The sequence below is a fragment of the Acinetobacter sp. Q85-2 genome (assembly GCF_013420555.1).
Lineage (GTDB): Bacteria > Pseudomonadota > Gammaproteobacteria > Pseudomonadales > Moraxellaceae > Acinetobacter > Acinetobacter indicus.
Genome location: NZ_VOXW01000001.1, coordinates 57,114 through 114,178, shown reverse-complemented (window position 1 = coordinate 114,178; position 57,065 = coordinate 57,114). Strand labels below are relative to the sequence as shown.

The window sequence follows — 57,065 nt, the reverse complement described above, 5'->3', positions numbered from 1 at the left end:
GGTGTGTGGACCATCGGGTTCGGGAAAATCGACCTTGATTAAAACCGTAAATGGTCTGGAACCGTTTCAAAAAGGCCAGATTCTGGTTGATGGGATTTCGATTAGCGATCCGAAAACCAATCTGAACAAACTGCGTAGCCGTGTTGGCATGGTGTTCCAGCATTTCGAGCTGTTTCCGCATTTAAGCATTACCGAAAACCTGACCATTGCCCAGATCAAAGTACTGGGCCGCTCGGAAACTGAAGCCAAACAGAAAGGGCTGGCCTATCTGGATCGGGTTGGTTTAAGTTCACAGGCCAACAAGTTTCCGGCGCAACTCTCTGGTGGGCAGCAGCAGCGGGTTGCCATTGCCCGGGCCTTAAGTATGGACCCGATTGCCATGCTGTTTGATGAACCAACCTCGGCGCTGGACCCGGAAATGATTACCGAAGTACTGGACGTGATGGTCGAGCTGGCGCGTGAAGGCATGACCATGATGTGTGTGACTCATGAAATGGGCTTTGCCCGCCAGGTCGCCAACCGGGTGATTTTTATGGATCAGGGCAAGATTGTCGAAGACTGCACCAAAGATGAATTCTTTAATACCCAGCGCGGTGAACGTGCCCAGCAGTTCCTGGATAAAATCCTGCATTAATCCATACGAACACCCTAAATTAAGAAGCAGATCAAACGATCTGCTTTTTTTCATATTCGATTATTCCAGTACCAGACGTGCATTGGTCGGCTGTACCGGCCGGTTATTCGGATGTTCCATCAGCTGTGAAAAAGCCTGAATCTGCTGTCTCGAGGCCTGCTGAATCTGTTTGAAGACAATCCAGCGCACGCCTTCGGTACATGGCGGCGTGGTTAAAGAGCCGTTAAAACGATAATAATCCCGTTGCTCCGGTAAAAATGCCGCGGCTACATCCTGATGGTTTAAAATAATGGCCTCACCGGGTTGCTGCGGTAACTCCTGCCACAGCTGTTTCAGCTTCGGATTTTCCTGACCTTCCTGAAACATAATTGCCAGCACCGCCAGCTCACCGGCAGGTGTAGCATGTACCAGATGCATCTCCATCGCAAAACTTTGCCCCTGAATGGTGTTTTCACTTGGACTATGCAAATGGAACTGCTTGAGTTCAAAGATTTTCTGGTCCAGTTCTAAATGGCTACCCTGCTCAAAATTGACCTGAACCGTGCGCTGGTTATTCACAATGGTTTTGGCCTTGGCCGCATAGTTCAGTTTTAACGGCGGCAACTGTGCCGGTGTGGTCTGGGCAATATTAATGGGCGCCTGATTCATGCCAGCGCAGGCCTGATATTCCGGTTTTAACTGGCTCCATTTATCCGGCGCAGTCTGTGCCGCATAGCTCCAGTCAAAATGACTGCCCTCGGCAGCAAAAGCCATATTCATACTCAAAAGTGCAGTCGCTGCAAAAATACTCCGTTTCATTCTTCAACCTTGAAAACACATCATCAAAAGAGCCTTGATCATCCGTAACCTGCGCCGGCAGGACAAAACCAAATCTTCCAACTGTTTATTGCTTTTGTATCTGATTGGAGCGGTTTTTGAGCGTTATAATTCAGCCTGATGGCCTGATAATGACTTGTCCGGTGCATCGACTTATCAAGTTGTACTGATCAATCACGACGTTGCCGCCCAAACCCACCTTGGTTTCCAGTTCGATGGTGATGCTTTTTTATAAGTCCGGTACTAACAGTTTTCTGGCTGCTGGATCAGCGACTTATAAAACTGATGACGCTTTGCTTAAATCAACCGGCAACAACATGAGGTATTGAAGAAATAGATCAGTAATTTTTCTGGCACTATCTGATTTTTTAGCTCAGCTTTAGCATGGAATTTTCGCGGTCTTACTAGGTATGTTAAGTTTTCTACCGGGATGGATTGGCCTTGAATTTTAGCTGCACCAGCATGAAGCATGATTGATGCTGTGATTTGGCCAACGCCACTTGTCATTGGCGAGTTGATCACAGGATTCCTTATAGAACGAAGTGACTCAATCAAACCAGCTGATGAGTATCTTGCTTATTCAAAAGTCAGTCTTTCTGATCAGGAGCATAGATCTATGAGTTGATTGAACAGGAATTCGACAGTCTGCACGTCAGCGCCTGCATCTGTCTTAAATATGTCATAAACAGCCACTACACTGCTTGTCATCGGGATCGTACACCACTCCCTGCCCATATTCAGGGTCAATTCCAAGAAAGTGCCCTCCTCACTGTATAACATCAGCACAGCCACTATTCATTCAGCAAACGGCTGTGGGTCAAGGTGGAAGGCCATTATTTTTAATAAACCAGTTACGACTCCAGCGATTCCCTCCAGGATCGCTTTTTTTCTTTTTTAAGGGTTTATTTGTGCTGAACTGCCTCATCTTTGGGCAGGCTTCTGGCCCAGACCAGAATCGGAAGCAGACACAGCAGCGCAATCCCGCTAATCATCATTAAATAGCGTGCATAACCAAGCTGATCGCCCAGTATGCCGCTGAGGCTATACAGCCCACCACTGACGGTAGCCATCAGCGCCACCTGAAAAGTAAAATCGGTACCGGCCAGCTGTTTGCGGCTATAGTGCATCACCAAAGTGAGCATCACCACCAGCAGCATCGCCGAAATACCATCTTCCAGCGCATTAATCAGATAAATCAGCCACAGTGCTACCGCCTGCTGCTGTTCATACTGATAGGCCAGCCAGCTATAGGCGGCTAAAGCCAGAACTTTCAACACTGAAAACAGCACTAAAGCCCGAGCACGTGACATCACCCTGAGCAATAAGCCTGCCACACCTGCACCCAGTAACGCGGCAAACGCCCCCAGCATGGTCACATAAATACCAATCTGGGAAAAGCTCAGGCCCAAATCGACCATTAACGGTTTGAGTAATGGGCCAGACAGACCATCGGCAATTTTAAAACTGAGCAGCACCCATAACCACAGTGCCAAGCTGCGGCTCTGGCGAAAATAACCCAGATACTGGCGCACGACCTGCCAGGAAAAAGGCGTGGTCTTCTGCGCTGTTTTAGCTGCATGTTGCGGTTCTCGATACAGTAAAATTGGCAAGGTATTTAAAAATACCAGCAGTGCCAGCATCAGAAACGTGGCCTGCCAGTGCAGCCAGTCCAAAGCCCAGAGCATGGCGCCCCCACCAACAATAAAGCCCAGCCGTGAACCAATCACCTGAAAGGTATTGCCCCAGTGCTGCTGCTGGCCAGTTAAAATATTCACCGCCAGTCCATCGGTGGCGATATCCTGCGTGGCCCCAACCAGATTCATCAGCAACAGCCCGACAAAAAAGCCAAACAAATACAGCGGTTCATTCAGGGCCTGAATCGGGATAAATGACAGCCCGATTAACACCACGACACTCAGCAACTGAGTCGGAATAATCCAGGAACGGTAATGGCCCTGAACGCTGCGGCCAAAGCGATCCACCCACGGCGCCCAGAAAATTTTAATCGACCAGGGCAACATTAACAGGCCAAAACCGCCAATATGCGCCAGCGATACCCCTTGCGCCCGTAAGATCACCGGCAAGGCATGGGTCATAAAGCCCACCGGCAGACCTTGCGCCCAATACAGGGAAAACAGCAACAGATAAAGATTCGGCATAGCAGCGGACATTCCTTTTTATTTCAGGCCAAGCGGATGGCTCCAGGCAAAACTGCTCAAACAAAAGCGTATTTTTGCTCTGCTTCCCCATTGAATAAAGTCGCAATATTTTGTAAAACTTGGCTGAGTTTCAGTAGGATAATACATAAAAACAATGACCAAGCAATTTCCTGTTTTACCTGATCAAGTACCTGGCCGCGGCAGCGCCCTGAGTCGAGGCTTTTTTAAATCGCTCTTTTTGGCCCAAGGCTGGCAGCTGAAAGGCGAATTTCCCAACCTTCCCAAAGCGGTGGCAATTATATCCCCGCATACCTCCAATATTGATGCCTGGCATGGCTTCGCTGCTTTGCTCGGACTGGGGCTAAAAGTCACCATTTTTGGCAAACATACCCTGTTTAATACACCGTTAAAACCACTGCTGGAGTGGATTGGGGTGGTGCCGGTAATTCGCCATGCGCCGCAGGGCCATACCCAGCAGATTATTGAAATTATCCGGCAACGTGAACAGATCTGGGTCGGGATGGCGCCGGAAGGCACGCGCAAACAGGCCGAGCAGATTCGCAGCGGTTTTTATCATATTGCCTATGGCGCACAAATTCCGATTGTGATGTTCTCTTTTGATTATGAGCATAAGACCATTCATATTCTTGGTGTGTTTCATCCGACCGGGCATTATGAACAGGATTTAGACGCGATTTATCAGCATTATGAAGGCAAGTTTTCTGCCAAAAATCCGCACTGGCTGGCCAAGCCGTTACAAAAACGCTGGCCCAAAGACTAGCCAAAACCGTATTTTTTTGCTGAGATGTGCGCATATTTTGTTGAATTAATCTCCTATCGAATCATGAAATTACTGCAATTTTCGACAGCCGGCCTGTTATTGCTGGCACTTTCCGGCTGTGATCGGGCGGTACAAACACCGGTGACTCCGACACCCATTCAGGTGCGTGAACCAGTGGTGGCCATTGCCTTAGGGGGTGGTGGTGCCAAAGGTTTTGCCCATATTGGCGTACTGAAAGTTTTAGAATCACACGGCATTAAACCGAAAATTGTAACCGGTACCAGTGCCGGCAGTTTTGTCGGCAGCCTTTATGCCAGTGGTAAATCACCGTATCAGTTACAGCAACTGGCCCTGAACTTTAAAGAATCTGATATTCGCGATTTAACCCTGAACCGTCAGGGCTTTGTGCTGGGCCAGAAACTGCAGGACTATGTCAATCAGCAGGTCGGTAACAAAGCCATCCAGCAGTTCCCGATCCGCTTTGCTGCGGTCGCCACCCGTCTGGACAATGGCCGTAAAGCCGACTTTATTAAAGGCAATGCCGGTCAGGCGGTACGTGCCTCCTGCAGTATTCCGAATGTGTTTGTGCCGGCGACTATTGGCGGCACCAAATATGTCGATGGTGGTCTGGTCAGCCCGATTCCGGTCAAAACCGCCAAAGATATGGGCGCCGATCTGGTCATTGCGGTGGATATTTCCGCGCGTCCGACCGGCAATACGCCTATGAATATGTGGGGCCTGCTCGATCAGACCATCAATATTATGGGCCAGCAGAGTATTCATGAAGAGCTACGCCAGGCCAATGTGGTGATTCAGCCTAAAGTTGGTCATATTGGCACACTGGATTTAAAAGCCAGCAACCAGACCATTTTAGAAGGTGAAAAAGCTGCCCAGCTGAAAATCCGCGCCATTGAAAAAGCCATCAGCGACTTTAAAAAATCTCCAGCCGCTTTGGCGCCACCACCCAAAGCCAAATTTTAACATCGGGGATTTTTTCATATCCAAGTCGGTTCTCATCTGCTACATTGAACAGCATACAGATTGATCTATATCAATGATTCTTTTTACAATCATTCGCGACGAGTCGATGTATGGAATTTGTTCTTGAACCTTGGCACTGGTTTGTTTTAGGCATTTTGCTGATTCTTTCCGAGCTGCTGCTGCCGGCTTTTGCTGCGCTCTGGTTTGGCGTGGGCGCGCTGATGGTGGGCGTTTTATATCTGCTGTTCCCGATGATGGGCACCACCACGCAGCTGGTGATGTGGATCATTTTATCAGTGCTGTGTACCCTGCTCTGGTTTAAATTTATTAAACCGCTGTCGATTGATAAAACCAAAGCCGGCTTGTCACGTGAAGCCACCATCGGCCAGATTGGTATGGTCATCCAGACCAATCTGGAGCATGACGAAGTGAAAGTCCGTTTTCCGATGCCGGTGCTCGGTTCTGATGAATGGAACTGCCGCACTCTAAGTCCGGTGCAGGTCGGTGATCGTGTGCGTGTGGTCGATATTCTTGGTAATGATCTGGTTGTGCAGTTGCACAGCCTGCAGAATGACAACGAAAAACAGTGAGTAATATAAAATGAATGCTGGCTCCATTATTGTTTTAGCCCTGCTGGCCTTTGTGGCCATCACCATTTTTAAAGGGGTGCGTATTGTTCCACAAGGCTATAAATGGATTGTGCAACGTTTGGGTAAATACCACACCACCCTAAGTCCGGGTCTGAACTTCGTAATTCCCTATGTCGATGAAGTGGCCTATAAAGTCACCACCAAAGACATTGTGCTGGACATTCCGTCTCAGGAAGTCATCAGCCGCGATAACGCCGTCCTGCTGATGAACGCGGTGGCCTACATTAACCTGACCACGCCAGAAAAAGCGGTGTACGGGATTGAAAACTATTCTTGGGCCATTCAGAACCTGGTACAAACCTCGTTGCGTTCTATTGTCGGTGAAATGGATCTGGATGATGCGCTGTCCTCACGTGACCATATTAAGGCACGTTTAAAAGCCTCGATTTCAGATGATATTGCGGACTGGGGTATTACCCTTAAAACCGTTGAAATTCAAGATATTAAACCATCGAATACAATGCAGTCAGCAATGGAAGAACAGGCGGCAGCAGAACGTCAGCGTCGTGCCACCGTAACCAAAGCCGATGGTGAAAAACAGGCAGCCATTCTGGAAGCCGAAGGCCGTCTTGAAGCTTCACGCCGTGATGCCGAAGCACAAGTGGTGCTGGCCGAAGCTTCGCAACGTGCTATTGAAATGGTCACGACAGCAGTCGGCGATAAAGAAATTCCGGTGGCCTATCTGCTTGGTGAACAATATGTGAAAGCCATGCAGGATATGTCGAAGTCGCCAAATGCCAAGACGGTGGTATTACCGGCCGATATTCTGAATACCATTCGTGGGGTCATGGGCCGACAAAACTAAGCACCTTTTTAGCCAAAAATAGACAGCCTGGATGCTGTCTATTTTTATTGCCTGAAAGAAAAATCAGTATTTCATGCAAAATTATGGTTAAATTTCGCCTTCATTTTTTGAATCTTTCAGGACTTGTGAGTATCCATCAAGAATTTGCATGGAACGCATTGAGGCCATAAGTCCTTTACTGTCCAACATACTATATGGATACCGTATGAGCTCCCTAAATCCGACCTTAATCACCTTTCTGTTTTATATTGTCGCCATGATCGCGATTGGTCTGATGGCCTATCGCGCAACCACCAACTTTTCAGACTATATTCTGGGTGGCCGCCGTTTAGGCAGCTTTGTCACGGCCCTGTCTGCTGGCGCATCGGATATGAGTGGCTGGTTATTGATGGGTTTACCGGGAGCAATTTATCTGTCCGGTTTATCTGAGGTGTGGATTGCCATTGGCCTGATTATTGGTGCCTGGCTGAACTGGTTACTGGTTGCGGGCCGCTTACGGGTACATACCGAAGTGCAGCACAATGCCCTGACCTTACCGGATTATTTCTCCAATCGTTTTAATGACCAGAAAAAAGTGCTGCGTATTGTATCCGCCTTTGTGATTCTGATTTTCTTTGCGATTTACTGTGCCTCTGGCATGGTGGCCGGTGCGCGCTTGTTCGAAAGTATGTTTGAAATGTCGTATAGCACGGCCTTATGGATCAGTGCCATTGCCACCATCAGCTATGTTTTTATTGGCGGCTTCTTGGCGGTGTCCTGGACAGACACCATTCAGGCTGGCCTGATGATCTTTGCCTTAATCCTGACGCCTATTGTCACCCTGCTGACCTTTTCTGATTTATCTCAAGTGACGCTGGCACTGGAAGCTGCGCGTCCGCAAGCCATGAATCTGGTCGGTGATTTAAGTATTGTTGCGATTATCTCGTTACTGGCCTGGGGCCTGGGTTATTTCGGTCAGCCCCACATTCTGGTGCGCTTCATGGCGGCAGATTCGGTGAAGTCAATTCCAAATGCACGCCGTATTGGCATGACCTGGATGATCCTGTGTTTAGGTGGTGCGGTGGCGGCCGGTTTCTTTGGTATTGCCTACTTCCAGCAACATCCGGAACTGGCCGGGGTGGTGAATGCCAACCCTGAAACCGTGTTTATGGAGCTGACCAAAATCCTGTTTAACCCGTGGGTGGCTGGTATTATACTGGCGGCAATTCTGGCTGCGGTGATGAGTACCCTAAGCTGTCAGCTGCTGGTGTGTTCAAGTACTCTGACTGAAGACTTTTATAAATCATTCCTGCGAAAATCTGCCTCACAAAAAGAGCTGGTCTGGGTTGGCCGTTTAATGGTATTACTGATTGCCCTACTGGCAATATGGATGGCCGGTAATCCTGAGTCGAAAGTGCTGGGCCTGGTGGCTTATGCATGGGCTGGTTTTGGTGCCGCCTTTGGTCCACTGATTATTTTGTCTTTATTCTGGAAACGCATGACTTTAAATGGCGCACTCGCCGGCATGATCGTGGGTGCGTTGATGGTGATTCTCTGGAAAAATGTCTGGGGCGATACCGGTATCTATGAAATTATTCCGGGCTTTGTCTGCTCGTTCATTGCCATTATTGTGGTGAGCTTGCTGGGCAAAGCGCCAAGCAGCAGCATTACTGAGCGTTTTGATGAAGCAGACCGCTTGTACAAACAACAGACTCAATAATTGCTCCATGCAAAAACAAAATAGCCAGTGACATCACTGGCTATTTTTTTAGCAACTTAATTGATCAATTCAAAGACTGGACAGTAAGAGAGTACGCGGACCATTTTGGATGGTGACAATGGCTGATAACCTCTGCCCCAACCATCCCACCAAAGAACAGCAAACGCCCCTTGCTGCTGTTCTTTAGCTGAATCTTTGAAGCAGCGTTTAAGATTCCAGCCCTTCTTTATTGCCCTGCTTTTTACGCGACTTGCTAAAGCGCTGCGCCGGCCAGGACATAATAAAACGTGCACCGCCCAAAGTGGTGCTCTGATCCACCTCAATCTTGCCGCCAAACCAGTAGGCAATCCGGCTGACAATCGACAGGCCTAAACCATAACCACCAGAGGCACGGGTACGGCTATCATCTAAACGGGCAAAGGCTTCAAATACGCGGCTCCGGTCTTCTTCTGGAATGCCCGGCCCATCATCTTCCACACAGACATAAGCCACGCCTTGTGCAGTCACGCCACCGCTGACCAGTACCTTGTGGTCACAATAACGCACCGCATTCCCGACCAAGTTCTGCACCACGCGGTGTAAATAACGGCGCTCGGCATCAATTTCCAGACTGGTCGACATGGTTTGCAGCTGGATGTCCTTACCGGTTTTCAGCGCATTAGTTTCATTGACCACCTGATCCAATACATCAAACAGCACCACTTTTTCAATTTCTAACGATGGCATGCCCTGCTCCAGTTTGGCATAGGTCATGATCTCGTCAATCAGGGTATTCAGCGCTTCAATGTCTTTATCAATCATGTCCAGCTGCTGAATCCGGTATTCATAATCATCTTCTTCGGCCAGCATTTCCATCCCAAAACGAATCCGCGCCACCGGGGTACGCAGTTCATGCGATACCGCGCGCATCAGCTCGCGCTGGGCTTCAATCAGACGCTGGATATGATCGGACATGCTGTTATAGCTGGAGGCCAGACTGGCCATTTCATCTGAACCATCAATGGGTAAACGCAGGTTTAAATCGCCGGTTTTCATACGGTTCAGGGCGAAATTTACTTCACGGATTTTGCGCTGCATCGGCAGAATCAGGCCATAAATGCCCAGACTCAGAATAAACAGACTCAGCAAGGTAATCCCGGCCGCCAGCTGGAATGGCATCCAGTTAAACAGCGGGACCGGACCAAGTACCAGCACCTCGGATGGTGAATTCGGCATTGGTGAAATAATGGAGATGGTGGTGCCACGTACGCTGGCATTATCCCGATACAGGATAATGCTGTGGTCCAGCCTTAAACGGCCAATTTGCTCGGAGTCGAGCGGTAAATCAGCAATGTTCTGAATGTCGATAGGATAAGAAAACTGATCCTGGATACGGGCCAGATACTCTTTTTCCTGTCCCGGGAAATAGACCAGATAATCCAGAATAAAGATCGGCAATGCCTTCATTTGCCGTTCGGTAATTTCATCGGCCTTGATATACAGATAATGTTCCGGGTCATTTTTCAGGCCCATAATAATATAGGCTGTGGTCGTTTCTGCATCGTAACGTACCGCAGCCTTGCGCTCTTTAATCCGTTTCAGTTCGGCCCGTGACAGCTCGACCTTATCGGCAGCAATATAATAGATGGGCAGTTCCAGCAAATCCGAGGCATCTGAAATCCAGTCCTGCTTTTGCTGCTCATTGGGTTGTCGCGCCACCCCTTCACTAATGATATAAGCCATACCATCGGTCAGGGATTCACGATATTCTTGCGCGCGCTGATAGTTAATGATCTGAACCAGCAGATAGCCAAACACGGCCACCAATGCCACCAGAATCACCAATCCTGCATAAATCCGCAAGAATATGCTGTGTTTGAACACGAAAAACCGTCCTATCTCAGATACGCGCGACGATTATATACCATTCGTTTCTTTGACGAATAAGTATCCTTTGCTGCGTACAGTTTTAATACGCTTTGGATTTTCCGGGTCATCGCCAATTTTTGGACGGATGCGCGAAATACGTACGTCAATTGAACGGTCCTGACCGTCATATTCAATCCCGCGCAGGCGCTCGAAAATATCTTCACGCGACAGGATACGGCCAGCATTCGAAGCCAGTAACCAGAGCAGGTCATATTCTGCGCTGGTGAAATCGACCAGTTCACCATTCAAGGTTACCGAGCGGCCACCATTGTCGATGACCAGGTCATCAAATTCGATACGCTGTGCCACTTCATCTTCAGGGGCTTTGTCAGTACGGCGCAGCAAGGCACGAATACGCGCCAGCAGAACACGTGGCTGAACCGGCTTGGCGACATAGTCATCTGCACCCATTTCCAGACCCAGAACCTGGTCCATATCTTCGGTACGTGCAGTGAGCATCAGAATCGGTTGATGATAATGTGGACGAACCTCGCGGCAAATGGTCAAACCGTCTGCACCCGGCAGCATTACATCCAGCACCACTAAATCTGGCTGCTCCGCGATAATACGGCGGATGGCACGGTTCCCATCTGGCTCAACACCCACTTCCAGTCCGTTACGGATCAGGTATTCCTGGGTTAAACGTGCCAGACGCTCATCATCTTCAACAATTAAAATTTTTGGTAACTTTTCTTCTTGGCTCATGAACTGCCCCTTTATTTGATTAAACGTATTCTATCCTTTTAAAATCCGGGAGATACGTCGAAATATATTCTGCAATATACACACGTTTACATTGTAAACAAGATGCTATTCACTAAACTGATACATCAAAGTAGCTTTTTGTTATATTTTTATTAATTATTGAATTCCTTATACTTTTCTCTTTTTAACTGAATTCCATGAATTCAACAACATAAATCTTTTTTAAAATGTACAATTTTTTTTCAGCTTTTGGCCATTGATCAGAATGTGACTGACTGTTCAAAGAGATTTTTAGTTATCCACAAGTTTATCTATAAGCAGATTATGCCGGCTTTGTTATGCTATGCCCGTGTCCGGTAAGGCTTATAGCCGAATGGACAAATCGGGGATTTTTTTGCAAAAGATTTTATCCAAAAAACGCCAAAAATTTTAAAGAAAAGTCAATATTGATCTACCCTAAAATTTCCCGTATCTTGTGTTCAATTCAATTTTAAACCACTAAGTCTTGTGTTTATTCCTCAAACACTGTGGCCTATTTTTTGCCCGGTTCAATGGTCTATAAACATAACAATAGATGACAATGGAGCTATGCTGACATGAGCGTAATCACATCCACACCCGGTCAACTTCAGGTGATTAAACGCACCGGTGAAGTGGCCCCTTTCGATGCAGAAAAAATCTCTGTAGCGATTGGTAAAGCTTTCCTGGCGGTTGAAGGTCAGCAAAGCGCCGATTCCAGCCGTATTCATGACCGTATCGAACAACTGACTGAAATGGTTCTGAACACGTTTAAGCGTCGTTTACCATCAGGCGGCACCATTCACATTGAAGAAATTCAGGACCAGGTTGAGCTTGCGCTTATGCGTACAGGCGAACAGAAAGTTGCTCGTGCTTATGTCATCTATCGCGAACAACGTTCTGAAGCACGTAAGCAGATGGGTGCCAACCATCACCCGACCTTACAGATCACTGACAGCCAGGGCCAGTTAAAGCCACTGGATTTAAGTGCATTGACAGCAACCGTCACCACTGCAGCTGAAGGTCTTGAAGGCATTGATGTTCAGGCCATTGTCGATGAAACCGTGAAAAACCTGTACAACGGCGTAAAAGAGTCAGACATCTCAACCACCATGATGATGGCGACGCGTACCCGTATTGAACAGGAACCAAACTATACTTACGTTACTGCGCGCCTGCTGTGTAATGACTTAGTGGCAACAGGCCTGGAGTTCCTGGGTCTACCAGTAGAAACCCCTGAAGGCGAAGCTCTGGAAACCTTTCTGAAAAAAGGTATCGAGCTGGAGCTGCTGTCAGAAGACCTGCTGAACTTTGATCTGGCAAAACTGGCCGCTGCCATTCAGCCAGAACGTTCTAACCAGTTTACGTATCTTGGTTTACAGACGTTATTCGACCGTTACTTCATCCATAAAGATGGTATCCGTTTCGAATTGCCACAATTGTTCTTCATGCGCGTTTCTATGGGTCTGGCGCTGAACGAAGACAACAAAGAAGAACGTGCAATTGAGTTCTATAACTTGTTGTCGAGCTTCGACTACATGGCTTCTACGCCTACCCTGTTTAACTCAGGTACGCTACGTCCGCAGTTATCTAGCTGTTACCTCACCACCATTGGTGATGACCTGTACGATATTTATGGCGCAATGCGTGATAACGCAATGCTGTCTAAATGGGCAGGCGGTTTAGGTAATGACTGGACTCCAGTTCGTGCCCTGAACTCTTACATCAAAGGGACCAACGGTAAATCACAAGGTGTGGTACCGTTCCTGAAAGTCGCGAACGATACTGCGGTTGCGGTGAACCAGGGTGGTAAGCGTAAAGGTGCGGTCTGTGCCTATCTTGAAACCTGGCACTTAGACATCGAAGAATTCCTGGAACTGCGTAAGAACACCGGTGATGACCGTCGTCGTACCCATGACATGAACACAGCGAACTGGGTCCCTGACTTATTCATGCAACGTGTGTTTGAAGATGCAGAATGGACCCTGTTCACGCCATCTGAAACACCAGACCTGCATGATCTGACTGGACAGGCCTTCACTGAGCGCTATACGCATTACGAAGCGGTAGCGAAAGAACAGAACCTGCTGCACAAGAAAGTACGTGCCAAAGACTTATGGCGCAAAATGCTGTCGATGCTGTTCGAAACCGGCCACCCGTGGATTACATTCAAAGACGTATGTAACCTGCGTTCACCACAACAACACGTGGGCGTGGTGCACTCATCTAACCTGTGTACAGAAATCACCCTGAACACCAGCAAAGATGAAATCGCGGTCTGTAACCTGGGTTCAATTAACCTGGTACAGCACGTTCAAGGTGGCAAGCTGGATCATGAAAAACTGGCACGTACCATCAAAACTGCGGTACGTATGCTCGACAACGTGATCGACATCAACTACTACGCGGTACCACAGGCGAAAAACTCGAACCTGCGTCACCGTCCGGTAGGTATGGGGATCATGGGCTTCCAAGATGCACTGTACGAAATGGGCATCGCCTACGGTTCTGATGCAGCAGTTGATTTTGCTGATGAATCAATGGAAGTGATTTCTTACTACGCAATTCAAACCTCAAGTGATCTGGCGGTTGAGCGTGGTACCTATGAAACCTTCAAAGGTTCATTATGGGATCAGGGTATTTTACCAATCGACTCTTTAGAGCTGGTAGCGAAAACCCGTCCTGAGCGCATGTTTGAAGTAGATCGTACCCAACGTCTGGACTGGGACACTTTACGTGCCAAAGTTCAAAAAGACGGTATGCGTAACTCGAACGTGATGGCCATTGCACCAACAGCAACCATTTCTAACATCTGTGGCGTGTCTCAATCGATTGAGCCAACCTTCCAGAACCTGTATGTGAAATCGAACCTGTCTGGTGAGTTCACTGTGATCAACCCTTACCTGGTACGTGCATTGAAAGAACGCGGCCTATGGGATGCGGTAATGGTCAACGACCTGAAACACTTCGAAGGTTCAGTACAAAAGATTTCGCGTATTCCTGAAGAGCTGAAAGCGATCTTCGCGACTGCGTTTGAAGTTGAGCCACGCTGGATTGTGGATGCTGCGTCACGTCGTCAGAAATGGATTGATCAGGCACAGTCACTGAACCTTTACATCTCTGGTGCAAATGGTAAGAAACTGGACATCACCTATAAGATGGCTTGGTTACGTGGTCTTAAGACGACTTATTACCTACGTGCTTTGGGTGCAACGTCTGCTGAGAAATCAACCATTAACACGGGCGCCCTGAATGCGGTAAAACCAACCACAGTTGCAGCGCCGGTTGCAGCAGTGGCACAGGAAACTGCACCTGCAGCAGCTCCAGCAGCGGAAGAAGGTTTTGAACAGGCGGCACCAGTGCCAATGGCATGTTCAATTGACAACCCGGATTGTGAGGCTTGTCAGTAAGCTTCGCTTGATAAAAGTCCCCCTAAATCCCCCTTTTCCAAAGGGGGACTTCCCAAAATCAGATTCGATATGCGGGAAGCCCGTTCTTTATTAAAGGAGGGGTTTGGGGCGGATTCCAAAGTATTTGAAAATAACACAGGAAAAGACCATGCCTCCTATGACTCATAACTATATGTTAGGACTCGCGGTTCTGGTCTTTTCCTTTATTTTCTTTTACACGCCGATGGTCTATGCCTTTTTGGCCATTCGCAAACAGAAGCGAAAGCAAAATAAGTCTTGAGGATCGTGTTCTACGTACATTTTTAGAACAAGCATCGGCAAAACTTAATTTTGCTTTCACAAATTAAGCGTATAGTAAGACATCTCCCCTTCGTCGTGAGATGTCCAATAAAAGATATAAAGCAACGAAGAGAGAATTGATATGTCTATCCTAAGTTGGGACGATTTCGAAGATGATTCGCAAAAACCGGCTGCTCCTGAACACCAGCCTACGCCCGTCGAACCGCAAAAAGCGGCTAATCCGCAAGTGGTACCTGCTGCAGAGCAACCACAGACGCATGTGGCAGCTGCACAACCCGCTGCAACCCCTCGAAGCGGATCAGCAAATTCAACCGATTCGCTGGCAAGAGCATCTGCTTCCCTAGAACAGCTTGACGTGGCGCCTGGCCTGGAAGAGCTGGAAATGGGTGCAGGACGCGTACAGGTTGATGACAAACGTATGATCAACTGCCGCGCTGACTTAAACCAGCTGGTGCCGTTCAAATACGAATGGGCTTGGCAAAAATATCTGGATGGTTGTGCCAACCACTGGATGCCACAAGAAATTAACATGAACCACGACATTGCGTTGTGGAAGTCTGAAAATGGCTTGACTGAAGATGAACGTACCATCGTGATGCGTTCACTGGGCTTCTTCTCGACTGCTGACTCACTGGTGGCCAATAACTTGGTTCTGGCGATCTACCGTCACATCACTAACCCGGAATGCCGTCAGTACATCTTGCGTCAATCGTTTGAAGAAGCGATTCACACGCATGCTTATCAGTACTGTATCGAATCTTTAGGCATGGATGAAGGCGAAGTCTTCAACATGTACCGTGAAGTACCATCAGTCGCACGTAAAGCAGCTTGGGGCCTGAAATACACCCAATCTTTAAGCGACCCGACTTTCAAAACCGGTACCCCTGAAAACGACCAGATTTTGCTGCGTAACCTGATTGCATTCTACTGCGTACTTGAAGGCATCTTCTTCTACTGCGGTTTCACGCAAATCCTGTCAATGGGCCGTCGTAACAAGATGAATGGTGTGGCGGAACAGTTCCAGTACATCCTGCGTGATGAATCAATGCACTTGAACTTCGGTATCGACATGATCAACCAGATCAAGATCGAGAACCCGCACCTGTGGACCGCTGAGTTCCAGCAAGAAGTGATTCAAATGATTCTTGAAGGCACCATGCTTGAGATTGAATATGCGCGTGACACTATGCCACGTGGCGTATTGGGCATGAACGCCGGCATGATGGAAGAATACCTGAAGTTCATCTGTAACCGCCGTTTAAGCCAGTTGGGCTTACCTGAGCAGTTTAGCGGTGTGACCAACCCGTTTGCCTGGATGTCTGAGATGATGGATCTGCGTAAAGAGAAGAATTTCTTCGAGACGCGTGTGACGGATTATCAGACGGGCGGCGCGTTGAGCTGGTAAAAGTTTATGATTAAACCCTCCGAAGAGGGTTTAATTTTTTCAGCACTATAAATAAGCTGAATTCATCTGCGAATAAAAAATATAAATTCGCACCCTCTTGAATACAAAAAAGACGCGATACGCGTCTTTTTATAAAAATTCTGAATCTTTAAGCCGGAATACGTAACACCTGCCCTGGAAAAATATCATCCGCATCTTTTAACAAAGGACGGTTGGCTTCAAAGATTTTATTGTACTGATTGGCATCACCATAAAATTCTTTTGAGATTTTAGACAGGGTATCGCCTGATTTAACTGTATAGAATTTACTTTCTGGTTCTGGCGTTGCCACAGTCATCTGATCATCCACTTGCGCAACATGATCAATATTGCCCACCGCCAGTACAATTTTTTCACGATCAGCCTGGCTTTGTACCTGTCCTTTAATCGTGGCTAAATCGGTCTTGCCATTATAGTTCACAGAAAGGCCCGTAATTGGCAAGCCTAAAGATTTAATATGTCCCAATAATTTATTGGCCATTTCCTGTGCAGACGGTTCTGCTGGCGCCGCCGGTGCAGCCGGTTGTTGCTCTGCCGGGGCAGTATTTTTCTTACCAATACCTTTTACAAAATCAAAAAGTCCCATTGTTATTCTCCAGCTTTTATTTGATGCAATTGATTTTTATCAATCATTTGGAATTGCGTGCTTTCTTTTTATAACGAAAAAATACACAGGAGAGCGTTGCGCTTGGTTAGATAAAAGTAAGCTTATGTAATTTCGGCCTGCCATAAAAAAACCACCCAAAAGGGTGGTTTTTCTTAGCATCTGCTAAAAATCTTTAATTAACCAAGTTTTTTAGTCACATAGTCAATTGCAGATTGAACAGTTGTAATTTCGTTTGAATCTTCATCAGGAATTGTGATGTCGAAATCATTTTCGAAAGACATTACAAGTTCAACCAGGTCCAGAGAGTCTGCACCTAAGTCATCCATGAAAGATGCTTCGTTTTTAATCTCTTCAGCTTTAAGACCAAGTTGTTCAGCAACCGCTTGTTTAACGCGTTGTTCGATATCGCTCACAGGAATTCTCCTCATTGCTTGTGGCGTTTTTAATGCCGTTAGTTTAATTGAATCTATAAGTTTTTGAAAGTTTATACATGAGCTTAATTCATGTATAAACCACCATTTACATGTAACACTGTACCAGTGATGTAACTTGCTTTGTCAGAAGCCAAGAAACTCACTGCATTGGCGATATCTTGTGGATCACCTAAACGGTTTAATGCCACTTGCTCACTCATTTTTTTGCGAATTTCTTCACTTAACTGTTCGGTCATTTCTGTTGCAATAAAACCGGGTGCAACAGAGTTAACCGTAATTTGACGGCTGCCCATTTCCTTGGCCAGGCTGCGGCTAAATGCCTCAATCCCTGCTTTGGCCGCAGAGTAGTTGGCCTGTCCCGGATTGGCAAAGTGTGCCACCACTGAACTAATATTAATAATGCGACCGAAACGCGCTTTGGTCATGCCTTTCAGTACACGTTTAGACAAACGGTAAACGGCTTTCAGATGGATGTTGAGGATATCATCCCAGTCATCTTCAGACATACGCAGTAACAAATTATCTTTGGTAATACCAGCGTTGTTCACCAAGACCAGTACCGGACCATAGTTTTGTTCGATGTCCGAAATGAGCGCATCAATTGCCTCGCCATTACGTACATCCAGGACTTTACCCGCACCCTGTTCACCAAAGCCTGTACTCAGTTTTTCTGCACCTGCTTCAGAAGTTGCTGTCCCAACCACAAAATAACCGTCTTGAATAAGCTGCTGAGCGATGGCTGCACCAATCCCTCGGCTTGCACCTGTCACCAATGCGACTTTGCGTTCTTGTGTCATGCAATTTTCCCTTCAGCCACTAAAATGGCATTTAAGGCATCCTCCAGACGACTATTGCTGTCAATCGGGAATGCTTTTTCTATGTGAGGTAAGCGTTTTGCAAGGTTCGCCAATACATTCCCTGGACCACATTCAACAATGTACTGAATGCCCTGGTCTTGCAGGTACTGCATGGTGTTTGTCCATTGCACAGACTGATACAATTGAGCAGTCAAAGCCTGACGCAATTGAGCAACATCAGTTGCTACAGCTGCGCCCACATTTTGTATTACAGGAATGCTTGGTAGCTCAATGGCAGTTTGTTCCAAAGCTTGTGCGAACTGTTCTGCAGCCGGTTTCATCAGTGAACAGTGCGATGGCACTGACACCGGAAGCGCAATAGCTTTGGCTGAATTTTCTTTGGCGAGTGCGATGACTGCATCTACCGCTGCTTTATCGCCAGCAACTACCACCTGACCTTGGGCATTGTAGTTGGCTGCTTCAACTGAACCGGTGCCTTGTGCGGTAGCTTGCGCACACAGTTCAATCACTTTGGCATCTTCCAGACCCAAAATGGCCGCCATAGCGCCCTGGCCTTGTGGCACAGCCGACTGCATGAGTTTGCCACGCAGATTGACCAGCTTCACGGCATCACCCAGTGATAACGCACCAGCCGCTACCAGCGCGCTGTATTCGCCCAGAGAGTGGCCAGCCAGATATTTGGGTGCTACACCACCCAGCTCCAGCCAGACACGCCACAATGCAATACTGGCGGTCAATAAAACCGGCTGGGTAAATTCTGTTTGATCTAAACCCTCACCACTTTGCGCAATGTGCCATAAATCAAAACCGATTGCGGCCGATGCTTCCGCAAAAGTTTCACGCACACCAGCAAACTGTTCTGCAAGTTCTGCCAGCATGCCGACTTTTTGTGAACCTTGTCCAGGAAACACAAATGCAGTTTTTGTCGCTTGCTCGAATCGTGTAGCAGACATATAAAAATCCTTTCGTGTAGAGCTGTTTTAAACAGGGTACGCCCCTTCAACAGTTCTTTTTTATGTAAGCTGATCGTTGGTGCGAAAATTTAACACTATTTTTCGGGTGAAGTAATTGCGAAAAACAACAAAAAAAGGGAGCTTACGCTCCCATTTTTTCCACTAAGCTTGACGCTTAATGCTTGTCAACAATTATTCAGCATCAGCTGCTTTAGCGAATAATTGACGACCACGGTAGATACCATCTTTAGATACGTGGTGACGACGATGAGTTTCACCAGTAGCTTGGTCTACAGTTAATGCATTCTCGGTTAAAGCGTCATGTGAACGGCGCATGTCACGGCGAGAGCGACTTTTACGGTTTTGCTGAACGGCCATGATGGCTCCTTACAAAGATCGAAAAAATGGATCAGAACAAATTCAGTTGTCTTAACGCAAAATTATAACATAATTTTTAGTTAAGTTTACCCTTCAAACTTGCCAAAACATCAAACGGATTATCCCGTTTTTCTTCGACATCGTTCTGAACGGCAGGTTGATGCTTGTGTTCGCAAGCGTCATGCTTAGGCGACAAAGGCAGCAACAATAACAGTTCATCTTCTATAAGTGCGAGTAAATCAGCCGTCGCCGGTGAATCATAATCACCTTTGCTGGTTGCTTCACTTTCACCCAGAACAATGAAATCAGCATCCTCATCCAAGCGCTCTATCAGTGACTCATCATCTACAAGCGCTAAATGGAAGTCTAAAACAAGGTCAATTTCCACGGTATCCAGACAGCGCTGGCATTCCATTGGAACTTGTGTTTCAACGTGACCATCTAGCCATGCAATGCGATGATAGGCATCCATTGATAGCTTACAGTCTATGTTAATCAATTGATCATCAATTGATCCAACAGCTTCACGAGCAATACGAGCAAAGCGAGACAATGGCAGGGTACCTGACCATGTAAAGCCCTGTTCAGCCCATTTAAACGGCTCAATCTGTGCCGGAAAGGTATTTGCTGACATAATTAAGGCGGCAATTCTACAAATTCATCAGTACTCTGTCAAAGATTAAGATACAATTTTGTACTTATTTAGACAGACCAATTGGGTAAATTAAGTCATGCATCTGTTGCAGCCGCAAACAGAAGTGAATGTTTCATCACTCGTTAGCACACTTTCAACGCTCGATTCTGACATTTCACCTGACCAAGTGCAACTCTCGGACTGGTTGAAATTATCGACAGAATCAGAATACGTCGATTGGCTCATCTTACACTTTAATCACTGGTTTTCCCACCACAATGTCAACCTGGTGCGTGGTGATTTTGAACCGGAGTATTTTCCCGCCACCGCAGACACCCCTGCTCGCATCCAGTTTGCGCATGGTTTCTTTAACAGTGCCCTGCATGAAATCAGTCACTGGACCATTGCCGGTGAGGAACGCCGTAAACAGCCCGATTTAGGCTACTGGTATGCCCCCGATGGCCGCACGGCTGAGCAGCAGGCCCTGTTTGAGCAGGTCGAAATCAGGCCGCAAGCGATTGAATGGATGTTTGCCACTGCATTTGGACGCAAATTCCGGGTTTCTTTAGATAACCTGACCGGTGAAGGCGGCGATGGTGCCTGCTTTAAAGACAATGTTTATGCCCAGGTACAGCGTTATTTTCGTGGTGAAGCCAAACTGCCACGCGATGCCAAACGCTTTATTGACTGTATCTGTTTATGTACCCGGCATGGCAAAAGCTTACATAGCGATGAGTTTTCAAGAGAAATGCTTGATTAAATTACATAAATCAACGCTCTGGATATACAGAGCTTTGTACAATGGTCTGAAAAGCGAATCATCATCAGATCAGGAGAAAAGAATATGCTGCATTTAAGAGTTCATCCTGAAAATCCTCAGCCCCGTTTAATTAGTCAGGCAGTAGAACGGATTCGTGCCGGCGATGTGGTGGTCTATCCTACCGATGCAGCCTATGCCATTGGCTGCCAGATCGGGAATAAAGCGGCTATGGAACGGATTGCCCAGATTCGTGGTCTTGGCCCTAAACATCAATATGCAATTTTATGTTGTGACCTGTCCGATATTGCCACTTATGCCAAGGTCGATAATGCCATGTATCGCCTGCTAAAAAACAATACCCCGGCAGTAACCACTTTTATTTTACCGGCCACCAGTGAAGTGCCGCGCCGTCTGATGCACCCGAAAAAGAAAACCATTGGCCTGCGTATTCCGAGCAATCCGGTTTGCCAAATGTTACTGAAAGAGCTGGATGAACCGCTCTTGACCTCCACCCTGATTTTACCGGGGCAGGATGATCCACTGGATGATCCTTATGATATTGAAATGCAGCTTGGTAAACGAATTGATGTGTTTATTAATAGTGGCCTGGGGACTTTAGCCACCACCAGTATTGTCGATTTATCTGGTGACCAGCCGGAAATTATCCGTCGTGGTATTGGTGATGTGAGTGCGTTTGAATAACGGCGCTCAGCGCCACCTCAGGAGGAAACGGTATGGATTTATTTTATCTGTTGCTGAATCTGCGCGAGTTTCCAAAAAGCCAGCTAATCTATGCGACCCAACCCTGGTCTCTGGAAGCTGAGGTTCTACTGCTGGATGCAATACCCAACCCGGCTGCCGTGCTCTCTATCGGACAGCAGGTGTATCATCTGCTGTCGAGTGTTGAAGAGGCCTATATCCTGTCCTTAAGATTAGGCCACCAAAACCTGTGCAGCCGTGAAATGTGTCAGCAACTGCTGGAACAGCTTGAGCAGTCCGCTTTATCACGTGTTTGATCTGAGGTGAGTTTTTCTTGCTAAAACCCTTATCTGTATGCGCTTTTAGGCCATATCTTCTACTGTATTGAACGTGATTTTTCCTGCTTTTTCGCTGCAGAATTGCCATCTACTTTTGCTTTTTTTCGCTTTTAGTCATTTGGGTAATTTATTTCATGGTCAATTTCCATTAAACTACGCGCAATTAACCCCATGCTTTCTTTTCGATGTGAGATCGAATGTAAAGCTCTTTTCATGCCTTTGAAAATTCGCGTGGCCTAAAACTGTAATGAATCAATCTGTGCATCCTGCTATGGACCAAGTCCCGCACATCCGCGTTTTGGATGAGTGGCAAGAGACGATTCCTGAGGATTTATATATTCCTCCTGCAGCATTTGAAATTCTGTTAGAGCATTTCGAAGGCCCGCTCGACTTTCTGATTTACCTGATTCAAAAAAACGGCTTTGACCTGCTACAGGTTGATATCGCACCGATTGCCTCTCAGTATTTGGCTTATATGGATGCGATGAAATCCCTGAATATTGAGCTGACCGCAGATTATATGGTGATGGCTGCCCTGCTGGCCGATTTAAAATCGCGTTTGCTGCTGCCGAAACCCAAAGCCATCAGCGAGCTGGAAAAAGATCCGAAGCAGGAACTGATTGACCGGCTGGAAAATTATTTACGTATTAAACAGGCGGCTGAACGTCTGGGGCAAATGCCGGTGTTAGAGCGTGATACCTTTAATACCCATGTCAGCCTGGGCCAAGTGGCGTATAGTAATGAGGGTCATGAGGCCAGCCTGTTACGTGATGCGCTATTTTGTGTATTTAATCGCCCTGAACCGGTGATTCACCAAATTCAGCAGGAACCGGTGTTACTGGAAGAACGGATTGCCTATATTGAAGCAAAGCTGCAAAGCGGTGAAGTGCTAGCGTTTGCCGAGCTGCTCAAGCCGAGTCAGGGCCGTATGGGCATGGTGGTAACGTTTATGGCGATTCTGGAACTGACCCGCCAGCAAAAAGTGGCAATTGTTGCCAGTGGTGTCGAAGCACCGCTGGCCATTCAGGGAGCACAGGCCTAATGTCAGAGCAAACCCTTAACATGTCCAGTGATGAACAGCATCATGAAGTGCTGATGCAGCTAGAAGCCATTATTTTTGCCAGTGATGCACCGGTATCGCTGGCACGTCTGAAAGAAGCATTTCAGGCACGCTATAGTAAGGCAGAATTAAAAGTCTTTTTACAACAACTGGCCATGCTGCAACATGGCCGGTCTATTGAACTGGTTGAAACTGCGCAAGGTTTCCGTTTTCAGGTACGGGCCAAATATCGTACCCTGATTGCACAGGCCTGGCCGGAACGACCAACCCGTTTATCCCCGTCTTTACTCGAAACACTGGCTGTGATTGCTTACCATCAACCGGTGACCCGAGCAGATATTGAACAGATTCGCGGAGTATCAAACAACAGTCAGATTCTCAGAACGTTGTTTGACTGGAACTGGATTAAGGAATCCGGTTTCCGGGAACTCCCTGGAAGACCCGCGTTGTTAGTCACAACGCCACAATTTTTAAATGCATTTGGCCTGACCTCTGTCGGTCAATTGCCTCCCCTGCAGGATGCCAAGGAAGCTTTCATGCACCTCGATGCCCAGGCACCGAGATCGTGAATAGGTGAACTGTTGATGATAATTTCTAAGGTTATGCTGTCATGAGTGAAAAATTGCAAAAGGTACTGGCACGCGTTGGTTTGGGTTCTCGCCGTTATATGGAAGAAGTCATTGCCGCTGGTCGTGTAAGTGTCAATGGCCAAGTGGCCCAGGTGGGTGAGCGTATTGAACCAGGCGATGAGCTTCGTATCGATGGTCGTAAAGTCAGCTTCCAGATTGAAGATGAAATCCGTCGCCGTGTGCTGATTTACTACAAACCGGAAGGTGAAATCTGTTCACGTAACGATCCGGAACAACGCCCGACCGTATTTGATCATTTACCATCAATCGCCAATGATCGCTGGGTCATGGTCGGCCGTCTGGATATCAACTCGACCGGTCTGTTACTGTTCACCAATGATGGCGAACTGGCAAACCGCCTGATGCATCCATCCAATGAAATTGAGCGTGAATATGCGGTCCGTGTAATGGGTGAAGTCACGCCACAAATCCGTAACAACATGCTGCGTGGTGTGGTACTGGATGATGGCCCGGCCAAGTTTGAATCCTTCTCTGAAATTGGTGGTGATGGTATCAACCGCTGGTATCAGGTGGTGGTAAAAGAAGGTCGTAACCGCGAAGTACGTCGTATTTTCGAATCTCAGGGCTTAAAAGTTAGCCGCCTGCTACGTACCCGTTATGGTACCGTGATTCTGCCACGTGAACTGCGTACTGGCCGCTGGATGGAACTGGACAAGAATGACATCGACAACCTGACCAAAGCGGTTGAGCTGAAACCACGTCAGGGAACCGGTCTGTACGGTATGGCTAAACGCCGTAATGAACGTATGCAGGAAAAACCGATGGCAGCGCGTCGCGGTGGTTTCTTGCGTCAGCAGCGCCGTGACAATGAAGCAGCGCCAACGTCTTCAACCCGCGGCCCGCGTGATGATAACTTTGGCAATCGTGAACGTCGTGAAAACCAGAATGGCACACACTTTGCCCGCCGTGATAACCCAAATGGCAACAGCTTTGGCCGTCAAGAGCGTGATGAACATGCGCCACGCAAACCATTTGGCAACAAAAGCTTTAGAAAGTTTTAAGCTGCCTAGCAAAAAGCCACTCAATTGAGTGGCTTTTTTTATCACAGTTTTAATCCAAAACTGGAATCTCAATCCATTTTGCCTCTGGAAAATGCCGAGCCAAATAGGTTTTTAAATACTCAGCGGTATCTTTAGAAATCAGCGGATCTTGTGATTCATCTTTCAGGTTATAGGCCAGCGCATACAGCGACAGCCCTCGCGCCATCAACGCTTCCAGACTTAATAAGGTATGGTTAATGCTACCCAGACGTCCTGAACTGACCAGAATCACCGGATACTGCTGCTCGGCAATATAATCAATCGTTAACATTTCCGTGGTGAGCGGCACCATCAGGCCACCAGCGCCTTCCAGTAGTACCACATCAAAACGCGCTGCCAGTTGCTCTGTCGCCTGGCGGATGTTATTGAAATCAATCTCACGGCCATCAATTTTGGTGGCCAGATGCGGCGATGCTGGATAAGTGAAAATTTCGGGCATGGTCAGTTTGCTGTCATCTTCAGGCAACCAGCCACAGCCCATCATCTCCCGATGTTGCTGGATATCTTCCGAAATATCAGTATTGCCAGTCTGAATCAGCTTTTGGGTAATGGTTCGCTGCCCTTCAGCACTCCAGACCTTGGCCAGATAACCGGTGGTATAGGTTTTGCCAATTCCGGTATCAATTCCACTGACAAAATAGATCTGTGCCATTAGCCTGTGCTCCGTGCAATACAATAAATCGGATGATAACTGAGCAGATATTCCTGCTGGCCGGCCACATTCAGCCGGGAAAACTGCCGATAGGCCTGATAAAACTGCTGCAAACTGTGTTTGGTCCAGCGGTGCCCGGAAGCGGTACCCGTGACCCCGGTGGCTTTTAAATGCTGCAATACCTGACGTGGATGTTCAAAAGCCAGGGTTTTGACAGTTTCAGACAAATACACAATTTCGAAGCCTTGTGACTCCAGACAGCGGCGCAGTTCCGGCAGGCTGAAATAATCCAGCCCCTGCCCGGTCAGGGCTTTAATTTCCTTGAGATTGTCCGGACCAAAACTAGAAAAACATAAATAACCCGAAGGCTTTAAAGCATGGGCGATTTTGGCAAACAGCTGCTGCAGATTCTGCATCCATTGCAAGGCTGAACTCGAAATCAGCACATCCAGCTGTTCTGGAAAAGCGATCTGCTCGGCATCGCCAATCCACCATTCGGTTCGGGAAGTAGAAAACGGTTGCTGCTGGACTTTCGGATACAGGTCATTGAGCAGCAACTGCTGCACCTGAAAGTGCTGCTCCAGCGCACGGGTTAAAGCCCCCGTACCACAGCCAATTTCAAACACCCGTCCCAGTTTTCGACTGGTTAGATGTGACTGCATCAGCCGAACCAGTTGCTGGCAAATCTGCTGCTGAATCACCGCATGCTGCAAATAGCTGTGATGCGCCTGGGCAAAACGCCGTGCCACTTGCGATTTATTTACAGACATCGCTGACTTGTCCATCATAACAGCGCCACGCATTGCGCCAGCTCACTGGACTGAATCTGCGCGGTCAGGCAAATCCTCAGCCGTGAACTGTTTTGCGGTACGGTCGGCGGACGTACCGGCATGATATAAAACCCAGCCTGCTGTAGCTGCTGTGCCTTTTGTACGGCTTTTTCCGATTCGCCCAGAATTACCGGCACAATCTGCGAGGTCGATGGACAGGCATAGCCTTTGGCTTCAACCTGCACTTTTAATTCCTGGCTGATCTGCTGTAAATGCTGGCGCTGGGCTTGCATCTGCAACATCTTCTGGAACATAAACCGGGTCCAGGCCATATTCAGCGGCGGCTGCGCGGTACTGAAAATCAACGGGCGCATGCGGTTAATTAAATAGTCACGGATCAACGGATGGCTAATCAGATATCCACCGACCGAGGCCAAGGTCTTGCCAAAAGTCCCCACCAGAAAATCAATCTGCTCCAGCACCGCATACTGCTCTGCACAGCCCAGCCCCCGCTCTCCACGTACGCCAATGGCATGTGCTTCATCAACATACAGCATCACTTTCGGATAACGCTGCTTTAACTGCACCAGTGCCGCCAGATCGGTTTCATCACCATCCATACTAAAAATGGATTCGGTCACGACTATAATCCGTTCAATTTGCGCATCGTCATGATACTGTTCCAGCAGCCGGGCCAGATGCGCCAGATCATTATGCCGGTAGCGCACCGCCTTGGCAGAAGATAAACGGATACCATCAATCATGCTGGCATGGACCAGCTTGTCGGCCAGAATCAGGGTTTTACTGTCGGCCAGTGCCGGTAAAATCCCGATATTCATATGGTAGCCACTGTTAAACAGCAAAGCGGCACGGCCAAAGGCCTGACTCAGACTCGTTTCCAGCTGCTCATATTCCGGGAAGTTCCCGGTCAGCAAACGCGACGATGAGGCGCTCATACGGCGCTCGGTGACAGGAGTTAAATCAAAAAATTCTTCACGCAAGCTGACATCGCTGGCCAGCCCCAGATAATCATTACTAGACAGATTCAGCATGCGCTGCCCGTGAATCTGAATCGTGCGGCCATGTTGCAGATTGGACTGAAACTGGCGCAAATTGGCAGTGCGTTTTAACTGTTCCAGCTGCTGGGCATAATGGTCGAGCAAACTCATGCGGCATTCTCCTGCATCTGGCGAACCACCTCGGTCAACTGGGTCAGCAAGTAGTGCAGTTCATCTGCTGAAATCACATACGGCGGCATCACATAAACCAGTTTGCCAAATGGCCGCACCCAAATGCCCCGCTGTACAAACTGCTGCTGCAGGCTTTGCATATCGACTGGCGTAGTCAGTTCAACCACCCCAATTGCGCCCAGCACCCGCACATCCTGTACATGGCTCAGCTGAGCCAGTGGCGTTAAAGCCTGTTGCAGCTGCTGTTCAATCTGCTGGATCTTGGCCTGCCAGTCCTGCGCCAGCAAGACTTGAGTACTTTTCAGTGCCACCGCACAAGCCAGCGGATTGGCCATAAAAGTCGGGCCATGCATAAATACGCCAGCTTCCCCCTGACTGATGGTATCTGCCACCTGCTTGCTGGTTAAAGTTGCCGACAGGGTCATATAACCGCCCGTCAGTCCTTTGCCAATACACATGATATCCGGCTCCACTCCGGCATGTTCCCAAGCAAATAACTTGCCGGTACGACCAAAGCCGGTGGCAATTTCATCAAAAATCAGCAGCAGACCATACTGCTCGCATAAACGCTTGGCCTGACGCAAATATTCAGGATGATAAAAGCGCATACCGCCCGCGCCCTGTACAATCGGCTCTAGAATCAGTGCGGCCAGTGTATGCTGATGCTGGGCCAAAGCCTGTTCCAGATCGGCAATATCATCTGGGTTCCAGTCTTCATCAAAGCGGGTTTGTGGTGCCTGTACAAATAAGCGATTCGGCAGACTTGAACCAAAAATCTGATGCATGCCAGTGACCGGATCGCAGACCGACATCGCATTCCAGGTATCGCCATGGTAGCCGGAACGCGGAGTAATAAAATTGGTTTTTTGTGGCTGGCCTTGCGCAGTCCAGTACTGCACCGCCATTTTTAACGCGACTTCAACCGCCACTGAACCGGAATCGGCATAGAAAATCTTATCCAGACTCGGTGGAGTAATTTGCAGCAGTAATTTGCCCAGCTCAATGGCCGGATCATGGGTCAGACCGCCAAACATGATATGTGACATCTGCTGTAACTGGTCGGTCACAGCCTGATTCAGTTCAGGATGGTTATAGCCATGAATAGCACACCACCACGATGACATGCCATCAATCAGACAGCGGCCATCTGCGAGTTCAATGGTCGCACCATAAGCCCGCTTTACCTTGAAGGTCGGCAGCGGCTGGGTCATGGAAGTATAAGGATGCCAAAGATGTTGCTGGTCAAATAAATCGGTCATCCCGGACTCCCTGTCTGGTTTAAAATCTGCATGAGCTCGATCTTACTCCCGCCACACAGAAAAAGAAATTGCGGGAATTATCATTTCCGCTGAAGGGTCAGGAGAGTTGCTTTAAATAGTCAATAATTTTCTGTGTAACCACATCTGTTTCAAACAACGGGATGCCATGCGAGCCAGAAATCACTTCCACCTGAAGATTTGTTGCAGCTAAATTCTGTAAATCTTCTGCAACTTGGCAAGGAACCAGCTGATCTTCATGTGCCAGCAAATGATATTGTGGAGCCGGATAATTTTTTAAGATGGTCACCAGATTAAGCTGTTCCAGCAAAGCTAATCCCTGTTTTAACAAGGTTAGAGATTGCGGCTGGATTAAACTTTGTAATTTCTGTAAATCCTGCCGGCTCTGGGCACTACCCTGACAGACCAGATAACCAAAACGTTTTAAGGTCGCGGCCGCATCTTTGGCAAAGCCCTGTTTAAACTGCTGAAAAGTCTCGGGAACCATCCCGTGGGGCCACGCGTCTTGCGCAACAAAACACGGATTCGAAGCCAAAGTAATGAGCGCTTGCGGCGCCTGTCCGGATTGCGCCAGTGCATCGGCCAGTAAGGTTGCCAGCTGCCCACCCAGAGACCAGCCCATCAGCACGCTATAGCCTTTGGCCCGTTCCAGCTGCTGCTGGAACTGTACCGGATCCGCCGCATTAAAAATGTTCAGGACATCGACCTGAATGCCGTGTTGCATTAGGCTATGTTGTACAGGCTGTAACAGGCCGGTTCCTCCGCCCCATCCGGTGATCAAAAGTATACGCTGCTGCATTGTGCTGTCCTTGTTTCCATCTAGTCGCAGTATAGTAAAAATAGCGACGCCTGCACTGCATCAAAATCGCCAAATCTCGGCCATAAAAAACCCGGCCAGTGCCGGGTCAATGTTGGGTTGGGCTTACATTTGCGATTGAATGTAGTTCTGCAAACCAATGAGTTCAATTAAACGCAACTGTTTTTCCAGCCAGTAAGTATGGTCTTCTTCGGTATCTGACATTTGCTGACGCAGCATGTCACGGGTGATGTAATCGCCCTTGTCTTCTGCCAGCTTGACGCCTTGGGCCAGTTTTTCACGTACCTCATACTCTAGCTTTAAATCGGCTTTTAAGCAGGACAGCACGTCGGTACCGACGTCAATATCATCACGTTGCATATTCGGAGTGCCTTCAAGGAACAGAACCCGGCGAATCAAGGCATCGGCATGTTGTGATTCTTCCTGCATCTCATGGTCGATGCGTTCATAAATCTTGCTCAGGCCCCAATCTTCATACATACGCGAGTGAATCAGGTATTGATCACGAGCAGCCAGTTCGCCACCGATCAACATATTTAAATAGTCTACGACTTCTGGATTGCCACGCATTTTCATTACTCCCTTACGAATACGCTCATTATGGCGAAAGCCAAGCCAAGTTGCAAAAGATAATTTGTGTAAATATATGATTTTTATATAATTAAAATGAGAAGCATGTGCATTTACAGTTCTGGATTCAAACTTTTCCACATAAAAAAGAATTGCTTGCGCACATTTGTCTGATTTTTCATCAGCCCAAACATACAAAGCGGCAAATTTAGAATTTTGTAACTATCAAAAACGGTTCTTATTTCTGCGGTTTTTACGATTTTACTGCTGTGCTTTCTCTGTTTTGATCTATCACCAGATTCAGGCAGCAACCGCTCAATCTAGAGAGCGGTTGCCTGTTGTTCTGTTAGCCCTGGGTCTGGCCATATTCAGCCATCAGGCTCAGGAACTGATCTTCATTCATGACCGGAATACCAAGTTTCTCCGCCTTCTCCAGTTTGGAACCGGCTTTTTCACCCGCCACCAGACACTTGGTTTTACTGGAGACACTGCCACTTACCCGGGCGCCGAGCGCCTGTAGCATTTGAGTGGCTTCATCACGGCCCATTTTGCTTAAAGTACCGGTAATGACCCAGCTTTCACCATTTAACGGCTGACGGGTCGGCGCCAGCGGTGCATCCCAGTGAATACCGGCCGCCAGTAAACGGTCCAGCACTTCCAGGTTATGCGGTGCCTGGAAAAAGTCCAGAATCCATTCTGCGGTAATATCGCCGACATCCGGGGTTTTCTTGAGCGCCTCCAGATTGGCAACACGTAAGGCATCCAGCGTCTGGAAGGTATTGGCCAGCATCCGCGCGGTGGTTTCGCCGACACCTCGAATCCCCAAGGCATAAATAAAGGCACCCAGCGTGGTTTTTTTACTGCGTTCAATTGCATCGAGCAGGTTTTGTACCGACTTCTCGCCCATTTTTTCAATCTTGAGCAAGGCCTCACGATGTTCATGCAGATGGTAAATGTCCGAAACATCTTTGAGCAGATTCAGATGCAGTAATGATTCCACCCAACGATCACCCAGACCTTCAATATCCATGGCCTTACGCGAAACAAAGTGACGGATGGCCTCAATCCGCTGCGCTGCACAGTACAGGCCACCGGAACAGCGTGCCAACGCTTCGCCTTCCGGCATCACCACCGGCGAATCACACACCGGACAGCAGGCAGGTAGCTGTACGGTTTCAGCCTCCGCCGGACGAAATTCCGGCCAGACTTTTTCAACTTTCGGAATCACATCGCCGCTGCGATAGACACTGACCGTATCGCCAATCCGCACATCTAGACGATGGATTTCACCAATATTGTGCAAGGTGACATTAGACACTGTCACCCCACCCACTGCCACCGGATTCAGGCGCGCCACCGGGGTCAAAGTACCGGTACGGCCTACCTGCCAGTGAATATTTTCAACTGTAGTCAGCGCGGCGACTGCCGGGAATTTATAAGCAGTGGCCCAGCGCGGTTCGCGGCTTAAAAAGCCAAGCTGCTGCTGCTGTTTCAGGTCATTGACTTTAATTACCATGCCGTCAATTTCAACACTCAGCTGCGAGCGTTCCTGATTGATCTGCTCATAGACTTCTTGCACGGCCTGAATGCTGTCACAAACAAAATGACGCTCACCCACAGCAAAACCAAGCTGATGTAACCAGTCCAGGCTTTCGGACATGGTGTTCAGGCCATGATGCGGCACGCACTGGGCAATGCCATAGGCATAAAACGCCAGTGGACGTGAGGCCGCAATTTTCGGATCCAGCTGGCGCAAGCTGCCGGCCGCAGCATTACGCGGATTGGCAAAGGTCTTTTCGCCTTTGGCCAGATTAGCGGCATTGAGTTTTTCAAAACCCGATTTGGGCATCAGCACTTCACCGCGCACTTCCAGAAACTCCGGAATGCTGTACTCCGCTGAAGATAAGATTTTCGGCAGGTTGCGAATGGTTTTAACATTGTGAGTAATATCTTCACCGGTTTCGCCATCGCCGCGGGTCACGCCGCGCACCAGCACGCCATTGGCATACCACAAGGAAATCGCCAGCCCATCAAATTTCAGCTCGACATCATATTGAATGGTCTGGTTGGGTAAACGCTCTTCGGCGCGGCGGGCAAAGGCAAACAGTTCATCCTGGTTAAATACGTTACCTAATGACAGCATTGGTACCGCATGGGTGACGCTTTCAAATTTGCTTAAAGGTTGTCCACCGACTTTATTGGTTGGGGTATCGGCCTGAATCAGATCGGGATATTGTTGTTCTAAGGCTTTAAGTTGATGAAACAGCTGATCATACTCACTGTCTGCAATAACGGGCTGATCCAAGACATAATAGGCATGATTATGCTGGGCTAAAATCTGGATCAATTGGCGCATTTGCGCCACCACATCTGCATGTTGAGTCATATGTTCACCATAAAAAAGGGCGGTGATCCCGCCCTTAAAAAATTTTGTCGCTTGGCCGTATTATAGAAACCGGAGGCTGTGGTTTCAATTCAGTTATGCCAGCGAAGCCTGACCTGCGCGATAATCAATCGCCTGATGACGCCAGTGTTCGCGTAATTGCGGGGTTAGTTCCAGATGGTTCTGGTCATATACAGTGCCATCAATTTCACGGGCAATCAGACCGGAAATGCTGATCATGGTATCAAAGGCATTTTGCACATCGCTATGTGGCAGGGCCAGGAAAAAGGCCAGACCTTTAACCTGTTCATTCGACAGGGTTTCCAGATCAAAACCGTCGGCACCATTGTCAGTAATTTGCAGCACCGAGAACAGCAGTTTGGAACCATCTTCGTTATAACGGTGGAAGCAGGACATTTCACCAAAGCGCAGACCGTATTTAAGCAGCACTTTAAGGGTTTTCTCCCCCGATAAAATCCGGCGTTCCGGGAAAATATTCAGGGCAATAAATGATTCTGCAGTGGCCAGGGCGCTTTCATCATCTACCAGTTGCTGTTCATGCAGATGCGCATCCAGAATACTGCTTTCTTCTTCAAATTCACGAATATCGGCTTTTTCAATCTGGCTGTTGAGGCTAAATTCAGCCGGCACAGTTTCCGCTTTTTCGGTATCTACCACAGCTTGAGTCTGTTCAGTCGATGCTGATTCAGGCACAGATGCAGCAGCATGAGCTACAGCAGTCACGGCAGCGGTAGTAGATGCATCAGTCTGGGTGGTTTCGGTAGAAGCCTGTTCTGCCAGATTTTCTGCCTTTGCTTCTACCTCATTTTTGGCTGCAGGTTCAGCATCTACAGATGCTACGGCCTGCGCTTCAGTTTTCGCCTGCGCTGTTTCGTTCGGCTCAGTCAGCTGCGTTTCAGTCATGGCCTGTGGCTCAATTTTGCTGTTTGGCTCGACGGCAGCAAGATCGGCATCGCCTAACGTCGGTTCTACGCGCTGGGCCGGTTCAGTCTGCAACTGATGACGGACATGACGCGGAATGATCGGCTGCTGGCTATCGGCATTGACCTGCAGCTCGGAGTCCAGCGAAGGTGCTGCATCGGCCGGTTTTTTCAGGATCATTCTTAAACCGAAACCCATAATAATGAGCGCGATAATAATCCCAATGATTGTGGTGATTTCCATGTTATGCCTCCGCGACTAGACCGTATTCTGTAGCATCTTCTAGATTTACGCTGACTAATTTTGATGTTCCCGGTTCAGGCATAGTAACACCTAATAAATCGGTTGCCATCGTCATTGCCAGCTTGTTATGTGTGATATATATAAATTGCACCTGTTCGGACAGTTCCTGGACCAGGTTACAGAAACGTCCGACATTGGCATCATCCAGCGGTGCATCGACTTCATCCAGCACACAAAACGGTGCCGGATTTAAACGGAAAATGGCAAAGACCAGTGCCAGTGCGGTCAGTGCTTTTTCTCCACCCGACAACAGCGCCAGTGAGCTGTTGCGTTTACCCGGTGGTCTTGCCATTAGTTTTACACCCGATTGCCAGTCATCTTCAAGACTTAAACTGGCTTCACCACCATTAAACACTTTGGGAAACAGCGCCTGCAGTTCGGTATTAATCTGGTCAAAGGTGGTCATAAACAGCTTGCGCGTTTCCTGATCAATACTTTTCATGGCCGCCTGTAACTGGGCCACGGTTTTTTCCAGATCTTCAATCTGATGGCTCAGTTCGGCATAACGGGCTGAAACTTCTTCATATTCTTCTGAAGCCGCCAGATTCACCGCACCCAATTTATCAAACTGCGCCTGGGCTTTTTCCAGCTGCTGCTGATGGGCCGTTACATCAATGTTCAGCCCCGGAATCAGCTCGCTGTTTAAGGCTTTCAGCTGTTCGGAATAATGCTGCAAGTCAGATTTGGCCGCTTGCCAAGCCAGACGTTTTTCTTCCAGCTGGCTACGCAGTTTTTCATCCTGCTGCTGCTGTTGATGGCGCTGCTCGGTCAGCTGCTGCTGTTTGCTCTGAATCTGGTTCAGTTCCAGCTGCCATTCATTCCAGGTCTGTTGCAGTTTTTCCGTCTGCTGCTGCTGCTCGGCAAACTGGCTGGCTAGTGCCGGCAATTCCAGCTGCACCGGATCGACAAACTTTTTCGCCTGCTCCATTTGTGCTGCAATCTGCTGATGCTGGGTCTTTAAAAAACCACCATCTTTTTCCAGCAGTTCCAGCTGCTGTGTGGCCTGCACCGACTGGCGTCTTAACAGTTCCAGTTCCTGCTGCTGTTGCTGATATAGCTGCTGCGCCTGCTCCAGTTGTGCCGTTAATTCTTCCAGCTGGAATTGCAGGGTTTTATAGTTTGGCAGCGCCTGTTCCAACTTGAGACTCAGCGCATGCAGATCAATCTCCAGATCATCTTTTTGCATGGCATCTTCTTCCAGCTGCTCCTCCAGTTGCTGCAGCTGATGCTGTAATTGCTGCTTCTGCACGGCAAAGGCCTGCGCGGCGCTCTGGATTTTGGCAATCTGCAGATCCAGTGCCTGCAATGCCTGCTGCTGCTGTTTCAGCTGCGCCTGTTGTTCATGAAGCTGTTGCTGCAGCTGCTGGCACTGCTGTTGGCTGATGTTAAAGTCCTGTTCGGCCTGTTGCAACTCGGCCTGTTTCTGACTCAGTAGCCCATCAATTTCTTCCAGACGGATGCGATGGCTTAAAGCCCCCTGCGCCGATAGTGAGGCTTCATCAAACAGTAAACCAATGACCCAGTCCGGCCCGACCTGATAGCCATCTAGGGTTAGAATGCTCTGCCCAGCCTGTAACTTTGGCTGTAATTGCAGCGCCTGCGCTAAATCATCAGCCAGTGCCACCTGTTGCCATAAAGAAGAAGATGGCGATTCAATCCAGTCCGCCAGACAGCTTAAATTTGCCAGCTGAATCGGTGCGTGCTGGGCAGCAGGTTTTAACTGGCGTGCCAGACTGTCCTGAAAGTTGTCATCTGCATCAAGCATTTGCGCATTCAGCCATTTGGCCAGAAACTTCTCAATTAATGCCGCATGTGGTTTGGCAGCATCGTTCAGGGTTAGCACCTGCATTAAGGCGGTGTGCTGTAACTGCTGTTTGGGGCTGTTTTTAATCAGTAGCTGATTCAGGTTTTTCTGCTCGGCCTGGAGCACCTGAATTTCCGATTTCAGTTCAGTACTGCTATTTTTATGCTGATTCAGCAGGCTGTGTGCCTGTTGCAGCTGCTGCTGTTGCGCCTGAATCTGCTGCTCCAGTTCGGCCAGCTGCTGGCTTAACTGAGCTTTGTCCTGGTTCAGCTGTTCGATTTCATCTTGCTGGGCCTGACTTTGCAGCGAGCTGCTCTGCTGCTGCAAGGTGTCTTTTTGCTGTTCAATCCGGCTGATATTTTTTAGCAACTGTTCGCTCTGGGCCAGCATTTGCAGTTTTTGCTGCTGCTGTTTTTCCACCTGCGCCTTAATCTGCTCAAACTGCTGCTGCACCTGTTGCTGCTGGGCTTTGAGCTGCTGCACAGCCTGTGCCTGCTCTTGCGTGCTTTGCTCGGCCTGTTGCAGTTGCTCGGTATACTGTTCCTGCTGGCTGAGTACTGTTTCTAGCTGCAGATCAATCAGCTGCAGACGTTCTTTGGTCTGGGCTTTCTGTTCCTGTAATTGCGCCAGCGTACTGCTGTTTTGCTGGACCAGCGACTGTTTCTGCTCCAGAGTCATTTTCAGCTCAGCCAGTTTCTTTTCGGCCTGCTGCCATTCATTCTGTAATGGTGTCGACTGCTGAATCAGACGCTGGAACAGCTCACTGGTATTGCCCAAATCATGTTCCAGCGTGCTTAGCTCGGAACGGGTCAACTTGAACTGTTCGCCCAGTTCGGTCATCTGCACAGTGTATTCCTGCTGCAAACGACTGCTCTGCTCGCATTGGAACGATAAAATTTCAATTTTAATGCTGCGAATCTGGCTTTCTAAAGTCTTGTACTGCAGCGCAGTTTCCGACTGGCGTTTTAGGGTTTTGAGCTGGCCTTTCAGTTCGCTGGCAATATCTTCCAGCCGCGATAAATTCTGGCTGGTATGGTCCAGATGCAGCATAGTTTCACGGCGACGGGCCTGATAACGCGATACCCCGGCCGCTTCTTCAATAAATACCCGCATCTCTTCCGGTTTGGCATCGACCAGACGGTTAATCATGCCCTGTTCGATAATGGCATAGGAGCGCGGCCCCAGACCGGTGCCAAGGAAAATATCGGTAATATCACGGCGCCGGCATTTGGTGCCATTTAAAAAATATTCTGACTTGCCATCGCGGTTGACCTGACGACGCACCGCCAGTTCGGTATAGGCGTTATAAGCGCCACCCAGCTTGCCATAGGTATTGTCAAAGCGCAGTTCGACACTGGCCATGCCCACCGGTTTACGCTTGGCGGTCCCGGTAAAAATCACATCCTGCATGCTGCCGCCACGCAGCTGACGCGCGCTGGATTCACCCATGACCCAGCGAATGGCATCAATCACATTAGACTTGCCACAGCCATTGGGGCCGACCACGGCCGTCCGGTTGGCTTTAAAATGTAAGGTGGTACTATCGGCAAAAGATTTAAAGCCGGAAAGTTTTAAGCTGCTTAAACGCATAATGTCCCGATCAACGGCGTGAGCGGCGTGCCCAGGCCAGTTCAATTTGTTTCATACGGGTCAGAGATTCCAACACCAGATTGCGCAAGTGTCGACAAAAATCATCCATAAATAAAGAGGCTTGTTGTGATTTTCGGATTAAAATTGCATCAATTACCAGTTTAAATAGATCAAACGATTCCTGTAACTCCCGACGTGACGTATTCAGGGTTAAAAAATAGCTGCGCCGTAACGACGGCAGCAACTCTTGATAGAATTTCATCAGGTACAGATTGGCCACCATATCCTGCTGCTGGGCCAGGGTTTGGAAAATTAGGTCATAAAATTTTTCGGTATGACCCTGCCGGTATTCGGCCTCAATCTGCTCCATCAGCTTTTGCAGCTGTTCAATTTCATGATGACGCCAGGTTTCCGCAATGCGCTGTACAATCTGCCCCAGCAGCAGACTGCAGGTATCAAACAGGGCGCGCACCTGCTGGGCCGACATTTCCGATACAATCGCGCCGCGCCGCGGAAAAATTTCAATCAGATGGGTACGTTCCAACAGCAGCAGTGCCTCACGCACCGAACCGCGACTGACATCCAGCTCTTTGGCAATACGCAGTTCCTGAATACGCTCGCCCTCTACCAGCTCGCCACTAATAATCTGCTCGCCGATATGTTTTGCAATCTGTTCAGATAGACTGTCTGTTGCTTGTTGTTGCATACTGTTCCTGTGTTATTTTTATACCATGCGCGCAGTTGCAGCGGGTCTTTCTTGTTGTCTTTTTTACTGGCTTAGCGACCAAATTTCCATGACATTGTCCGACAATTTTCTGTCACTATAGCCAACTTTTAACCACACTCTCGGGCGCTTAAAAATAAGCGCTAAAGCCTTGGTAAATAAAATACAGACCGACGGTGGTCAACAAACCTGAAAAACATTTTTTTAGCATGGCCGGTGACAAAATATGTGCAACTTTTGCGCCAAGCTTGGCGGTCATAAAGCTCATCACGCTAATGCCAATAAAGGCATATAAATGTACATAGCCCCAGGTATTCGGCACGCCCACCTCAGACTGCTGGCCAAACCAGACAAAACCCAGAGCGCCGGCAATAGCAATCGGCAAGCCACAGGCTGCAGAAGTGGCAACTGCTTTTTGCATCACCACACCACAACGGTTCAGGAACGGTACGGTTAAGCTGCCGCCGCCAATCCCGAAAATGGCCGAGGCAATCCCAATTCCGCCACCGGCCAGTATTTGCGCACCGGTTGAAGGCAACTGACGTGAAGGATCAACCGGGGTATTTGAACCGCGGAACATGCGATAGGCCACCCACACCGCAAAGAAACCAATTACCAGCTGCAAGCCCTGCCCCGACATTAAATCGGCAATCCCGGCGCCAAAAAATGCACCCAGAATTAGGCCGGGTGCCAAATTGCGAAACACATTCCACATCACCGCACCTTTTTTATGGTGCGCCGTGACCGAACTGATGGAAGTTACGATAATGGTCGCCAGTGAAGTCCCGACCGCCATATGCATAATCACGCTAGGATCATAATTCAGCTGGGTAAATACAATGTACAAAATTGGCACAATAATTAAGCCACCGCCCACCCCGAACAGACCTGCAGCAAATCCGGCAATTGCGCCAATCAGTAAATATATGATTAACTCCATAAATTATATTCCACTATTCTCAGATTCATATGGATGTAGAGACTCGACAGTTACAACAACAGCTCAGCGAAGCCGGACAGCTTCCTGAAGTCCTCATTTTAAAACCTGTGACTACATCAACCAATGATGATGTACGCGAGATTGCTCAAAAAGGAATACAGAGCGTTCTGGTCTGTAGCGCCCGACAAACACAAGGCAGAGGACAACGCCAACGGCAATGGGTGTCCCCAGAAGGAAACGTCTATTTAAGCACATTGCTAAATTTACGAACACCCGTAGATGGCCGTTTAGCCCTGGAAATTGCCTTAAATATTTTGCAGATGCCCAGCCTGCGCAAGCTGAACCTGCAGGTAAAATGGCCGAATGATTTATATAGCCCGCAAGGCAAATGGGGCGGTATTCTGATTGAGCCCCTGTCGACCCAGCAGGTCATTGTCGGGGTGGGGATTAATCTGGCGCCAATTCCGGCCGAGCAGATTGATCAGCATGCCACCTCTCTGGCCGAATTGGGTCTAAATGATATTTCCCGGATTCAGCTGATTGCCGAGTTGTATCTGGCCATTCAGCAGGCGCAAGAATGGTTTAACCATAACAGCTATCAACTGGCTTCACGTTTTAATCATCATGCCGCTTTTCAGCAACAGCCGGTAGAATTTGAACATCATGGCGGAGTGGCCCAGGGGCTGTTTTTAGGCATTCAGGATGATGGTGCGATTCAGATTGAAACCGCCTCTGGCGTTGAAGTGTTTTATCAGGGCCGTTTACGCCCGCAAATGCCGGGACAGTGAGCGCAGCACATGAAAAATTTATGGTTAGATATTGGCAATACCCGGCTCAAATACTGGATTACCGAACATCAGCAGATTGTAGAACATGCCGCTGAACTGCATCTGCAATCTCCGGCCGATTTACTGCTGGGCCTGATCCAGCATTTTAAAAGCCTGAACCTGACCCATGTCGGGGTATCTTCGGTACAGGACCAGAAAAATAATGAACGGATTCAGCAGATTTTAAAATTCCTGAATATTCCGGTGATTTTTGCACGGGTACAGGCCGAATATGCCGGCCTGAGCTGCGGCTATGATATTCAGCAGCTGGGGATTGACCGCTGGCTGCAGGTACTGGCCGTAGCTGAAGCCGATAAAGATTTATGTGTGATTAGCTGCGGCACCGCGCTGACCATTGACCTGACTCAAGGCCATCAGCATCTGGGAGGTTATATTCTGCCCAACCTATATTTGCAGCGTGATTCGTTAATTCAGCACACCAAAGGCATCCGGATTCCGGAAGCAGCCTTTGATGACTTAAGCCCCGGCACCAATACCCTGGATGCCGTGCATCATGGCATTTTACTGGGGCTGCTCAGCAGTATTGAATATGTCATGCAGCAATCCCCGCGGCAACTGGTGCTGACTGGGGGGGATGCGCCGCTGTTTGCCAAATTCCTGCAGCATTACCAGCCCTTAGTCGAACAGGACTTATTGCTGAAAGGTTTGCAGCGCTATATCCAGCATTATTCCACAGCCAATGAGTCCACACCGCTTATTCCACAATAATATGAGGCAGTATCGCCTGCCAGACTTCCACCAGTTCGGTACAGCCTTGAGAGTCAATAAAATGGCCTTGATGCTGTGCCTCAATGGCTTTGGCATCCAAACTGCGCGCCTGCTCCAGACTAAATTTTGGCAGCACCCGGTCATCGCCAGCTGAGTAAATCACCACCCGATGCGCAATCTGGCGTTTTAGCAAGTCAAAATCAATTTTACAGGCATCAATAAAAGGATTGACCTCGTCCAGCCGGCCCAAACGGCCATTAAAGCCGGCCACCAGCACCACCTGTTTAATTTTCTGGGTTTTCAGTTTCTTGGTCAGAAAGTGCAAAGTGGCAATACAGCCCAGACTATGGGCAATGAAAATGGTATTTTCGTCAATCTCATCGATCTGCTCATCCATTTGCCGCTTCCACACTTCCAGAGTTGGCGTTGGCGATGGATCGAGTCTTAACACTTTCAGACTGGCTTTTTGCTGGTCGGCATATTCCTGAATCCAGGGAAACCAGTTTTCATCCGGACTGGCGGTATAACCATGTACCACATAAATTTGTGCCATTGTTGTGCTCGCTGTTCGTTCCTGATGCACATCAGTGTGCCCGAAACAGCGCGGCTTTCGGGTAAGCGTCTGTTGGGTTTTCTTAAAGATCACCGCAGCACGTTCGCTTGAATGACTTAAAAATGGAGAGCAACAAAAAGGCGCACCCGGCGCCTTGTTGTTTTGAATCCCTTATTTTTTCGGTTCTTTACCACCGAACAGCGGACCCATACCGCCACCACCGCCAAACTGCTTTTGCAGATTGCCCAATGATTTCATCATTTTTGCCATACCTGATGGATTGGCAAATTTCTTCATCATTTTGGCCATTTGCGCATGCTGTTTAATCAGTTTATTGACTTCAGACACATCCATACCACAACCGGCCGCAATACGTTTTTTACGGCTTGGGTTCATCAGGTCCGGATTACGGCGTTCTTTGACGGTCATCGACTGGATGATGGCTTCCATCTTTTTCACCTGCTTCTCTGGGTTCGCCTGTGCAATCGCATCCTGAATACCAGAGTTACTCATGCCCGGCAGCTTGTCCAGGAAGCCCATCATACCGCCCATTTTATTCATTTGCTCAAACTGCATCAGCATGTCTTCAAAGTTGAAGCTGCCGCCTTTTTGCAGTTTTTTCGCCATTTTTTCGGCTTTTTCTTTGTCGATTTTGCGTTCAACTTCTTCGACCAGAGAAAGCACATCACCCATGCCCAGAATACGCTGTGCCACACGTTCCGGATGGAATGGCTCGAGGGCATCGAGTTTTTCACCCATCCCCAGGAATTTGATTGGCTTGCCAGTAATGGCACGCACCGACAGCGCCGCACCACCACGCGCATCACCATCCGTTTTGGTGAGAATGACACCGGTTAATGGCAAGGCATCATTAAAGGCTTTGGCAGTATTGGCCGCATCCTGACCGGTCATGGCATCAACCACGAACAGGGTTTCAGTCGGGTTAATCGCTGCATGCAGCGCTTTAATTTCGTCCATCATGTCATCATCGACATGCAGACGACCGGCAGTATCGACAATTAACACATCAGCAAACTGGATTTTTGCCTGCTCAATGGCACGATTGGCAATATCAATCGGGCGTTCATTGGCATTCGATTCCAGGAAAATCGCACCGACATCCCCGGCCACTGTTTGCAGCTGTTTAATTGCCGCTGGACGATAGACGTCGGCAGACACCATTGCCACTTTTTTCTTTTGACGTTCCTGTAAGAAACGCGCCAGCTTGGCTGCCGTGGTAGTTTTACCCGCACCCTGCAAACCGGCCAGAAGCACCACCACTGGTGGTTTTGCCGCAAGGTCAAGGCTCTCGTTGGCCTCGCCCATCATTTTGGTTAATTCGTCATAAACGATTTTAACGAATGCCTGGCCCGGTGATAACTGTGTCATCACTTCCTGACCTAATGCCTCTTCCTTAACTTTCGCGATGAATTCACGAGTTACAGGTAACGCCACATCGGCTTCAAGAAGTGCCATACGTACTTCACGTAACGTATCTTTAATATTGTCTTCGGTTAGCTGCCCTGAGCCAGTAACATTTCTTAAACTCTGCGTGAGTCGTTCTGTTAAGGTATCAAACATTGCAAAATCCGCTTAAAATAGCCATCAGCAAAAAAATGTTTCTTAAAATAGAAAATTTATGCATAAGATGCTATAGGATACTGTAGTTCGCATCGAATTTATATAAATGAATATTCATCATCCTGAAAAAGGTTTGACATGAGCAGTCTCCCCTTGGTTTACACGATTCTGGCATTAATCGCTTATACCACTTCGTTCTGGTATTTATTTATGCATTTAATGTCCAAGCGTGCTCCAAACCATTGGTTTATTGGTATTGTGCTGGGCTTGGGTTTATGTTTGCACGCCGCTGTGCTGTATAACGACATGCTGCTGCCGATGGGCATTAACTATAACGTGTTTAACCTGATGTCCTTTACCTCAGGCTTAATGCTGTTATTAAGTGTGCTGTTTAGTACTTACCGGCCGGTGATTGCGCTAAACCTGATTGGGATTCCAGTGGCCGCAACCGGCCTGATTCTAGGGCATTCCTTTAGCGGTTTAAACCTGTTTGTCGAAAACAATTCTTTAGGTCTGGATATTCATATCCTACTGTCGTTATCGGCCTATGCGGTCTTGCTGATGGCCACCATTCATGCGGTCTTGCTCTGGTTTCAGAACCGGGAGCTGAAAAACAAACAGAAACGCCGGATTTGGGTGAATTTGCTGCCACCGTTTCAAGCCATGGAAGAGCTGCTGTTTGATATGCTGATTGCCGGCTTTATCCTGCTGACGCTGGCATTGGGTTTTGGTTTCCTAACCATTGATAACTTCTTTGCCCAGCACTTAGCGCATAAGACTGCCTTTAGTATTATTTCCTGGTTTATCTATGGCGCGCTGCTGTTGGGCCGTTATAAATTTGGCTGGCGTGGCCAGAAAGCCATTCGCTTTACCATTATTGGCTTCTTCTTGCTGGCGCTTGGCTTTATTGGTTCCAAGTTTGTGTTACAGATGATTTTGGGCAAGTAAGATTCTTTTGTTCAGTTTGCCTCATTAAAAGCGTGGAACAGTGGTTAAATAATAAGCGTGGAACATGATAAATTATTTAAAAAGCCCAAGTATCCGTACCTGAGCTTTTTACCATACGATAAAACTATGATTTATATGGAATAAAAAATAGTATTTCGTATAAGGTGTATTATGTTAATTTTAGAAAGACTTACCTAATTACTGTAACCCTGCAAGCACTAGTTTTGCTTGTGCATTCCCATTATCTGCTGCTTTTTTAAACCACTTTAGAGCTTGTGTACGATTTTTTGGTAAACCATTTCGACCATATAGATAATTATTACCAATATTAAATTGGGCCATTGCATCACCATTATCTGCTGCTTTTAGATACCATTCGTTTGCCAAGATTGTATTTTTGCTTGTGCCTTTACCCGTTTCATACATTACTGCTAGGTTATATTGCGCATCTACATGCCCCTGTGCTGCAGACTTGCTATACCATTCAAACGCCTTAACATCACTTTGGGCGACACCTCGACCTTTGTCATACATTATTCCAAGACCATATTGCGCTGCCGCCATTCCCCTTTTTGCTTCAGACTTACTGAGCCATTCAAACGCCTTAACATCACTCTGGGCGACACCTCGACCATCGTAATACATCACGGCTAAGTCATATTGTGCTAGCGCATTCCCTTGTGCTGCAGACTTACTAAACCATTCAAATGCCTTAACATCACTTTGGGCGACACCTCGACCACTGTCATACAGTATTGCCAGATAATATTGCGCCATTACATGCCCCTGTGCTGCAGACTTACTAAACCATTCAAACGCCTTAACATCACTCTGGGCGACACCTCGACCATCGTAATACATCATTGCAAGACTATATTGCGCATTAACATTCCCCTGTACTGCAGATTTGTTGAACCATTCACATGCCTTAACATCACTCTGGGTAACACCTAGACCATGGTAATACATCGCTGCTAGGTTATTTTGTGCCTTAGCATTCCCCTGTACTGCAGATTTGCTGAACCATTCAAACGCCTTAACATCACTTTGGGCGACACCATCACCATTTAAATACATTCCTGCTAAACTGAATTGCGCATTAGCATTCCCTTGGGCCGCAGATTTGCTGAAGAATTCAAATGCCTTCTCATAACTCTGAGCGACACCTTGGCCCTTGTCATACATCTCTCCAAGGTTATATTGCACATCTGCATTCCCTTGGGCAGCAGCATCTAATAAATCATTAAAGTGAGAAGACTGAGCAAAAGAGACACTCGATACAATGCTGAAGAAAAATGGTAAAAACAGACTTTTTTTAAAGTTCATAATTTAAGTTTGATTAGAATAAAACTCATTCTAATCAATATTTCTTTAAGTTAATCAAATTTATTCATCCAATAATTATAGGGTTGAAAAGGATATTTAATGATAGGTTTATACAACAAAGCCAATCTTATATAGAACTATCTTCAAGGTTGATCTAAGAGTTTTTATATTGTTTAAAAAATATTTATCTTATATGCTCAAAATTTGAAGTTATACATACACTAAATATATGGAAGTTTTAATTGTTTTAACTGTTTTAATTATTACTGTAATTCTAATCAGTCTTCACGGGTGGGACGTAAGTAAAAAAATATATAAAAACTACTATGAAAGTTGGGAAACAGTATTCATGATCTGCTTATTGATCGTATATTTAATGCTACTTTTGTTTTGTTTGGCTTATATTGCCGATATCTTAGTCAAGTATTATTACTTCATAAAAATTAAAAATAATCCTCCTTGGCCGTTAGGTTAAGGCTCGATTCATGGGCCTTTTGATCATCTGCTTAACATAAAAACTCTTATTCGCAATTTTAAAAACTTGAATTTTCCACCAATTTACCACCCATTTAACATAATGGCGATTATACGAAGTACACTTGTATATTAATATAATTATCAAACACTTAATAAAACCAGAAAAATCTAAAAATGCCCAAAAAGCCGACTTTGAAACAAGTCGGCTTTTTTATGATCGATTTTGATAGTTTTTGCCAAGAAAATTGGCTAAAAAATGATCAATTTAGCAATCAGTGCCCATTTCATACGGATCCAGGTTCCAAAACTATCCCCAATTGCTGGGGATAAAATTTAGGCTATTTTGTACGCTTTGGCGCACATCAATCTCGGCCCTTTGCTACTACCTGGAACAGTGGAATTTTCCTATGATCAAGTCATCAGGAACAGGATGTTCCATAACATAAAACAAAAATTATAAGTTATTGCACATGGACCAGAGGGTACAACAGCACAATCAGCAACGATGAAAAACCCCGGCAGGATGCCGGGGTTTTTTATTATCTAAACTTCTTAAATTAAAGTTGGATGAGCATCTAAAATACGAATTAAAGTCGCTGCAGGACCAGTCGGATAGCGACGGCCTTGTTCCCAGTTTTGCAGGGTTCTCGCGCTGATATGCAAACGTGCAGCAAATTCAGCCTGGGTTAAGCCTGTTTTCTCACGTACTTCTTTAATATCCGGTAATTCAAGCTCTGTGACTCGACTTGCCTTTATCTCATTACGCTTGATGGCACCAGCTTCTTTGATTGAAGCAACCAAGTCATCAAATAAGTTGTTATCCATGAAATTGCTCCTTTACTAATTGACGTAGAATCGAGGTTTCTTTGTCTGTCAGATTATCTTTCACAGACTTTGGATAAGCCACCAGGAAAAAGATCTGATCATCTTCTGTAACCCAATAATAGATCACACGGATACCGCCACTTTTGCCTTTATTGCCCTGAGCACAACGTACTTTACGAATTCCACCACCATTCTTGATTAAGTCGCCCTTATCAGGCTGCACCAAGAGATCTTGCTGGAGCTGACGATACTCTTCATCACTCACAAGCTCTTTGATTTGCTTAGTAAAAATACTGGTTTCAATGAATAACATAGGTTTAAGTACGTCAATGGCGTATAAGAATTTTAGCAGTTTTAGAATAAAAAAACGAGAGCTGTGAACTCTCGTTTCGCATAAGCAAAGGCTTACAAATATAAATATTAGGTATAAAAAACCCGCATGATAGCGAGTAGGTCCTGATATTTCATTCAGACTATAGATTTTATAAAAACTATATTTCTAGATGATTTTAAATATTTTTCCACTTAAGGTACTTTGAAAAAGCATTTCAAAACTAGGTCGAATATCTTCACCATCAACGGTGATATGTTTTATATTCAAATGAGATTGTGTGTTGGCAAACTCATGATCCACTGTGGCTTGAATAGCGTGTTTAACGCCAAACTGGTCTTTTACGCTGAGAGTCTGTTTAAACATATATATTTCCTTAAAAAAAATTGCAGTGGAAATCCCACATAAATTATTGATTTTTAAAAATTTATCGCTAAGAAACTTTATGATTTAATTTAAATAGCTGATTTAGAGAAGTGTAAAATGTACGGCCATCCAAATTTAAATCAACTTCGATTCCAGATTCCAGTAGAACTCTTTTACCTACTTCGATTTGTTTTAAACCTTGACGTGTATTTTGCATTTTATGTAGAGGAATTAATGAAACAATAATTTCAGTACCATTTTTAGATTTTGCAATTAAATCATTTACTTTTAACAACTTATATCCTATTTTTTTAGAGATTTTTTCAATTTTGAAAACATTTTAAAGCATAAAAAAAGCACTTATGAGTGCTTTTTATTACTGCTTATTATTACTTAGATAGCAACAATATTTACAGCATTCGGTCCTTTTTGACCTTGAGCTACACTGAATTCAACTTGCTGGCCTTCAAATAAGGTCTTGAAACCTGAACTCGCGATTTCGCTGAAATGAGCAAAAACGTCTGGACCTGATTCTTGTTGAATGAAACCAAAACCTTTAGTTTCGTTAAACCACTTAACAGTACCTTTAACAACATTTGAGTTTGACATAATATATCCTACTAATTTTTAATAATTTTTTAGTCATTTTATTGACTGATTAATAACTTTGAAAATAATAAAGAATGAGACTTAAAATCTAAAAAACGAAGGATTATGACTAAAACTGCGATACTTAAGGAAGATTTACCGAAACAAGACTTTTTTCTAGTTAAGTTAAATATACAGTAAAAATAAAAATAATCAAGTTTTTTTGATATAAATATTAATTTTTCTTATAAAATCTATATTTTTTCTTTAAAAATTAATTAAATTCAATAACTTATTTATTATATTATTTAATATTTTCTTTAACATAAAACCTCTTATACGCAATATAAAGGCTAAGCTTTATCTCACTCCACAATACTTCAAAGACCTTTTCCTAGACATCTTAGTAAAAAAAACGTATAACACCGTTTTTCAAATTAACAGGTGAACGCGTTGAAACTTGTGCTTGCACCCATGGAAGGCTTAACCGATCCGATCATGCGTGATGTCCTCACGTCTGTCGGCAGCTTCGACTGGTGTGTGACTGAGTTTATTCGGGTCACCGACTCAATCCTGCCCGATCATATCTATCACAGCTATTGCCCGGAATTATTGAACGGCGGTAAAACTGCGGCTGGCACTCCGGTACATGTGCAGTTTCTGGGCAACAACCCGGACATGCTGGCTGCCAATGCGGTCAAAGTTGCAGCCATGGGCGCACCAGCCATTGACCTGAACTTTGGCTGTCCGGCCAAAACCGTAAACCGTCATCGTGGCGGTTCGGTCCTGCTAGATGAACCGGAAGTGGTACATGAGCTGGTCAAAGCTGTGCGCGATGCCGTGCCGGCACATATTCCGGTTTCTGCCAAAATGCGCTTAGGCTATATGGATCGCAACTTCATGCTGGACAATGCCCATGCCATTGAAGATGCAGGCGCCTCCTGGGTCACGGTCCATGCGCGCACCAAAGCCGATGGTTATACCCCGCCGGCCTTTTGGGATCAGCTGGCCCCGATTCGTGAAGCCCTAAAGATTAATGTGATTGCCAATGGGGAAATCTGGACCAATGCCGATGCCAAACAATGCCAGTTAGAATCGGGCTGTGAAGATTTAATGATTGGTCGTGGTGCCGTCACCACCCCTGACCTCACCCAATGTATCCGCCAGAACTCTGATGCACCCTTACTGAGCTGGCAAGATCTGCTTGATTTGCAAATCCGCTTTATTCACGGTCCGGCCAAAACCGAAATTGGTATGCTGGGGCGTTATAAACAATGGCTGGGCATGATGTCGAAACATTATCCAGAAGCCAAAGCGCTATGGGATGAGGTTAAACGCATCAAAAAGCTGGATGAAATTATTGCCACCCTGCAAGCCTCGCAACACACAGCACTCTAAACCAAACATTGTCGCGGCTGTTTACAGGGCTTGTCTAACAACTGTTTGATCACTTTTGTGTAATCATCTTGCAAGCCGCAGTTTAAAAACTCCGGCTGATGACATTGCCCTGAAAATTCAGACAATCTTCTACCCGAGTCCGCTGAACCGGCGCCAGTTGCGCCAGATCAAACCAGCGATATTCGGCATGTTCATCGCTTAGCTGAATCTGTGCATCTTCCGGTACATGACAGCGAAAAATAAAAGCATGGGATTGCACCGCTGCATGAAAATACACACCCGACAAATACCCCACCTGCACCTGACAGCCAATTTCTTCCTGACATTCCCGAATTAAGGCCTCGTGGATGGTTTCCCCCATATCCAGCGCGCCACCCGGTAAGCCCCAGGCCTGATCGGCATAGGTAGCTTTAAGTAACAGCACCTGCTGCTGGGCATTACAAATTACCGCATGCGAACTTAAGCGATAAAAATCATGAAAGGCCAACGAACTGCTCTCCCCTAGTTTTAAACGATAACCTAACGGCCAGATGCAAACAGCCGTATGTGGACAAGGATGCAATCATTAGGAATCTGTCACCACGGCCTGACTTAAATCGGCCTGGCCCAAACGCTGGATTTCCTCCAGCTTCTGTTTGCGTAATCGCTCACTGCTTAAGGTCTCCTGTAAATCCAGCGCCAGTGCTTTCAGCAAATCCAGATCTTCTTCAGACATCTGCCGCACCTGCTTGTCCAGAATACATAAGCTGCCTATGGCCAAGCCCTGTTTACTTTGAATGGGTACCCCGGCATAAAAACGGATTTTCTGTCTGGCCAGATGAGGATACTGCCGGAAGCGTGGATCACGCTGAATATCTTCAATAACCAGCGCTTCATTCTGATAAACCAGATGGGTACAAATCGACTCCTCACGGCGCTGCGCTGCGTAGATCGGCGACTCCACCGCTTCTGCCAGCGGACTGGCCGGAGTATGCACCTGCCCGGCATCGACCAGCGAAATCTGGGCATATTTCACATCAAAGGCCTGCCGTGCTTCTTCAATATACTGGCTGTAAATTGGCAGCAATTCCGACTGCAATAAATCCAGTTCATGCAAAGCTTGTAAACGTTCAGCCTCATTGTCATGCATCAGTGCCGCCGCCGGGTTTTCCCCTTGTGCCATCAGCAGCATATCCATATTCAGCATCAGTTCATTCACACTATTCACCACAGCTTCAGGCTGAAACAGACGCTCAATCTCATCACGCAAATGCGTCGAGTGATTGCCCAGCAAGGCAAACACCAGTTTGATCTGCGGTTTTAGCGTGCGTATCCGGTGGTTCAACAGGCGGATTTGCGCCATCGGTTGCTGGTGGAAAATAGCGATACAGATGATGTCGGTCGATTCCGGCACGGCACTCAACACATCCGAGCGCGATTGAATCAAGGCATCGGCATGGCTACAGGCGGCAATCTTTTTCAGGTTCAGACCATGGGCCAGCATGGCAGAGGCCAGCACATCCACCTCCCAACGTGCCCCCAGACACATGACTTTGGGGTTGTTCAGTTCGGTCTGTAGCGGATATTGCTGCTGAAATTCATGATTAAACCGTTTTAAACCCTGATGCATGCGCAAACTGTGTTCGGCGCTGGCCTCGGTATTATGGACCTGCGAAAACAGGCAAATCGCAGGAATCGCCACTTCATCATAGAAATTATTGATTTTCCGGACCAGCGCTTCTTCATTCGTTTTTTTCGGCAGCTCCTGCTGGATATATGCATTAGCCACATCCAGCGCATCATGTACTTCATCGGCCACCAAACGCTGATAAAAACGTTCGGGCGGTGACAGCACCGGGGCACTGCCAATTAACACTTTGACAAAGCCCAACGCCGGAATATAGTGCGACAGCACCAGCAAACAGGCCGTTAACGGTGTTGATAAAATCAGACCAATTGGTCCCCAGATTAAGGTCCAGAAGGTGGCAGCCAGAATAATCGACAAGGTAGTCAGGCCGGTACTTTCGCCATATAACCACGGCTCAATGATGTTATTACTGATCAGCTCCAGCAGCAGAATCAGGCCCAGCGTCCAGAGGAACATATTCCAGCCTGGATCCACCGCAAAAGCCAGCGTTAACGGGAACGCCGCAGAAATGATCGGGCCGACATAAGGCACAAAGCGCAGCACCACCGCCAGCATGCCCCACATGATGGCCGCAGGCACGCCAATAAACCACAGTCCGGCTGCCATCGGAATGCCATAGGTGACATTGACCAGCAATTGCATGCGCAAATAGGTACCAATGCGCTGGCCGGCTTCATCTAGCACATCGGTACCAATATTCAAATTACCGCCAAGCAGACGCAACAAGCGGTCATGCAGATCTTTACGGCTAATTAAAATCAGCACCACAAATAAAAATACGATACCAATGGTGGCAATCGGGCTTAAAATCTTGCTGCCCCACTCCATGGCGGCATCGGAAGGACTTTGCTCCAGTCCGACCACCTTGACATTCTGCACACCCTTTTCCTGCTCGACCTGATTGATGCCTTCAAACGAGCTTTCCACCGTATCGAAAGTGGTTTTGGCCCCATCCCAGGCACTAGGGCCAGAGGTTAGCGATTTCACCGTATTCAGTTTTTGCTGAATGGTGTCCTGATATTGCGGTAATTCTTGACTTAAATCTTTGAGCTGAAAACCCAGATAACTGCCCAGTCCAGCCAGCACACTAATGGTGAAAATCATAACAATGGCAATCGACGGCAGCTGTGGCAGTCCCCATTTTTTTAACCGTGACACCAGCGGTTCCAGCAAAAATGCCAGCAAAATAGCCAGTGCCAGCGGAATCAGCACATCCTGACCAAAATACAGCGCCGCAATAATCACCGCGCTAATCACAAAACCGGCCATCACCCGGACAATATTCTGGGTTTCAATATCCCGCTTGACCCAACTGGCGGCAGATTTTTCCGGCTTCCAGTGATGGGGACGCGGCGGCTTCGCTTCGGGCTGGAGCAGACCCGGTTTATTGTTCTGTTTTCGCATGGCTGGGCACATCCTGTTGCTCTTTATTTATTATTTACGAGCTTCGGCTCTTTATTTCAAATAGATTCCTGTAAAAAAACGCCTAATTTCAGCAAGAAACAGCACAGAAGATGAAGATGGGAAAGTATTGAAAGCAGCAAAATGCCACATACACAACTGTGCCATTGCAAGGGAAAAATATTAAGGATGAATGATGGCTTTGCTGTAAATATCCGGGTCCATTTCCAGAATTTCGACACACAGTTGCAACGTCAATTCATTCTGTGGCGGTAGATAATCCTGCAACACCTCCAGCACGGTCCGGGAAATTTCCTGCTTTAGGGCGGTACTACGGCCTTTTAAAATCGAGATTTTGGCATGCACATAGGCCTGTGCGCTTTCATCCAGTCCAATCACATAGTCCTGCTGGCAGATGGCGCGGCTTTTAATATCAGAGGCATTACCAAACAGGCCATTCTCGACCAGCGTCCGGTTGATGCGACTGAGCAAGGGCTTCATTTCAAGCGCCTGCAGCTGATCTGAATATTCAAGATGGATATGTGGCATCAGCCTTCTCCCGACATGGTGCAGATGTGATCTTAAAAATTCAGGGTTTTACCCTGCTTCAAAGCAAGATAAAACCCAAGAGAAACAGTGCGATTATGCTTTTTTCACATATTCCGATTTCAGTTTAATTGCGCCAATACCATCCACTTTACAGTCAATATCATGACCATCTGATGCTTCTGGCAATAGGCGGATATTTTTCACTTTGGTACCCACTTTCACCACAGAAGATGAACCTTTAATTTTCAGGTCTTTAATCACCGTCACGGTATCGCCATCGGCCAGTACATTACCATTGGCATCTTTAATGATGGCGCCGGCCTCGGCTTCTGCCTGCTCCCCTTCTTTCCATTCATGTGCGCATTCAGGACAAATCAGCAAGTCACCATCTTGATAGGTATATTCGGACTGGCATTTTGGGCAATTCGGTAAAGACATAAAAACCTCGAAACGAGCAAAATAAAAAATATAAAGGTCTACTATAACATTTATATTTTTCATCACGTTAAAATCCCTAACCGGTTTAGGGATTAATAACAATATTTGTGTTATTTGCCCGGGTGTTCCAGCAGCTGTTTAAACACCTGCAGATGATTATGCTGTTCGTTTTCTGCTGCGGTTAACAGGGTAATTGGTCCCTTCTGCGCCAGTTGCCGGATTTCCTCCACCGCGTCCAAATGCTGCTGCAACTCTTGCCGATAACGCTGCTGAAACTCGGGCCAGTGCCGCTCAGTATCTTCATGGAACCATTTACGCAGTTCGGTCGAGGGGGTTAAATCCTTCGGCCACAGGTCAATCTGGGCATCGGCTTTTTTGATCCCGCGCGGCCAGATCCGGTCCAGCAGAATCCGGGTACCGTCCTGCTTGCTTACAGCCTGATAAATACGTTTGGTAGCAATGGGCATGGTTTTACTCATCCGGAATGTCAGGGGTCACCAGCAGGCTGAGTAAATCCAGACATTCCTGCCAGCCCAAATAACAGCCATCGACGGGAATGGCATCGGGCAGATTGTCCTGCTGAATCCAGACTTCGGTTCCGACCGATACCGCCTTAAACTCAATCGTGACCTGAATCAGTCCGGGTAAATCTGGGCTATCAAACTCATCCTGATAACGCAGTCGCTGCTCGGGAATCACTTCCAGATACTGCCCGTGAAAACCGTGGCATTTGCCCGTGCTCAAATTACAAAAGGCAATTTTATATTGACCGTTGACCACGGGTTCAAACTGTTCAATCTGCACGGTAAAGCCATGTGGTGCCATCCATTTGACCAGGGCATGCGGATCGACAAAGGCCCGATATACCCGCGATAACGGCGCCTGAAATATACGGTGTAACTGTACGCTGTGTTGCATGACATCACCTGTTTACAGCGAATAATTTTCAGTCTACGCCTTCTGCCTTGGGCCTGTGTATGACTTTGGTTGAAGCGAGCGTAAAGCAAAAAAGCATGCGCTCCGGCATGCTTTTTTGTACTAGAAAATGGGGTTAAACTGGATAGTTTTCTTCTTCGTCTTCATCATCATAGACATAGGCCATGCAGCCCCAGCCATCATATTCACCCTGGAACTGGTTGGCGATTTTGGTGAACCATTCTTCTAAATCAACAATATCGGCATAGGCCGGTTCCATATAAACATAAATGGTAATAATCCATTCGGTCACACCAGAATCATCATCCTGAAATAAAGAGATTTTTTGTTCTTCATTTAACAGAAATAAGGCACAACGTTCAGCCTGTTCCTGGTCGGTAAAGGCAATTGAATATTCAATTTCATGTGCCTCGTCCAGATCATCACCATCTTCATGCATTTGCCAAAGTACGTTGCCGTTGTCGTCATCTGGAAATTGTTCATAATCGCGTGACATCGTTTTGTCCTTGTTCTGTGTTGTTGTTCTAATGGTCAGCTTACCCTAATTTTGTTGCAGTTCCGAGATAGAGCGCTTAATTTTTTTCTGTTCTATCATCCTGATCTCTATCCGGATCGGCAATCCCCTGTTTTGGGGAGAGCACTCCAAATCGGATCAACTGCTTAAAACGGTACCTGTCCACGAATTTCAACCGCGGTACCGCTTAAAGGCTGAGTAAAAGCCAGATAACTGGCATGCAAGGCCATGCGTTTTAGGGGACTGCGTGCAGGTTCTGGATGATACAGCTTATCGCCGGTAATTGGATGGCCGATATACTGCATATGCACGCGCAGCTGGTGTGAACGTCCGGTAATTGGGGTCAGCAATACCCGGCTGATGTCCATCTCGGCATTATAGTCCAGTCCCTGATATAAAGTTTGTGCCGGCTTGCCCAGTTCAAAATGCACCATCTGACGCGGCCGGTTTTCCCAGTCGGTAATTAATGGCACCTCAACTTTGCCATCTCCGTCGAGTTTGCCCTGTACCAGGGCAATATAGTGCTTGGTCACGGTGCGCGCCTGAAACATTTTACTCACCGCTACTTCTGCATCACGATGTTTGGCAAACATCAGAATACCCGAGGTGGCCATATCTAAACGATGGGTAATTTTGGCCTGTGGATAGCGCGCCAATACGCGTAAATAGGCACTGTCCTGATGCTCCGGCAACCGCCCCGGCACCGACAGCAAACCTGCTGGCTTTTCAATCACCACCAGATCATCATCTTCATAGAGCAGGACTAGTGGCTCTTGCGGCGGGCAATATACAAAGTTGTCGTTTAAAGGCATGGCGGTACGGCTTGGGAGTCAAAAGGGGGCAAAATATCAAGCGGCCAATCTGCTGTCAATCTATTGAGAAGATAGATATTTAATCTGGAAGCTACTGGAGAGAAATAGTTTTTATTCTCTGGTTTTTCGAGTTTGATTTTTATAGTTTGTTGTTCTGGTCATGCACGGAATTTTTAGGGTGTCAGGGAAAACTTGCTGTTTACTTCAACTATCATCACGTTGTACGTCATGATCTTATAGCCTATAAACTTCTGATCTATAGCGTCCTAAGCCGAATCGAGACCTTTTGGGTGAGTACTGCACTCGCGTTTTGCGCCGCTGACAGCATGCTACTCTTTTCGATCCCGTCACACCCTTGAGAGATATAGTAGTCAAAGCCTGCCGAAATTGTTTTCCGAAGATCAGTCAATTTAAAATATTTTCAGGAAATTTTCCCAAATAAAGCACACTCACAAGAAATTTTTATACACTAGGTTAAATTCTTCATTTTATTTTGCAGAAAATGGCGATTTTAAGAGAATTTATCTAAGTGATTATGATGACTCAGGCAGCGGCTGCATCAGTTGAATTAAATTACCGCAGCCATCTTCCAGCACGGCAATTTTCACATTGCCAGCCAGCATCGGTGCTTGAGTAAAAACCACACCTAGCGCGAGTAAACGCTGATATTCTGCCTCAAGATCGTTGACCTGAAATGAGGTATAAGCAATACCATCTGCCTTAATCGCGGCTTTAAAGGCTTTCGCTGCGGGATGTACATCTGGTTCTAGCGACAGTTCTACACCATCTGGCTGCTCGGGAGAAACCAGCGTCAGCCAGCGATACTCACACCGGCACATCCTGTTTTAGCCGAAAACCAAGTATCTGAGTATAAAACTGCAAGGCTTTTTCCTGATCATCGAGCATAAGACTGGTGACATAAATTTTCATTGTTCTGCTCGGTAGTTTTTATTTTTTATAGCATAGCTGCTTTCAGTACCCTGTAGGATTCTGGCAAATAAGTTTGCGATAACTGAAAGGAAAATGAAGGTGATTTAAACGAATATAGTGAAATAGGAATAACAAAAAGATAAAGAAGAATAGAGATGTTGAAATTTTTATTTTTAAGGGAGCGGGAAATACTTCAACCATTAAAACTTGGTAAGTTCTAACTTTTTGCCTATAAACTTCTGATCTATAGCGTCCTAAGCCGAATCGAGACCTTGTGGGTAAGTACTACACGCACGTGATACGTTACTGGTAGCAATCTACTCTTTTCGATCCCCTTTCACCCTTGAGCAATAGAATAGTCAAAAGCGGATGGGATTGTTTTCCTAAGCTTCGGCGTTTTTTCATCTTTTTGATAATTTTTCTCACATCAAACGGTTTAGATAGAATTTTTTATTTTCAAGCTGCCATAATCATGATTCTTTTTCATGATTCCGTATTTTTCTGGAATATTCAGGCATAGATTATTCTGCCCGGTTCAGGACATTGCAGATCTTTAATCGTGAGGTATCGAGCTGTTTAAAATAACTGTCCTTGAATGAGCTGGGCGCTAAACCACCAGCCACTTAAGGCCGACATGCTACAGAGCAAATTGGCCAAGACTTTATTCAGTTTAGATAAGGTCGATTGATAAATTTTGATATTCAGCATGTAAGCCAGCACGGCATAAACCACCCCAATGGCACCACCAAACAGCACCAGCAGTAACGGCCAACCCGCCAGCAGATGCGCCTTGACCGGCAGTTGAGTATAAGAATCGGCAGCTTGAGAGTTTGACATAACTTTGCTCCTGATGATTTTTCTTTAAAACCAGCATCCACCCGAAAGTGGATGTGGCGCTCCTAGGAAGCATCATGAAGCAAAAAACAGGCCAGTTATTTTAAATACAGCCAGCGGGTATAACGGTTGATATAGGCATTCAGCCCATCGCCATATTGGGCCAGCTGTTTCATATTCTCGACATGCTGCACACCGGCGCTGGCATAGCTATAAGTATAGACCCTGCTATTTTTACGGAACTGAACCCGAATAAACTCTTGACCAATTTCATAATTGGCCACACCAGAGTCATGGTTAAGATCAAGATAATGTTGCAAAGACTGCACCTGAAATATGCTATATGTCTTATTCAACATGGGGATTAATGGCTAATTTTTAAACAGATTCAAGTAATAAACACCTTAATTTTTATTATTCATTTTCAATAAG

General features: G+C 47.0%; 60 protein-coding genes (1 of these 60 only partly in view). 19 read left to right on the top strand and 41 right to left on the bottom strand.

The genetic code is table 11. The annotated features are described in order from the left end of the window. A protein-coding gene (locus FTT68_RS00575; RefSeq protein ID WP_171249308.1) for an amino acid ABC transporter ATP-binding protein crosses the window boundary here: on the top strand, positions 1–634 show its 3' portion. The gene continues 92 nt to the left of window position 1, outside the view; only the last 634 of its 726 coding nucleotides appear in the window; the start codon falls outside the window, past its left edge; it ends in the stop codon at positions 632–634. Positions 635–694: 60 nt separating this feature from the next. Here the strand turns inward: FTT68_RS00575 and FTT68_RS00570 are convergent, their stop codons facing one another. Both FTT68_RS00570 and FTT68_RS00565 read right to left on the bottom strand, forming a co-directional pair. Continuing rightward, positions 695–1,432: a carbonic anhydrase gene (locus FTT68_RS00570; protein ID WP_104472158.1), complete on the bottom strand. Its 738-nt coding sequence runs from the start codon at positions 1,430–1,432 to the stop codon at positions 695–697. Positions 1,433–2,352: 920 nt separating this feature from the next. After that, complete coding sequence (locus tag FTT68_RS00565) at positions 2,353–3,609, bottom strand: MFS transporter (protein WP_180083622.1); 1,257 nt, start codon at positions 3,607–3,609, stop codon at positions 2,353–2,355. Between the two features lie 154 nt (positions 3,610–3,763). Between FTT68_RS00565 and FTT68_RS00560 the strand changes: the two genes are divergently transcribed. From FTT68_RS00560 to putP, 5 genes are all read left to right on the top strand, one after another. After that, positions 3,764–4,390 (top strand): 1-acyl-sn-glycerol-3-phosphate acyltransferase, encoded by a 627-nt coding sequence (locus FTT68_RS00560; RefSeq protein WP_180083619.1) that lies wholly within the window; start codon positions 3,764–3,766, stop codon positions 4,388–4,390. A 63-nt stretch (positions 4,391–4,453) separates the two neighbouring features. Continuing rightward, entirely contained in the window at positions 4,454–5,371 is a 918-nt protein-coding gene (locus FTT68_RS00555; protein WP_180083616.1) for a patatin-like phospholipase family protein, read from the top strand. 110 nt (positions 5,372–5,481) lie between these two features. Continuing rightward, a complete protein-coding gene (locus tag FTT68_RS00550) occupies positions 5,482–5,961 on the top strand; it encodes an NfeD family protein (RefSeq protein ID WP_005176030.1) in 480 nt (159 codons plus the stop codon). Positions 5,962–5,971: 10 nt separating this feature from the next. Further along, complete coding sequence (locus FTT68_RS00545; RefSeq protein WP_005176027.1) at positions 5,972–6,826, top strand: SPFH domain-containing protein; 855 nt, start codon at positions 5,972–5,974, stop codon at positions 6,824–6,826. Positions 6,827–7,031: 205 nt separating this feature from the next. Further along, positions 7,032–8,525: a sodium/proline symporter PutP gene (putP, locus tag FTT68_RS00540; protein ID WP_180083613.1), complete on the top strand. Its 1,494-nt coding sequence runs from the start codon at positions 7,032–7,034 to the stop codon at positions 8,523–8,525. Between the two features lie 207 nt (positions 8,526–8,732). Here putP and bfmS read toward each other — a convergent pair whose 3' ends face one another. Both bfmS and bfmR read right to left on the bottom strand, forming a co-directional pair. Next, positions 8,733–10,388 (bottom strand): sensor histidine kinase BfmS, encoded by a 1,656-nt coding sequence (gene bfmS, locus FTT68_RS00535; protein WP_253586878.1) that lies wholly within the window; start codon positions 10,386–10,388, stop codon positions 8,733–8,735. 33 nt (positions 10,389–10,421) lie between these two features. Continuing rightward, positions 10,422–11,138 carry a response regulator transcription factor BfmR gene (gene bfmR / locus FTT68_RS00530; protein ID WP_005176018.1) on the bottom strand — a complete coding sequence of 239 codons (717 nt, stop codon included), beginning with the start codon at positions 11,136–11,138 and terminating at the stop codon, positions 10,422–10,424. Between the two features lie 596 nt (positions 11,139–11,734). Here bfmR and FTT68_RS00525 point away from each other — a divergent pair. The 3 genes from FTT68_RS00525 to FTT68_RS00520 all read left to right on the top strand — a co-directional run bounded on the left by FTT68_RS00525 (position 11,735) and on the right by FTT68_RS00520 (position 16,271). After that, on the top strand, positions 11,735–14,566 hold the full coding sequence (locus FTT68_RS00525) for a ribonucleoside-diphosphate reductase subunit alpha (protein ID WP_075167565.1): 2,832 nt from the start codon (positions 11,735–11,737) through the stop codon (positions 14,564–14,566). Between the two features lie 148 nt (positions 14,567–14,714). Then, positions 14,715–14,846 carry a preprotein translocase subunit YajC gene (locus tag FTT68_RS14020; protein ID WP_075167566.1) on the top strand — a complete coding sequence of 44 codons (132 nt, stop codon included), beginning with the start codon at positions 14,715–14,717 and terminating at the stop codon, positions 14,844–14,846. A 141-nt stretch (positions 14,847–14,987) separates the two neighbouring features. Further along, positions 14,988–16,271, top strand: coding sequence for a ribonucleotide-diphosphate reductase subunit beta (locus FTT68_RS00520; RefSeq protein ID WP_005175999.1), 1,284 nt, complete (start codon positions 14,988–14,990; stop codon positions 16,269–16,271). 148 nt (positions 16,272–16,419) lie between these two features. Here the strand turns inward: FTT68_RS00520 and lysM are convergent, their stop codons facing one another. The 6 genes from lysM to FTT68_RS00490 all read right to left on the bottom strand — a co-directional run bounded on the left by lysM (position 16,420) and on the right by FTT68_RS00490 (position 20,134). Next, positions 16,420–16,896 carry a peptidoglycan-binding protein LysM gene (lysM, locus tag FTT68_RS00515; RefSeq protein ID WP_005175989.1) on the bottom strand — a complete coding sequence of 159 codons (477 nt, stop codon included), beginning with the start codon at positions 16,894–16,896 and terminating at the stop codon, positions 16,420–16,422. A gap of 197 nt (positions 16,897–17,093) precedes the next feature. Then, positions 17,094–17,330, bottom strand: a complete 237-nt coding sequence (gene acpP, locus FTT68_RS00510) for an acyl carrier protein (protein ID WP_001279871.1) — start codon at positions 17,328–17,330, stop codon at positions 17,094–17,096. An 83-nt stretch (positions 17,331–17,413) separates the two neighbouring features. Then, entirely contained in the window at positions 17,414–18,148 is a 735-nt protein-coding gene (fabG, locus tag FTT68_RS00505; RefSeq protein WP_045796367.1) for a 3-oxoacyl-ACP reductase FabG, read from the bottom strand. Next, on the bottom strand, positions 18,145–19,122 hold the full coding sequence (gene fabD / locus FTT68_RS00500) for an ACP S-malonyltransferase (protein ID WP_075167567.1): 978 nt from the start codon (positions 19,120–19,122) through the stop codon (positions 18,145–18,147). Before fabD ends, fabG begins: the two co-directional genes overlap by 4 nt. A gap of 192 nt (positions 19,123–19,314) precedes the next feature. Next, a complete protein-coding gene (rpmF, locus tag FTT68_RS00495; RefSeq protein ID WP_005175977.1) occupies positions 19,315–19,500 on the bottom strand; it encodes a 50S ribosomal protein L32 in 186 nt (61 codons plus the stop codon). 76 nt (positions 19,501–19,576) lie between these two features. Next, entirely contained in the window at positions 19,577–20,134 is a 558-nt protein-coding gene (locus FTT68_RS00490) for a DUF177 domain-containing protein (RefSeq protein ID WP_005175975.1), read from the bottom strand. 97 nt (positions 20,135–20,231) lie between these two features. Between FTT68_RS00490 and FTT68_RS00485 the strand changes: the two genes are divergently transcribed. From FTT68_RS00485 to rluB, 6 genes are all read left to right on the top strand, one after another. Next, positions 20,232–20,894, top strand: a complete 663-nt coding sequence (locus FTT68_RS00485) for an elongation factor P hydroxylase (protein WP_180083610.1) — start codon at positions 20,232–20,234, stop codon at positions 20,892–20,894. Between the two features lie 84 nt (positions 20,895–20,978). Continuing rightward, positions 20,979–21,596: an L-threonylcarbamoyladenylate synthase gene (locus FTT68_RS00480; RefSeq protein ID WP_180057499.1), complete on the top strand. Its 618-nt coding sequence runs from the start codon at positions 20,979–20,981 to the stop codon at positions 21,594–21,596. A 32-nt stretch (positions 21,597–21,628) separates the two neighbouring features. Further along, complete coding sequence (locus FTT68_RS00475; RefSeq protein ID WP_160241554.1) at positions 21,629–21,910, top strand: hypothetical protein; 282 nt, start codon at positions 21,629–21,631, stop codon at positions 21,908–21,910. A gap of 268 nt (positions 21,911–22,178) precedes the next feature. After that, entirely contained in the window at positions 22,179–22,973 is a 795-nt protein-coding gene (locus FTT68_RS00470; RefSeq protein ID WP_016659867.1) for a ScpA family protein, read from the top strand. A 20-nt stretch (positions 22,974–22,993) separates the two neighbouring features. Further along, on the top strand, positions 22,994–23,560 hold the full coding sequence (scpB, locus tag FTT68_RS00465) for an SMC-Scp complex subunit ScpB (RefSeq protein ID WP_370459243.1): 567 nt from the start codon (positions 22,994–22,996) through the stop codon (positions 23,558–23,560). A 41-nt stretch (positions 23,561–23,601) separates the two neighbouring features. Further along, a complete protein-coding gene (gene rluB / locus FTT68_RS00460; RefSeq protein ID WP_005175954.1) occupies positions 23,602–24,642 on the top strand; it encodes a 23S rRNA pseudouridine(2605) synthase RluB in 1,041 nt (346 codons plus the stop codon). Between the two features lie 49 nt (positions 24,643–24,691). Here rluB and bioD read toward each other — a convergent pair whose 3' ends face one another. The 11 genes from bioD to FTT68_RS00405 form a co-directional block, all read right to left on the bottom strand. Further along, positions 24,692–25,333 (bottom strand): dethiobiotin synthase, encoded by a 642-nt coding sequence (gene bioD / locus FTT68_RS00455; RefSeq protein ID WP_005175948.1) that lies wholly within the window; start codon positions 25,331–25,333, stop codon positions 24,692–24,694. Beyond that, positions 25,333–26,136: a malonyl-ACP O-methyltransferase BioC gene (gene bioC, locus FTT68_RS00450; RefSeq protein ID WP_253586879.1), complete on the bottom strand. Its 804-nt coding sequence runs from the start codon at positions 26,134–26,136 to the stop codon at positions 25,333–25,335. The genes bioD and bioC overlap by 1 nt, the downstream gene beginning before the upstream one ends. Continuing rightward, positions 26,118–27,272, bottom strand: a complete 1,155-nt coding sequence (locus FTT68_RS00445; RefSeq protein ID WP_180057502.1) for an 8-amino-7-oxononanoate synthase — start codon at positions 27,270–27,272, stop codon at positions 26,118–26,120. The genes bioC and FTT68_RS00445 overlap by 19 nt, the downstream gene beginning before the upstream one ends. After that, positions 27,269–28,552 (bottom strand): adenosylmethionine--8-amino-7-oxononanoate transaminase, encoded by a 1,284-nt coding sequence (gene bioA, locus FTT68_RS00440; protein WP_180057505.1) that lies wholly within the window; start codon positions 28,550–28,552, stop codon positions 27,269–27,271. The genes FTT68_RS00445 and bioA overlap by 4 nt, the downstream gene beginning before the upstream one ends. Positions 28,553–28,649: 97 nt before the next feature. Then, positions 28,650–29,369, bottom strand: a complete 720-nt coding sequence (locus tag FTT68_RS00435; RefSeq protein ID WP_016659861.1) for an alpha/beta fold hydrolase — start codon at positions 29,367–29,369, stop codon at positions 28,650–28,652. Between the two features lie 123 nt (positions 29,370–29,492). Continuing rightward, the gene (gene bfr, locus FTT68_RS00430; RefSeq protein WP_005175934.1) at positions 29,493–29,957 is read right to left on the bottom strand and encodes a bacterioferritin; all 465 of its coding nucleotides are present in this window, start codon (positions 29,955–29,957) and stop codon (positions 29,493–29,495) included. A 346-nt stretch (positions 29,958–30,303) separates the two neighbouring features. After that, complete coding sequence (ligA, locus tag FTT68_RS00425; RefSeq protein ID WP_104495122.1) at positions 30,304–32,343, bottom strand: NAD-dependent DNA ligase LigA; 2,040 nt, start codon at positions 32,341–32,343, stop codon at positions 30,304–30,306. 93 nt (positions 32,344–32,436) lie between these two features. Further along, a complete protein-coding gene (locus FTT68_RS00420; RefSeq protein WP_160241558.1) occupies positions 32,437–33,525 on the bottom strand; it encodes a cell division protein ZipA C-terminal FtsZ-binding domain-containing protein in 1,089 nt (362 codons plus the stop codon). Position 33,526: 1 nt separating this feature from the next. Continuing rightward, complete coding sequence (smc, locus tag FTT68_RS00415; RefSeq protein WP_180057518.1) at positions 33,527–36,979, bottom strand: chromosome segregation protein SMC; 3,453 nt, start codon at positions 36,977–36,979, stop codon at positions 33,527–33,529. Between the two features lie 10 nt (positions 36,980–36,989). Continuing rightward, entirely contained in the window at positions 36,990–37,685 is a 696-nt protein-coding gene (locus FTT68_RS00410) for a GntR family transcriptional regulator (RefSeq protein ID WP_180083607.1), read from the bottom strand. Between the two features lie 148 nt (positions 37,686–37,833). After that, positions 37,834–38,643, bottom strand: coding sequence for a sulfite exporter TauE/SafE family protein (locus FTT68_RS00405; protein WP_180083604.1), 810 nt, complete (start codon positions 38,641–38,643; stop codon positions 37,834–37,836). 29 nt (positions 38,644–38,672) lie between these two features. On the opposite strand from FTT68_RS00405, the gene FTT68_RS00400 reads away from it, so the two are divergent. After that, positions 38,673–39,431 carry a biotin--[acetyl-CoA-carboxylase] ligase gene (locus tag FTT68_RS00400; protein WP_016659856.1) on the top strand — a complete coding sequence of 253 codons (759 nt, stop codon included), beginning with the start codon at positions 38,673–38,675 and terminating at the stop codon, positions 39,429–39,431. Between the two features lie 9 nt (positions 39,432–39,440). After that, complete coding sequence (locus FTT68_RS00395; protein WP_016659855.1) at positions 39,441–40,199, top strand: type III pantothenate kinase; 759 nt, start codon at positions 39,441–39,443, stop codon at positions 40,197–40,199. Here FTT68_RS00395 and FTT68_RS00390 read toward each other — a convergent pair. Continuing rightward, positions 40,186–40,752: an alpha/beta hydrolase gene (locus tag FTT68_RS00390; RefSeq protein WP_005175903.1), complete on the bottom strand. Its 567-nt coding sequence runs from the start codon at positions 40,750–40,752 to the stop codon at positions 40,186–40,188. The genes FTT68_RS00395 and FTT68_RS00390 overlap by 14 nt on opposite strands. Positions 40,753–40,923: 171 nt before the next feature. Continuing rightward, positions 40,924–42,333, bottom strand: coding sequence for a signal recognition particle protein (ffh, locus tag FTT68_RS00385; protein ID WP_005175901.1), 1,410 nt, complete (start codon positions 42,331–42,333; stop codon positions 40,924–40,926). 138 nt (positions 42,334–42,471) lie between these two features. Between ffh and FTT68_RS00380 the strand changes: the two genes are divergently transcribed. After that, positions 42,472–43,281 carry an inner membrane protein YpjD gene (locus FTT68_RS00380; protein WP_016659852.1) on the top strand — a complete coding sequence of 270 codons (810 nt, stop codon included), beginning with the start codon at positions 42,472–42,474 and terminating at the stop codon, positions 43,279–43,281. A 198-nt stretch (positions 43,282–43,479) separates the two neighbouring features. On the opposite strand, the gene FTT68_RS00375 is transcribed toward FTT68_RS00380, so the two are convergent. The 6 genes from FTT68_RS00375 to FTT68_RS00350 form a co-directional block, all read right to left on the bottom strand. Then, positions 43,480–44,607 (bottom strand): tetratricopeptide repeat protein, encoded by a 1,128-nt coding sequence (locus FTT68_RS00375; protein ID WP_168397279.1) that lies wholly within the window; start codon positions 44,605–44,607, stop codon positions 43,480–43,482. 1,029 nt (positions 44,608–45,636) lie between these two features. Continuing rightward, the gene (gene nadS, locus FTT68_RS00370) at positions 45,637–45,909 is read right to left on the bottom strand and encodes a NadS family protein (RefSeq protein WP_004641921.1); all 273 of its coding nucleotides are present in this window, start codon (positions 45,907–45,909) and stop codon (positions 45,637–45,639) included. After that, positions 45,902–46,222, bottom strand: coding sequence for a type II toxin-antitoxin system RelE/ParE family toxin (locus FTT68_RS00365; RefSeq protein WP_000897309.1), 321 nt, complete (start codon positions 46,220–46,222; stop codon positions 45,902–45,904). Before FTT68_RS00365 ends, nadS begins: the two co-directional genes overlap by 8 nt. A gap of 186 nt (positions 46,223–46,408) precedes the next feature. After that, entirely contained in the window at positions 46,409–46,606 is a 198-nt protein-coding gene (locus FTT68_RS00360; RefSeq protein WP_000476222.1) for a hypothetical protein, read from the bottom strand. 67 nt (positions 46,607–46,673) lie between these two features. After that, the gene (locus FTT68_RS00355; protein ID WP_168397278.1) at positions 46,674–46,901 is read right to left on the bottom strand and encodes a hypothetical protein; all 228 of its coding nucleotides are present in this window, start codon (positions 46,899–46,901) and stop codon (positions 46,674–46,676) included. Positions 46,902–46,999: 98 nt separating this feature from the next. Continuing rightward, positions 47,000–47,215, bottom strand: coding sequence for a cold-shock protein (locus tag FTT68_RS00350; protein WP_000071892.1), 216 nt, complete (start codon positions 47,213–47,215; stop codon positions 47,000–47,002). Between the two features lie 432 nt (positions 47,216–47,647). Between FTT68_RS00350 and FTT68_RS00345 the strand changes: the two genes are divergently transcribed. Next, positions 47,648–48,592, top strand: coding sequence for a tRNA-dihydrouridine synthase (locus tag FTT68_RS00345; RefSeq protein ID WP_180083601.1), 945 nt, complete (start codon positions 47,648–47,650; stop codon positions 48,590–48,592). Between the two features lie 82 nt (positions 48,593–48,674). Here the strand turns inward: FTT68_RS00345 and FTT68_RS00340 are convergent, their stop codons facing one another. The 12 genes from FTT68_RS00340 to FTT68_RS00290 all read right to left on the bottom strand — a co-directional run bounded on the left by FTT68_RS00340 (position 48,675) and on the right by FTT68_RS00290 (position 56,953). After that, positions 48,675–49,079 (bottom strand): NUDIX hydrolase, encoded by a 405-nt coding sequence (locus FTT68_RS00340; protein WP_005175886.1) that lies wholly within the window; start codon positions 49,077–49,079, stop codon positions 48,675–48,677. A 78-nt stretch (positions 49,080–49,157) separates the two neighbouring features. Beyond that, positions 49,158–51,623: an AI-2E family transporter gene (locus tag FTT68_RS00335; protein ID WP_180083597.1), complete on the bottom strand. Its 2,466-nt coding sequence runs from the start codon at positions 51,621–51,623 to the stop codon at positions 49,158–49,160. Positions 51,624–51,803: 180 nt separating this feature from the next. Further along, positions 51,804–52,169 (bottom strand): 5-carboxymethyl-2-hydroxymuconate Delta-isomerase, encoded by a 366-nt coding sequence (locus FTT68_RS00330; protein ID WP_016659848.1) that lies wholly within the window; start codon positions 52,167–52,169, stop codon positions 51,804–51,806. A gap of 93 nt (positions 52,170–52,262) precedes the next feature. After that, complete coding sequence (locus FTT68_RS00325; RefSeq protein WP_016659847.1) at positions 52,263–52,607, bottom strand: zinc ribbon domain-containing protein YjdM; 345 nt, start codon at positions 52,605–52,607, stop codon at positions 52,263–52,265. A gap of 110 nt (positions 52,608–52,717) precedes the next feature. Next, the gene (locus FTT68_RS00320; RefSeq protein ID WP_005175875.1) at positions 52,718–53,074 is read right to left on the bottom strand and encodes a DUF488 domain-containing protein; all 357 of its coding nucleotides are present in this window, start codon (positions 53,072–53,074) and stop codon (positions 52,718–52,720) included. A 4-nt stretch (positions 53,075–53,078) separates the two neighbouring features. After that, a complete protein-coding gene (locus tag FTT68_RS00315; RefSeq protein WP_045796392.1) occupies positions 53,079–53,525 on the bottom strand; it encodes an SRPBCC family protein in 447 nt (148 codons plus the stop codon). 133 nt (positions 53,526–53,658) lie between these two features. Continuing rightward, the gene (locus FTT68_RS00310; RefSeq protein WP_016659844.1) at positions 53,659–54,039 is read right to left on the bottom strand and encodes a ribonuclease E inhibitor RraB; all 381 of its coding nucleotides are present in this window, start codon (positions 54,037–54,039) and stop codon (positions 53,659–53,661) included. A gap of 164 nt (positions 54,040–54,203) precedes the next feature. After that, the gene (locus FTT68_RS00305; RefSeq protein ID WP_168391100.1) at positions 54,204–54,869 is read right to left on the bottom strand and encodes a pseudouridine synthase; all 666 of its coding nucleotides are present in this window, start codon (positions 54,867–54,869) and stop codon (positions 54,204–54,206) included. Positions 54,870–55,402: 533 nt separating this feature from the next. Continuing rightward, positions 55,403–55,708, bottom strand: a complete 306-nt coding sequence (locus tag FTT68_RS00300; protein ID WP_278251963.1) for a VOC family protein — start codon at positions 55,706–55,708, stop codon at positions 55,403–55,405. Beyond that, positions 55,695–55,799, bottom strand: coding sequence for a VOC family protein (locus FTT68_RS14115; RefSeq protein ID WP_301287420.1), 105 nt, complete (start codon positions 55,797–55,799; stop codon positions 55,695–55,697). The genes FTT68_RS00300 and FTT68_RS14115 overlap by 14 nt, the downstream gene beginning before the upstream one ends. A gap of 576 nt (positions 55,800–56,375) precedes the next feature. Further along, entirely contained in the window at positions 56,376–56,636 is a 261-nt protein-coding gene (locus tag FTT68_RS00295; protein WP_160243497.1) for a hypothetical protein, read from the bottom strand. Positions 56,637–56,731: 95 nt separating this feature from the next. Then, positions 56,732–56,953 carry a hypothetical protein gene (locus tag FTT68_RS00290; RefSeq protein WP_005175863.1) on the bottom strand — a complete coding sequence of 74 codons (222 nt, stop codon included), beginning with the start codon at positions 56,951–56,953 and terminating at the stop codon, positions 56,732–56,734. Between the last annotated feature and the right edge of the window lie 112 nt (positions 56,954–57,065).

Excerpts from the sequence above, each read along its gene's own strand:
- smc (WP_180057518.1), bottom strand. The coding sequence starts at position 36,979 with ATGCGTTTAAGCAGCTTAAAACTTTCCGGCTTTAAATCTTTTGCCGAT.
- FTT68_RS00380 (WP_016659852.1), top strand. The coding sequence starts at position 42,472 with ATGAGCAGTCTCCCCTTGGTTTACACGATTCTGGCATTAATCGCTTAT.
- rluB (WP_005175954.1), top strand. The coding sequence starts at position 23,602 with ATGAGTGAAAAATTGCAAAAGGTACTGGCACGCGTTGGTTTGGGTTCT.
- FTT68_RS00545 (WP_005176027.1), top strand. The coding sequence starts at position 5,972 with ATGAATGCTGGCTCCATTATTGTTTTAGCCCTGCTGGCCTTTGTGGCC.
- FTT68_RS00325 (WP_016659847.1), bottom strand. The coding sequence starts at position 52,607 with ATGTCTTTACCGAATTGCCCAAAATGCCAGTCCGAATATACCTATCAA.
- bioC (WP_253586879.1), bottom strand. The coding sequence starts at position 26,136 with ATGCGTGGCGCTGTTATGATGGACAAGTCAGCGATGTCTGTAAATAAA.
- FTT68_RS00555 (WP_180083616.1), top strand. The coding sequence starts at position 4,454 with ATGAAATTACTGCAATTTTCGACAGCCGGCCTGTTATTGCTGGCACTT.
- FTT68_RS00565 (WP_180083622.1), bottom strand. The coding sequence starts at position 3,609 with ATGCCGAATCTTTATCTGTTGCTGTTTTCCCTGTATTGGGCGCAAGGT.
- fabG (WP_045796367.1), bottom strand. The coding sequence starts at position 18,148 with ATGACACAAGAACGCAAAGTCGCATTGGTGACAGGTGCAAGCCGAGGG.
- FTT68_RS00420 (WP_160241558.1), bottom strand. The coding sequence starts at position 33,525 with ATGGAAATCACCACAATCATTGGGATTATTATCGCGCTCATTATTATG.
- FTT68_RS00445 (WP_180057502.1), bottom strand. The coding sequence starts at position 27,272 with ATGAGTTTGCTCGACCATTATGCCCAGCAGCTGGAACAGTTAAAACGC.
- FTT68_RS00520 (WP_005175999.1), top strand. The coding sequence starts at position 14,988 with ATGTCTATCCTAAGTTGGGACGATTTCGAAGATGATTCGCAAAAACCG.
- lysM (WP_005175989.1), bottom strand. The coding sequence starts at position 16,896 with ATGGGACTTTTTGATTTTGTAAAAGGTATTGGTAAGAAAAATACTGCC.
- FTT68_RS00305 (WP_168391100.1), bottom strand. The coding sequence starts at position 54,869 with ATGCCTTTAAACGACAACTTTGTATATTGCCCGCCGCAAGAGCCACTA.
- bfmR (WP_005176018.1), bottom strand. The coding sequence starts at position 11,138 with ATGAGCCAAGAAGAAAAGTTACCAAAAATTTTAATTGTTGAAGATGAT.
- FTT68_RS00375 (WP_168397279.1), bottom strand. The coding sequence starts at position 44,607 with ATGAACTTTAAAAAAAGTCTGTTTTTACCATTTTTCTTCAGCATTGTA.
- FTT68_RS00395 (WP_016659855.1), top strand. The coding sequence starts at position 39,441 with ATGAAAAATTTATGGTTAGATATTGGCAATACCCGGCTCAAATACTGG.
- putP (WP_180083613.1), top strand. The coding sequence starts at position 7,032 with ATGAGCTCCCTAAATCCGACCTTAATCACCTTTCTGTTTTATATTGTC.
- FTT68_RS00400 (WP_016659856.1), top strand. The coding sequence starts at position 38,673 with ATGGATGTAGAGACTCGACAGTTACAACAACAGCTCAGCGAAGCCGGA.
- ffh (WP_005175901.1), bottom strand. The coding sequence starts at position 42,333 with ATGTTTGATACCTTAACAGAACGACTCACGCAGAGTTTAAGAAATGTT.
- FTT68_RS00525 (WP_075167565.1), top strand. The coding sequence starts at position 11,735 with ATGAGCGTAATCACATCCACACCCGGTCAACTTCAGGTGATTAAACGC.
- FTT68_RS00330 (WP_016659848.1), bottom strand. The coding sequence starts at position 52,169 with ATGCCACATATCCATCTTGAATATTCAGATCAGCTGCAGGCGCTTGAA.
- nadS (WP_004641921.1), bottom strand. The coding sequence starts at position 45,909 with ATGGATAACAACTTATTTGATGACTTGGTTGCTTCAATCAAAGAAGCT.
- FTT68_RS00405 (WP_180083604.1), bottom strand. The coding sequence starts at position 38,643 with ATGGAGTTAATCATATATTTACTGATTGGCGCAATTGCCGGATTTGCT.
- FTT68_RS00485 (WP_180083610.1), top strand. The coding sequence starts at position 20,232 with ATGCATCTGTTGCAGCCGCAAACAGAAGTGAATGTTTCATCACTCGTT.
- FTT68_RS00560 (WP_180083619.1), top strand. The coding sequence starts at position 3,764 with ATGACCAAGCAATTTCCTGTTTTACCTGATCAAGTACCTGGCCGCGGC.
- FTT68_RS00490 (WP_005175975.1), bottom strand. The coding sequence starts at position 20,134 with ATGTCAGCAAATACCTTTCCGGCACAGATTGAGCCGTTTAAATGGGCT.
- FTT68_RS00310 (WP_016659844.1), bottom strand. The coding sequence starts at position 54,039 with ATGTCACGCGATTATGAACAATTTCCAGATGACGACAACGGCAACGTA.
- bioD (WP_005175948.1), bottom strand. The coding sequence starts at position 25,333 with ATGGCACAGATCTATTTTGTCAGTGGAATTGATACCGGAATTGGCAAA.
- FTT68_RS00390 (WP_005175903.1), bottom strand. The coding sequence starts at position 40,752 with ATGGCACAAATTTATGTGGTACATGGTTATACCGCCAGTCCGGATGAA.
- FTT68_RS00365 (WP_000897309.1), bottom strand. The coding sequence starts at position 46,222 with ATGTTATTCATTGAAACCAGTATTTTTACTAAGCAAATCAAAGAGCTT.
- ligA (WP_104495122.1), bottom strand. The coding sequence starts at position 32,343 with ATGACTCAACATGCAGATGTGGTGGCGCAAATGCGCCAATTGATCCAG.
- FTT68_RS00435 (WP_016659861.1), bottom strand. The coding sequence starts at position 29,369 with ATGCAGCAGCGTATACTTTTGATCACCGGATGGGGCGGAGGAACCGGC.
- FTT68_RS00350 (WP_000071892.1), bottom strand. The coding sequence starts at position 47,215 with ATGTCAAACTCAAATGTTGTTAAAGGTACTGTTAAGTGGTTTAACGAA.
- bfr (WP_005175934.1), bottom strand. The coding sequence starts at position 29,957 with ATGCGTGGCAATCCAGAAGTCGTAGACTATTTAAATATGTTGATCGGT.
- FTT68_RS00570 (WP_104472158.1), bottom strand. The coding sequence starts at position 1,432 with ATGAAACGGAGTATTTTTGCAGCGACTGCACTTTTGAGTATGAATATG.
- FTT68_RS00300 (WP_278251963.1), bottom strand. The coding sequence starts at position 55,708 with ATGTGCCGGTGTGAGTATCGCTGGCTGACGCTGGTTTCTCCCGAGCAG.
- fabD (WP_075167567.1), bottom strand. The coding sequence starts at position 19,122 with ATGTCTGCTACACGATTCGAGCAAGCGACAAAAACTGCATTTGTGTTT.
- FTT68_RS00320 (WP_005175875.1), bottom strand. The coding sequence starts at position 53,074 with ATGCCCATTGCTACCAAACGTATTTATCAGGCTGTAAGCAAGCAGGAC.
- FTT68_RS00475 (WP_160241554.1), top strand. The coding sequence starts at position 21,629 with ATGGATTTATTTTATCTGTTGCTGAATCTGCGCGAGTTTCCAAAAAGC.
- FTT68_RS00410 (WP_180083607.1), bottom strand. The coding sequence starts at position 37,685 with ATGCAACAACAAGCAACAGACAGTCTATCTGAACAGATTGCAAAACAT.
- FTT68_RS00550 (WP_005176030.1), top strand. The coding sequence starts at position 5,482 with ATGGAATTTGTTCTTGAACCTTGGCACTGGTTTGTTTTAGGCATTTTG.
- FTT68_RS00315 (WP_045796392.1), bottom strand. The coding sequence starts at position 53,525 with ATGCAACACAGCGTACAGTTACACCGTATATTTCAGGCGCCGTTATCG.
- FTT68_RS00295 (WP_160243497.1), bottom strand. The coding sequence starts at position 56,636 with ATGTCAAACTCTCAAGCTGCCGATTCTTATACTCAACTGCCGGTCAAG.
- FTT68_RS00470 (WP_016659867.1), top strand. The coding sequence starts at position 22,179 with ATGAATCAATCTGTGCATCCTGCTATGGACCAAGTCCCGCACATCCGC.
- FTT68_RS14020 (WP_075167566.1), top strand. The coding sequence starts at position 14,715 with ATGCCTCCTATGACTCATAACTATATGTTAGGACTCGCGGTTCTGGTC.
- FTT68_RS00480 (WP_180057499.1), top strand. The coding sequence starts at position 20,979 with ATGCTGCATTTAAGAGTTCATCCTGAAAATCCTCAGCCCCGTTTAATT.
- rpmF (WP_005175977.1), bottom strand. The coding sequence starts at position 19,500 with ATGGCCGTTCAGCAAAACCGTAAAAGTCGCTCTCGCCGTGACATGCGC.
- FTT68_RS00360 (WP_000476222.1), bottom strand. The coding sequence starts at position 46,606 with ATGTTTAAACAGACTCTCAGCGTAAAAGACCAGTTTGGCGTTAAACAC.
- bioA (WP_180057505.1), bottom strand. The coding sequence starts at position 28,552 with ATGACCGATTTATTTGACCAGCAACATCTTTGGCATCCTTATACTTCC.
- FTT68_RS00335 (WP_180083597.1), bottom strand. The coding sequence starts at position 51,623 with ATGCGAAAACAGAACAATAAACCGGGTCTGCTCCAGCCCGAAGCGAAG.
- scpB (WP_370459243.1), top strand. The coding sequence starts at position 22,994 with ATGTCCAGTGATGAACAGCATCATGAAGTGCTGATGCAGCTAGAAGCC.
- FTT68_RS14115 (WP_301287420.1), bottom strand. The coding sequence starts at position 55,799 with ATGAAAATTTATGTCACCAGTCTTATGCTCGATGATCAGGAAAAAGCC.